At 48.8% G+C, this 57,671-nt stretch carries 43 protein-coding genes (2 of these 43 cut by a window edge); 10 read left to right on the top strand and 33 right to left on the bottom strand.

Going from position 1 to position 57,671, the window contains the following annotated elements; translation table 11 throughout:
- From P5G61_RS28165 to P5G61_RS28150, 4 genes are all read right to left on the bottom strand, one after another.
- Positions 1-1,271, bottom strand: the 5' portion of a protein-coding gene (locus P5G61_RS28165; RefSeq protein WP_301249556.1) for an ABC transporter substrate-binding protein. The gene continues 67 nt to the left of window position 1, outside the view; the window shows 1,271 of its 1,338 coding nt (coding positions 1-1,271); the start codon lies at positions 1,269-1,271; its stop codon lies beyond the left edge, outside the window.
- 319 nt (positions 1,272-1,590) lie between these two features.
- A complete protein-coding gene (locus tag P5G61_RS28160) occupies positions 1,591-3,933 on the bottom strand; it encodes a glycoside hydrolase family 88/105 protein (protein WP_301249555.1) in 2,343 nt (780 codons plus the stop codon).
- 253 nt (positions 3,934-4,186) lie between these two features.
- Positions 4,187-5,734 (bottom strand): S-layer homology domain-containing protein, encoded by a 1,548-nt coding sequence (locus P5G61_RS28155; RefSeq protein WP_301249554.1) that lies wholly within the window; start codon positions 5,732-5,734, stop codon positions 4,187-4,189.
- A gap of 279 nt (positions 5,735-6,013) precedes the next feature.
- Positions 6,014-6,832, bottom strand: a complete 819-nt coding sequence (locus P5G61_RS28150) for an endonuclease/exonuclease/phosphatase family protein (RefSeq protein WP_301249553.1) — start codon at positions 6,830-6,832, stop codon at positions 6,014-6,016.
- Between the two features lie 282 nt (positions 6,833-7,114).
- Here P5G61_RS28150 and P5G61_RS28145 point away from each other — a divergent pair, with 282 nt between their 5' ends.
- Complete coding sequence (locus tag P5G61_RS28145) at positions 7,115-8,881, top strand: SWIM zinc finger family protein (RefSeq protein ID WP_301249552.1); 1,767 nt, start codon at positions 7,115-7,117, stop codon at positions 8,879-8,881.
- Positions 8,882-8,886: 5 nt separating this feature from the next.
- Positions 8,887-11,907 carry a DEAD/DEAH box helicase gene (locus tag P5G61_RS28140; RefSeq protein ID WP_301249569.1) on the top strand — a complete coding sequence of 1,007 codons (3,021 nt, stop codon included), beginning with the start codon at positions 8,887-8,889 and terminating at the stop codon, positions 11,905-11,907.
- Between the two features lie 165 nt (positions 11,908-12,072).
- Here the strand turns inward: P5G61_RS28140 and P5G61_RS28135 are convergent, their stop codons facing one another.
- Positions 12,073-12,543 (bottom strand): hypothetical protein, encoded by a 471-nt coding sequence (locus P5G61_RS28135; protein ID WP_301249551.1) that lies wholly within the window; start codon positions 12,541-12,543, stop codon positions 12,073-12,075.
- A 169-nt stretch (positions 12,544-12,712) separates the two neighbouring features.
- A complete protein-coding gene (locus P5G61_RS28130; RefSeq protein WP_301249550.1) occupies positions 12,713-13,210 on the bottom strand; it encodes a GyrI-like domain-containing protein in 498 nt (165 codons plus the stop codon).
- Between the two features lie 100 nt (positions 13,211-13,310).
- On the opposite strand from P5G61_RS28130, the gene P5G61_RS28125 reads away from it, so the two are divergent.
- The gene (locus P5G61_RS28125; RefSeq protein ID WP_301249548.1) at positions 13,311-14,243 is read left to right on the top strand and encodes a helix-turn-helix transcriptional regulator; all 933 of its coding nucleotides are present in this window, start codon (positions 13,311-13,313) and stop codon (positions 14,241-14,243) included.
- A 62-nt stretch (positions 14,244-14,305) separates the two neighbouring features.
- On the opposite strand, the gene P5G61_RS28120 is transcribed toward P5G61_RS28125, so the two are convergent.
- The 4 genes from P5G61_RS28120 to P5G61_RS28105 form a co-directional block, all read right to left on the bottom strand.
- On the bottom strand, positions 14,306-15,256 hold the full coding sequence (locus P5G61_RS28120; protein WP_301249546.1) for a 2-keto-3-deoxygluconate permease: 951 nt from the start codon (positions 15,254-15,256) through the stop codon (positions 14,306-14,308).
- Positions 15,257-15,262: 6 nt separating this feature from the next.
- On the bottom strand, positions 15,263-16,720 hold the full coding sequence (locus P5G61_RS28115; protein ID WP_301249544.1) for a glycoside hydrolase family 1 protein: 1,458 nt from the start codon (positions 16,718-16,720) through the stop codon (positions 15,263-15,265).
- A gap of 74 nt (positions 16,721-16,794) precedes the next feature.
- Positions 16,795-18,729 (bottom strand): beta-glucoside-specific PTS transporter subunit IIABC, encoded by a 1,935-nt coding sequence (locus P5G61_RS28110; protein WP_301249543.1) that lies wholly within the window; start codon positions 18,727-18,729, stop codon positions 16,795-16,797.
- A gap of 135 nt (positions 18,730-18,864) precedes the next feature.
- Positions 18,865-19,689 (bottom strand): PRD domain-containing protein, encoded by an 825-nt coding sequence (locus tag P5G61_RS28105; protein ID WP_301249542.1) that lies wholly within the window; start codon positions 19,687-19,689, stop codon positions 18,865-18,867.
- A 330-nt stretch (positions 19,690-20,019) separates the two neighbouring features.
- Between P5G61_RS28105 and P5G61_RS28100 the strand changes: the two genes are divergently transcribed.
- From P5G61_RS28100 to csaA, 5 genes are all read left to right on the top strand, one after another.
- Entirely contained in the window at positions 20,020-20,556 is a 537-nt protein-coding gene (locus P5G61_RS28100; RefSeq protein ID WP_301249541.1) for an RNA polymerase sigma factor, read from the top strand.
- Positions 20,540-21,667 carry a DUF4179 domain-containing protein gene (locus P5G61_RS28095; protein WP_301249540.1) on the top strand — a complete coding sequence of 376 codons (1,128 nt, stop codon included), beginning with the start codon at positions 20,540-20,542 and terminating at the stop codon, positions 21,665-21,667. The genes P5G61_RS28100 and P5G61_RS28095 overlap by 17 nt, the downstream gene beginning before the upstream one ends.
- Before the next feature lie 28 nt (positions 21,668-21,695).
- Entirely contained in the window at positions 21,696-22,274 is a 579-nt protein-coding gene (locus P5G61_RS28090) for a VanZ family protein (protein ID WP_301249539.1), read from the top strand.
- A 201-nt stretch (positions 22,275-22,475) separates the two neighbouring features.
- Positions 22,476-23,108, top strand: a complete 633-nt coding sequence (gene udk / locus P5G61_RS28085; RefSeq protein WP_079344845.1) for a uridine kinase — start codon at positions 22,476-22,478, stop codon at positions 23,106-23,108.
- Positions 23,109-23,276: 168 nt separating this feature from the next.
- Entirely contained in the window at positions 23,277-23,606 is a 330-nt protein-coding gene (gene csaA / locus P5G61_RS28080; protein WP_024629442.1) for a chaperone CsaA, read from the top strand.
- A 230-nt stretch (positions 23,607-23,836) separates the two neighbouring features.
- On the opposite strand, the gene P5G61_RS28075 is transcribed toward csaA, so the two are convergent.
- Positions 23,837-24,682: an AraC family ligand binding domain-containing protein gene (locus tag P5G61_RS28075; protein ID WP_301249538.1), complete on the bottom strand. Its 846-nt coding sequence runs from the start codon at positions 24,680-24,682 to the stop codon at positions 23,837-23,839.
- A gap of 186 nt (positions 24,683-24,868) precedes the next feature.
- On the opposite strand from P5G61_RS28075, the gene melA reads away from it, so the two are divergent.
- Positions 24,869-26,170: an alpha-glucosidase/alpha-galactosidase gene (melA, locus tag P5G61_RS28070; protein ID WP_301249537.1), complete on the top strand. Its 1,302-nt coding sequence runs from the start codon at positions 24,869-24,871 to the stop codon at positions 26,168-26,170.
- Between the two features lie 79 nt (positions 26,171-26,249).
- Here melA and P5G61_RS28065 read toward each other — a convergent pair whose 3' ends face one another.
- The 8 genes from P5G61_RS28065 to ytxJ all read right to left on the bottom strand — a co-directional run bounded on the left by P5G61_RS28065 (position 26,250) and on the right by ytxJ (position 36,579).
- Positions 26,250-26,960 (bottom strand): response regulator, encoded by a 711-nt coding sequence (locus P5G61_RS28065; RefSeq protein ID WP_301249536.1) that lies wholly within the window; start codon positions 26,958-26,960, stop codon positions 26,250-26,252.
- 1 nt (position 26,961) lies between these two features.
- Complete coding sequence (locus P5G61_RS28060) at positions 26,962-28,542, bottom strand: ATP-binding protein (protein ID WP_301249535.1); 1,581 nt, start codon at positions 28,540-28,542, stop codon at positions 26,962-26,964.
- Between the two features lie 8 nt (positions 28,543-28,550).
- Complete coding sequence (locus tag P5G61_RS28055; protein WP_301249534.1) at positions 28,551-30,890, bottom strand: histidine kinase; 2,340 nt, start codon at positions 30,888-30,890, stop codon at positions 28,551-28,553.
- 216 nt (positions 30,891-31,106) lie between these two features.
- Positions 31,107-31,667, bottom strand: coding sequence for a potassium-transporting ATPase subunit KdpC (gene kdpC / locus P5G61_RS28050; RefSeq protein ID WP_301249533.1), 561 nt, complete (start codon positions 31,665-31,667; stop codon positions 31,107-31,109).
- 40 nt (positions 31,668-31,707) lie between these two features.
- Positions 31,708-33,798: a potassium-transporting ATPase subunit KdpB gene (kdpB, locus tag P5G61_RS28045; RefSeq protein ID WP_301249567.1), complete on the bottom strand. Its 2,091-nt coding sequence runs from the start codon at positions 33,796-33,798 to the stop codon at positions 31,708-31,710.
- 121 nt (positions 33,799-33,919) lie between these two features.
- On the bottom strand, positions 33,920-35,599 hold the full coding sequence (gene kdpA, locus P5G61_RS28040) for a potassium-transporting ATPase subunit KdpA (protein WP_301249532.1): 1,680 nt from the start codon (positions 35,597-35,599) through the stop codon (positions 33,920-33,922).
- A gap of 64 nt (positions 35,600-35,663) precedes the next feature.
- Positions 35,664-35,726, bottom strand: coding sequence for a potassium-transporting ATPase subunit F (locus tag P5G61_RS32000; protein ID WP_363325773.1), 63 nt, complete (start codon positions 35,724-35,726; stop codon positions 35,664-35,666).
- Between the two features lie 313 nt (positions 35,727-36,039).
- Positions 36,040-36,579 carry a bacillithiol system redox-active protein YtxJ gene (ytxJ, locus tag P5G61_RS28035; RefSeq protein WP_301249531.1) on the bottom strand — a complete coding sequence of 180 codons (540 nt, stop codon included), beginning with the start codon at positions 36,577-36,579 and terminating at the stop codon, positions 36,040-36,042.
- A gap of 374 nt (positions 36,580-36,953) precedes the next feature.
- Between ytxJ and P5G61_RS28030 the strand changes: the two genes are divergently transcribed.
- Positions 36,954-37,829 carry a hypothetical protein gene (locus P5G61_RS28030; RefSeq protein WP_301249530.1) on the top strand — a complete coding sequence of 292 codons (876 nt, stop codon included), beginning with the start codon at positions 36,954-36,956 and terminating at the stop codon, positions 37,827-37,829.
- A gap of 123 nt (positions 37,830-37,952) precedes the next feature.
- Here P5G61_RS28030 and P5G61_RS28025 read toward each other — a convergent pair whose 3' ends face one another.
- The 14 genes from P5G61_RS28025 to P5G61_RS27960 form a co-directional block, all read right to left on the bottom strand.
- Positions 37,953-38,384 carry a VOC family protein gene (locus tag P5G61_RS28025; RefSeq protein ID WP_301249528.1) on the bottom strand — a complete coding sequence of 144 codons (432 nt, stop codon included), beginning with the start codon at positions 38,382-38,384 and terminating at the stop codon, positions 37,953-37,955.
- Positions 38,385-38,583: 199 nt separating this feature from the next.
- On the bottom strand, positions 38,584-38,811 hold the full coding sequence (locus tag P5G61_RS28020; RefSeq protein ID WP_301249527.1) for a DNA-binding protein: 228 nt from the start codon (positions 38,809-38,811) through the stop codon (positions 38,584-38,586).
- 162 nt (positions 38,812-38,973) lie between these two features.
- Complete coding sequence (locus tag P5G61_RS28015) at positions 38,974-39,846, bottom strand: sugar phosphate isomerase/epimerase family protein (protein WP_301249525.1); 873 nt, start codon at positions 39,844-39,846, stop codon at positions 38,974-38,976.
- A gap of 12 nt (positions 39,847-39,858) precedes the next feature.
- The gene (locus P5G61_RS28010) at positions 39,859-40,734 is read right to left on the bottom strand and encodes a sugar phosphate isomerase/epimerase family protein (RefSeq protein WP_301249524.1); all 876 of its coding nucleotides are present in this window, start codon (positions 40,732-40,734) and stop codon (positions 39,859-39,861) included.
- Positions 40,735-40,869: 135 nt separating this feature from the next.
- Positions 40,870-43,971: an alpha-mannosidase gene (locus P5G61_RS28005; protein WP_301249522.1), complete on the bottom strand. Its 3,102-nt coding sequence runs from the start codon at positions 43,969-43,971 to the stop codon at positions 40,870-40,872.
- Positions 43,968-46,280, bottom strand: coding sequence for a glycoside hydrolase family 3 N-terminal domain-containing protein (locus P5G61_RS28000; protein ID WP_301249521.1), 2,313 nt, complete (start codon positions 46,278-46,280; stop codon positions 43,968-43,970). Before P5G61_RS28000 ends, P5G61_RS28005 begins: the two co-directional genes overlap by 4 nt.
- A 44-nt stretch (positions 46,281-46,324) precedes the next feature.
- Positions 46,325-48,547: a helix-turn-helix domain-containing protein gene (locus tag P5G61_RS27995; protein ID WP_301249520.1), complete on the bottom strand. Its 2,223-nt coding sequence runs from the start codon at positions 48,545-48,547 to the stop codon at positions 46,325-46,327.
- Between the two features lie 175 nt (positions 48,548-48,722).
- Positions 48,723-50,360, bottom strand: a complete 1,638-nt coding sequence (locus P5G61_RS27990) for a type 2 periplasmic-binding domain-containing protein (RefSeq protein ID WP_301249519.1) — start codon at positions 50,358-50,360, stop codon at positions 48,723-48,725.
- Between the two features lie 128 nt (positions 50,361-50,488).
- Positions 50,489-51,397 (bottom strand): carbohydrate ABC transporter permease, encoded by a 909-nt coding sequence (locus tag P5G61_RS27985; protein ID WP_256338076.1) that lies wholly within the window; start codon positions 51,395-51,397, stop codon positions 50,489-50,491.
- Positions 51,398-51,412: 15 nt separating this feature from the next.
- The gene (locus P5G61_RS27980; protein ID WP_301249517.1) at positions 51,413-52,393 is read right to left on the bottom strand and encodes an ABC transporter permease; all 981 of its coding nucleotides are present in this window, start codon (positions 52,391-52,393) and stop codon (positions 51,413-51,415) included.
- Between the two features lie 313 nt (positions 52,394-52,706).
- Positions 52,707-54,119, bottom strand: a complete 1,413-nt coding sequence (locus P5G61_RS27975; protein WP_301249516.1) for an alpha-L-fucosidase — start codon at positions 54,117-54,119, stop codon at positions 52,707-52,709.
- A gap of 460 nt (positions 54,120-54,579) precedes the next feature.
- Positions 54,580-55,638, bottom strand: coding sequence for a Gfo/Idh/MocA family protein (locus P5G61_RS27970; RefSeq protein WP_053782989.1), 1,059 nt, complete (start codon positions 55,636-55,638; stop codon positions 54,580-54,582).
- A 294-nt stretch (positions 55,639-55,932) separates the two neighbouring features.
- Positions 55,933-56,799, bottom strand: coding sequence for a sugar phosphate isomerase/epimerase family protein (locus tag P5G61_RS27965; protein ID WP_301249514.1), 867 nt, complete (start codon positions 56,797-56,799; stop codon positions 55,933-55,935).
- Positions 56,800-56,968: 169 nt separating this feature from the next.
- Positions 56,969-57,671, bottom strand: partial view of an alpha-L-fucosidase gene (locus tag P5G61_RS27960; protein WP_301249566.1) — the 3' portion only. The gene runs 695 nt beyond the window's last position; 703 of the gene's 1,398 nt are visible here — the last part of the coding sequence; its start codon lies off the right edge, out of view; it ends in the stop codon at positions 56,969-56,971.

The following is a 57,671-nucleotide window of genomic DNA, read 5'->3' as shown; positions in this document are numbered from 1 at the left end:
CCTTGACCAAAGGCGATCTGCTCGCTTGCACTTTTGAAGCTGGTATCCACTTCGGAAAAACCTTGCGGGTAGGGTGGATCAATCTCACTGGAGTTTTTCGAAACGACATCGATAAATTGGAAGATCGCTTGCTCCGCTTCGGGCAGCGTAGGCTGCATCTTCTCCCGGATGCTGGAATTGACGGGTACTCCGCGCTCCGAACCGAGAATAGCAGTAGCTTCGGGATCATTCACCATGAAGTCGATAAACATCGCCACTTCCTTCGGATGTTTCGTTTTGCCATAACCGGACAGGAACTGGCCCGCTTTCAGGTATTCACCGATTTGCTTTTCATCCACACCATGCGGAAGCACTTGTATCCCGAGCTTATGATCCTGATTTTTGTTCACTTGCTGGAACGTCAGCAATTGGTTAGACCAGGCAAAATCCATGGCTGCTGTACCAAGCGAAATCGGGCGTGTTTCCAGTGCATTCGTCGTGGATGCCGTCACTTCTGCAGAGGTCGCACCCCCGTTCTCACGAAGTGCACCCCACATGTCAAACCATTGCTGAAGCTCTTCACTGGTAGCTGTCAGCGTCCCACCATCAAATAGGCCCTTGCCTGTTTGCCGGATAAAAACTTCAAACATGTTGGTGGTTCCCGAAACATCTGCCGAACCGAAGAAACCGTCACCCTTCTCTGCTGCAATCTTGGCAGCGATATCGCTAAAATCCTTCCACGTCCAGCTTTCCTGCGGCTCCTCAATCCCGAGTTCCTTGAATACGGTCGCGTCATAGATGACCCCTGGTGCATTTACGCCTAAAGTAATCGCGTATAATTTATCGTCAATCGATCCGGCTTTGAGCATGCTCTTGTCATGATCGTCTGTACGCAGCTCTTTGCTCTCTGCGTAAGGGGTCAGGTCAAGTAAAGCACCACGCCGGGCAAAATCGGTAAGAAAGGCATAATCCATCTGTATGATATCCGGCGCATTGGAACCGGCTACCTGTGTGGTCAGCTTGTCAAAGTATCCATCCCAACCGGAATATTCCGGTTTGATGGTAATACCAGGGTGTTTCTCTTCAAACAGCTTGATCACTTTGGTCGTAAGATCGTGGCGAGTCTGCGATCCCCACCAGGTCATACGAAGTTCAATTTTGCCGGAAGCCTCACCATCATCCCCTCCTTCATTGGAGGAAGCAGATGGTCCTGAAGATCCTCCGGAACAGGCTGTAGCGAACATTAACAGGGATAGGCAGAACAGGGTTACCCACTTTTTGGTATTCAACATGAATGAATTTCCTCCCCTTTTGCTATTGTGGAATCGCTTACAAAACTATTGTAACGGCCTATGGCTGCTCTTGACATAAACAAAAGTAAGCTTTCCTGTCAAAAAAGTAAGGGGTTGGGACAAAGGTCCATTCAATCGAGCATTTGCATAAATCCAAAGATCGCCTTTCTTTCGGCAAGATATAGATCGATATTTAAGTGATTAAATAACCACCAGAAATGATGCCCCGGTGGTTATCATATATACTGCAATCTTTATATAGCGGGCAGTGCCTCGCTACATCTCAACGGTGGTCCTTTACTGATTTTGCCTGACCCTTTCAGGATTGCGTCACAGCAGTTGATGACACCTTATGCTGAGCCAGATGTTTCTTCATCTTCGCTACTTCGGTTCCTGCCAGCATCATAATGCCAATTCCGTGATTGTCATTCGTCACCGTGAGCAGGTCTTTATTGTAGTACTCTTCAGTAAAGGCATATCTTGATCCACTGCACACACCATGTACATTTCCCTGACGGTCAATCGCTTTACAGGTCAATCCGTTCCAAGCCCGCTCAGCCGCTTCAATGTAACGCGCGGGTTGATTTAACCAGCCAAAACGCACTCCCCGTGCAAAACCATAGGCAAACATCGCGGTACAGGAGGCCTCCTGGTATGTTTCCGAATCATTTAATACCTGATGCCACAATCCATGCTCTCCTTGCAGAGCTGCGTATCCTTCACATAATTCATTGAAGAAGGCAATTAAAGCCTGACGCTCCGGGTGCTCTGCCGGCAAAGCTTCCAATACCTCAGACAACGAAAAGAGTGTCCATCCGTTTCCCCGTCCCCACGGAATCTGTGTCGCCTGTCCATATTTGAAATCGTATACGTGAGACATGATCTTAAAATCAGGCATGAACAAATACTTCCGATACAATAAAAATTGTCTGGCCGCTTCATCCAATGGCGACATATCCCCTGTCAGTCGGGCATACCGCACGAGAAACGGTGTGCTCATATAAAGGTCGTCTGCCCACATTGTGTTCTCGGCAAATTCTCCGATACACTCGCGGTAAAATGAACCGTCTGGCTGTCGTTCCAACCGGGTCAGCATAAAATCCGCAATCCGATCCGCAATAGGCAAGAACGTCGGCTCCTGACATTCTGAATAAGCTTCCAGCATCGCGGAGCCAAACGAGCCACAGTTATCCAGCATTTTCAGCATAACCAATTGCTGGTTAACCGCCGGAAAACCGTACTGCTCCCGATCCCACAATGAGTACTCATCCATACGGGTACACGCCTGTACATGATCTGCTGCATAACGCATAATATCAGGTCGCTGCAAATAACGTCCGGTCTGCAACAGACCATACACGGTGACACCCAACGGATAGTCCCAACGACCATAGTTGGTCACACTGCCTACTGTCCATTTGTTACTGAGCATTGCATTTTCATAATAGGGACGTATCCATGCATCCGGCCTGTCCAGCTGCCAATACACGCGTCCATTTTGTGCCCGGTAGCTACCCGTTTCTTCTCGGTTATCCTGCATTATACTTCCTTTATACACCCGATCTGTACGCATCAGATCCTGCAAATCAGGTTCGATCTCCTCCGATTTAAAAGGGCCGAGATATAACCACGACTCTCCGGAAGCTCCGTGCACACGCTGAGGAAGCTCCAGTTCTAGTTGCTCTCCATTCACCGTTGCGTTTATAACAAAATCCCATAGCTCAGCCTTATCACTACATTCACTGCGAACCAACAGATCGTTCCGTCCAAAAGATGCGGGTATCTCCACGTCGAATGGGCCCGCTTCCTTTAATTGAAACGCCAATTCGCCGTTCAGCCATATATTCAGTGGTCCGGAAGATTGACCAGTCAAACGGATGGCGCAATCGCTTGAATCCCTGTTGATTAACCGTGTCCACGCATAAATTCGCTGACCAGGAAGATGTCCGTACATTCGCTCAAGTGTCGGTTGCGTCTGCTTTTCCGCTGACCATTGCGGTTCTGGCAGCCACTCTAGTCTGTGATCCTCTTCTTTTCCGAGCAAGTTCCATTCTGGATGACTGTCCTCCGCTCTGCCGGATATATGATCCAGGTGAAACGTGAGCAACTCTTCCGAATCTACCGGTTTGGAATATACCCATCCGGCCTGCCCCTGTCTCTCCTGGAAAGGAGCGAGCACATTCAGAATGCGCACTTTTCCCTCATCCGAGCCAAACTGGCATCCAAAGCCCGCAGGTGTAGACTTCATCTCCAGCAACAACGTATTCCATCCCGGCTTAATGTCGATTCCCAGCTTCACGGTCGCGTCCAGGCTGATCTCATCCATTACCGTGGAGCGATATACCAATTGCTCGTTAAAATAGAAGCGAACCGGTCCATAACAGCGGACCAGCACATCCAGATTGCGATCTTCATCCCCCCAAACCAGTGCTGCGGCGTAGGAAACCTGATCTTTTGGGGCATCAGGGAAGCGTTTATTCAAATTCAGATCATACAGACCTTTTTCGTTTTGTAAAATACCAGACTTCTGGAATACCCGATATACAAAATCAGCCTGCGCATTGGCCCCAATATACCTCTCAGCTAGCACCTTCAATACTCGATCCTGATCTTCCCCAAATCGATAATACACGCTCTGCGGTTCACTAAAATACGTTGTCATTGAATGCCCACATCCCTCTCTATTATCATACAGGGTATAGCGCTTAACCTTTGTGAGAATTTCCCTTGTTGAAGGGTTCACGATGGCTTGTTAACCTTAAGAACAGACGAATAATAATCCAAGTATAACTGACATGTTCTATAGTGGCTACAGATTTTTGATTACGCTTACAAATAAATAATTGTGTTTTCAGTCTGACGGTAAAACAATACAACGGACTACATCGTTGTAGTCCGTCTCATTTAAATTGCACTTATCCGAAAATATCAAAGTTAACGAATAGCTTCCCGGTTTCTTCATATACGGATTTCGTTAATCCTTCGCCGTCAGCATCTACGCGAATGTTCAAATCATATAGACCTCTTGCCTCATTCATCTTATTGCCCAATTGCAAAGTAATACGTGTCCCGGATTGTACACTTACTTTAATCTTAAGCGTATGATCATCATTGCTGATCTGACTGCTATCAATCGTATAAGACTCACCATCAAGTACATAAGAATCATTTACACTAAACTGGAAAGCATCCGTAGAGTACTCAATCATGCCATCCACAAAATCTTCCCCTACTTCGTAGTTTAAAGAAAATGGAGCATTCTCATATTGAACCTGGAGATACTTGGTTTTGGCGTTGCTTGAGTCAAAACCAAAATCATTGGACCCTATAGTCGGCACGTCTACTGGCATTTCTCCTTTCACCAGCGTAAATGCCAGCACATGTGATGCATCCTTAGGCGACTCATTACCCGCTGAATCCTTGGCAGTAACCACATATTTGTAGTCTCCCGGAATCAAATTTTCCAACTTGGTAATCGCAAGAGAACCATCCGCTTTGCTTTTGGCAAGGGGAATTCCTTCGTCCAGCTCTCCTTCATCCACGACTCCGTTCGTATTCGCATCAGTCCATCTATAGAAAGTTACAACGGCTCCTTCTTCACTGACTGCTCCAGTATCCCCCTGAACTTGATCCCAGGTTCCGCTGTAATTATCGATAATGCTAAATTTACTTACATCGACCATCGGTGCTGTTATATCCGCAGGCACAGATGGACTCGTACTTCCGCCACCACTTCCACTCGATGATGACCCGTTATTATTCCAACTGGTAGATGGGGATGGAGTAGGCACAGGCGTTGGCGCTACCTCTGGTGTTGGCGTCGCTACTGGTTCAGGTTGTGGAGCAGGTGTTTCCTTTATCGTTTGCAGTAATCGGGAAGCCGTCAATGCTGCAGCTTGACGATCCGCTTGCAAAACCGGTTTGAACATGTTGTTTTGATCACCGATAATGAATCCAGCTTCGAGCGCCGCTCCAACTCCATCTTTCGCATACTCCGAGATACTTGCGCTGTCCTTGAATGTTAACAAAGCACCTTTGCCCGATATATCTGTTCCCATCGCTCTCATCAAAGTTACGACCATATCCTGTCTGGATAATGTCTGGCCACTCCCGAATTTCCCGCTTCCCATGCCTTTAAATATGCCTGCTTGGTATACTGCTTCAACAGAAGTATAGGCATAGCTGGTCACAGGAATGTCTGTAAATGTCGGATTGGATGGAGCATTATTGGTTACATCCAGCTTTAACGTTTTGGCAATCAGGATAGCAAAATCCTGTCTGGTGATCATACCAGATGGATTAAATCGGCCATCACTAAATCCGGCGATAATTCCTTCAGTTTGCAACTTTACAATGGCATCCTTGGCGTAGGATCTATCGATATCGGTAAATGATACTGCGGCGTTAGCCTGTGTCGTCCACAAAGATGTTGTTAACAAGGATGCCGCGAGAATCGAGCTCATGAAATGATTTTTTCTCAAAAAAATGCTCCTCCAGTATGAAGTGTATTCATGTCATTCCAACTCAAAATCCAATGGAAAAATACTAAAATAATATGGACATGTACGATAATGCAAATTATATAGAGGGGCTCTGAACCGATTCTGAACAAACATGAGTCTGTTGCAAAACAGTCTGCCAAAGGGAAAATAAAAAGCCTCCGACTGCACTTTCCTTTAAGGAAGTAAGCGGAGGCTTTCGTTTCATTTTGATAAAAAATCGTGCACAAGAGTGTCCTCGTGTTAAATTTCCACAGCTACGCCGTAATGGTCAGAGACTACAGGGCCGTTCTTTCCGTTGAGAACCACTGTCGAGGACTTGGCCTGTACGGGTCGGTTGGAGAAAATATAATCAATGCGCAGATTACGTTTATTATCGGCCCATCCGGCGATTGCCTTGACGACTGTCGCTCCATCATCCTTTTGCAAAGCTGTTGTGTACAGGTCATGCCAGCCTTTGCCGATCATGTAGTCGTACCCTTCCCCACGCACTTCTGCCACGTTATTAAAGTCACCCATAATATAAAGCGGCTGGTCCATGTATGGAGCAAGCTGGCTCTCGGTCAGTTCCCACTGGCCTTTAAAAGGCTCCTGATCATCATTCCACCAGTTATAATGGCCATTCACAAACCAAGTCGCTTCACCTGTAACCACTGTCTGTATTCCGACAATTTTGCGTGTCCGGTAGTTGTCATAATCCCTCATGTGGGATACATATTCACCAAAAGCCTGTGAGATCGGTGTCCGGCTCAGGATCGCCAGGCCTTCATCATATACGCTAAATCCGACATGGGTCGGAATCCATGTCCAGTAATATTGTTCAGATAGCTGCCGGAGCAGAACGTAGGCATAATTATCTTTTTTAATAACAGCTTCGGAATCCGCGGAAAAGTAATATTTCAGTTCCTCGGCGGACAATGACTGCTCCTGCATGGATTGATTGACCTCCTGCAGTGAGATCACATCAAATTGATGTGTATTGATAAAATCAGCCAGCTGACTAATCTTGTTCAATTGATCCTCTTCCACCCAAGCGTGTGTATTTAACGTAAGTATTTTCATATGCTCTCTCCTGTTGATTGAAATTTGGTCGGCGTCCCGCCTGCATTGTTCCTGAAAGGAATACATACCCTAAGCATACACAATACGAGGCTTTTTCGCATGGTTTCTGGTAGAAGTAGAGAACAGCACTCTTGGATTTTCCCTTGTCAAAAAGTCTTTTCCAAGTTCTCAGAACCGATGCACGGAGCACACGATAACTGATATGATGGATATATGAAATGTACACCATTACGTCAAGACGTGGTGATGACTGAACCTATGATTTCCCCAGGAGATGGAATGATGAACATACCTAATGACATGAAAATGGATGATGCGCAGTGGCAACAGCTGATCAGGCAGGTCGCGGAACATTTTAACAACCTGACGATTATGCGCGGATTTCAATATTATAAGCAGAAACGCGTCGGACCATTAGCCTACACCGAACAAAATGGGATTTTGGCTGAAGTGCAAGGCTCAAATGACTATCAGGTAACCCTGAGCTTGCCATCGCTGAACACCAGTCACTGCACCTGTCCGGTTGGTTCTCGTTGCAAACATATGATAGCCGTTCTAATGGGTTACGCGGAGCAACTGGGGCGACCGGTACACGGCATTGTGAACGCCCACTCCAGTACGGCACTGAAACAGGCTCCAAAGCCTGCTGCAATAGCAACTTCCGGACGTTCGGATTACACTTCTCACGAAGAGGACCTCACCATCCCTGATAATCAGTATAGCCAGATCAAGGAACGTGCAACGGAACTTGCCGAACTTGAGATTGCGGAATGGCATGAACTGTTTCGGGCATGCCTCAAACGATTAGGAACAGGCACGCCAAGTACATCGTATGTGCAGGCCGCAGCGGACGAGATCTATTCGATCAAACCTAAGCTGTCCGCTGGCATGGACCAGTTATTTGAGCTGCATGTTCAGTTGTACCTAATTCGTTTCTGTGTGCCTGGCCGCAATTCAATCACACATACCCCTGTGTATCTGAGCTATCCTGCCCAACTTGCCGTGGATGCGCTCCAGAAAGGGTTGGAACAGATCCTTAGCCGTCCGCTGGATCTCTCCGGTCTGAATGGTACGAAGCTTGAACAGCATTGGAATCGGCTTGAGGAAACCTCCTCGTACCTGCGTACGCAGATGATATCCGAGACATCCAACATGATGTTCTTTACCCCAATCTATCGACAGCTTTGGTTAAACTGGATCGTACCTCATCTTCACGAAAACCGGAAAACGTTGGAGTCAGAGTTGGAGTTTCTACAAGAAATGGAGAACAGCCTGACTGCTGCTTCCAAACCGGATAAACCAGGTGAGAGCGTGCTGAGCGTAGCAAATCTGACCGCAAACGGGAGCGGTGCTCCGATTAAATCAATCACCCTGCCATTGTCACTGGTGTTGGCACAGAGCTGGATATATTTCCATTTGGGACAAGATGAGCAGGCTTGGCAGCGATTAATCGGCGGAAGCTCGGCATATGGCATCCCGCCGGAGCATCTGCTGCATTTTCTTCACGTACTTGCAGATTCTTCGGACTGGAAACGGCTGAGCGAGTGGTTAGTGCAGCTCGGACCTCTGCTGGCGAACCGTCGAAACTCCCCTCTGAATGATTACATGCAGTTGTGGGATACAGCCATTCATCATCTGCCTGATGCAGAGCACCGCATGTGGGACACACTGGTCAGCATGCTGCCTCATTCCCGTCCGGCTTATGAAGAAGCGATGCATTCCCGGGGACAGTGGCGGAGATGGATGGATTTTCAACTGAGTACGGAGACAGAGCCACTTGAATTCCGTGTGGCTGTGCTACAGCCGATTGAAAAGGATGCACCTGAATTACTGCTTCCTTTCTATCATCAGGCAGTGGATCGTTATATCGGGCACAAAAACAGAGACGGTTACAAAGCAGCAGTAAAACTGTTGAAGCGGCTGTCCAAAATTTATAAAAAATTGAAGCAGGAAGAGCACTGGGAGCAGTTTATCACTACATTGGCCGTTCGCAACAGCCGACTGCGCGCCCTGCAGGAAGAGCTTCGGAAAGGTAAGTTGATCTCATGAGCCTAATGCACCCTTACACCGAAACGATTGAGGTCCATGTTGCATTGACCGGATACGGAGATGCCCTGTTCTATGGAGCGCTGAACACCCATCACTTTGTATCAGGGCAATCGCTTAAGCAGCGATTATTTGCTTGGCATGCCCCTTCCTTCTACGGAACAGAACTGGAAACGAGACAGCTCGAAGAGATTGAACTGGTCGTACTGCCTGCGGAAGAAGTCATTCCTTTCTTCAGCCAAATGAACACCCTGCTTCACATTGAATGGAAATGGGACGAGCAGGCAGAGCATTTGATCCGGCTGGCTCCGGTATTAGCCGCATCGATTGAAAACCGTAAATATGCACCCAGCTTCACCGCATTCCGTACCGGACAACTGCAATGGACCTGGGACCCGGACAGCCTGAAAAAGCAGGATCGAACAGCCCTTGGCAAAGCACTGGAACAAACGGATGAGAGCTACGCTGAAGGACTGAGTGCTGCTTATTCGGCTTCCGTATTCCAACGATGGTATAGCACAGAAGAAGCTGCCACCGATCTGAGAAGCGAATTCCCACAGTTGTTTCCACAAAGCGGGACGACTGCGCAAACAGCCGGAATGGATGCACAATCCTGGCTGGTGTCCATCGGCTGGAAAGCAGACGCAGCCCCATTCCGTCCGCTCCTGCAATTGCTGGAGCCGGAGGAGGATGAACCCGCATGGCGGCTGCGGCTGGTATTGCAGAATAAACTGGATGCAGCCGTACTCGTTCCCACTCGGCTGGATTCACGCGGTCGGTTGGAAGGCGAATGGCCGGACGTGTGGACGCCATTCATCCTTGATCGTTCAGCAGGATGGCTGGAGCAGCTGCGAGCGCATCTGCCCCGAATTAGCCGCTCCATCAGCGGCAGTCGGGATGTGCTGAGTGATCCATTGGGAGATCAGGATGCTTGGCTGTTCCTGACGCAAGACAGCGGACGTCTGCTCGAAGCCGGATGGCAAGTACTGCTTCCGGGTTGGTGGGAAGCGGCGCGCAAGAAGAAACCCAAGCTGCGTGCGAAAGTGAAACCGGAGGAAGGCAGCGATCGGGGACAGTCGTTCTTCGGACTGGACTCAATCATTCATTTTGACTGGCGGATTGCGATCGGGGATACGGATCTTAGCGAGGAAGAATTCGCTGACCTCGTTGCACGTAATGAACGGCTTGTTCGCTTCCGAGGGGAATGGGTTCCCCTCGACCCTGCCTTACTGGAGCAGATTCGCCGGGCCATGGGTGGTGTGGATCAGGAACAGGGGCTTTCGTTTCAGGATATTTTGCACCTGCATCTGCTGCACAACGAGCAGCGCGAATATCGTAACCAGAAGCGCAAGGAAGGACAGGAGGATCAGGAAGAGGAACAGCCTCAATCCAGCGAGAACATTCGACTTGAGGTGGAACTGAACGAACACCTGAACCGGGTCATCGCACAGCTTGGCGGCGGGCAAGGCGGCGCTCCTTCCCTGCCTGTTCCAGCAGGATTGCATGCTGAGCTGCGTTCTTATCAGAAGGAAGGCTTCGCCTGGCTTGGATTCCTGCGCAGATTCGGCCTTGGAGCTTGTCTTGCCGATGATATGGGACTCGGAAAGACAATTCAGTTTATTACGTATTTACTGCATCTCAAAGAGAATGAGCAGCGCTTGCCTGGACAGGCCCCAGCCCTTCTCATCTGTCCCACTTCTGTTTTGGGGAACTGGCAAAAGGAAATCAGCCGCTTCGCTCCCTCTATTAATGTCAGTCTGCATTATGGAGCTCGTAGACTGAGCGGAGAGGAATTCCAGGCACAGACTGAACAGGTGGACATCATCATTACATCCTATGCAACGGCTACGCTGGATCAGGAGATGTTGCAGTCGTATACGTGGGCATCGATCTGTCTGGATGAAGCGCAAAATATTAAAAATGCTCAAACGAAGCAATCCATGGCGGTACGCAGCTTCCCGGCGAAACACCGGATTGCACTGACAGGTACACCGATTGAAAATCGGCTCTCCGAGCTTTGGTCCATCTATGATTTTATTAATCCAGGCTATTTGGGCAGCGCAAGGGCATTCCAGACTCGGTTTATCAGTGCGATTGAGAAGGATAAGGACGAGCAGCGCATGCAGGATTTGCAGCAGCTGGTGAAGCCATTCATGCTGCGCCGCAAGAAAAAAGATCCGAATATTCAACTCGACCTGCCGGATAAAAACGAAATGAAAACCTATATTCACCTTACGGGCGAACAAAGTGCACTGTATGACCAGTCCGTTCAAGAACTGATGGACAAAATGAAAGAGCTGGAAGGCATCAAACGCAAAGGTGCCATTCTCTCTGCCTTAACCCAGCTCAAGCAGTTGTGTGACCATCCCCTGCTGCTGACCAAAGAAGCCTTGCCGGAAACGATCTCCTCGGAAGGCTCGTCTGTAACAGCGTATGACCTGTACAGTCCTCAGGACATGGCCATGCTAATCAGCCGCTCCGCGAAGCTGGAACGACTGATGGAACTGGTCCGTGAACTGCGGGACGAAGGCGAACGATGCCTGATTTTCACCCAATACATCGGCATGGGACAGATGCTGCAACAGGTATTGAGACAGGAATTGCAGGAACCTGTACTGTATCTGCATGGGGGTACGTCCAAGACAGCAAGGGATCGCATGATTGACGAGTTCCAGTCCAGGACATTGCCTGCAGATGAGCAGCCGTCGGTCTTTATTCTTTCCATCAAAGCAGGCGGCGTGGGCTTGAATCTGACCGCAGCGAATCATGTATTCCATTTTGACCGCTGGTGGAACCCTGCCGTGGAAAATCAGGCTACGGACCGCGCCTATCGAATGGGACAGACGAAGGATGTGCAGGTGCACAAGTTCATCTCGCTGGGCACACTCGAAGAACGCATTGACGAGATGCTGGAGAGCAAGCAGCAGCTTAGCGATAATATCATCACCAGCTCTGAAAACTGGATTACGGAGCTATCGACGGATGAGCTGCAGGATCTGTTCACCCGGCGCCGCGACTGGTCGGGTTAACTCCAGATTAGATTGATGCAACATTCGTAACCCTCTAAATCGTAAAATACAAAAAGAGCGAGTGTCGGAAATGAATTCCGCCTTCGCTCTTTTTGTACCTTAACCCTTGACCTTTCACTTGCAGGCCTTCAATGGTTAGGGTCGTTTAAGTAAGATAATTCCATTCTAGCGCATATTTCCGATGATGGATGATCTTGAATCTTGCATTTTTTTGATGAAGTTAGTCATCACATCAAAAGCTTCATTGCGTTTGTTGGACAAAGACTGCAAACGCAGCATATCCATTTGTTGCGAATTACTAAGTGAATCAATTTGGCCTTTCAGGGCTTGAGCTTGGGAAGTATCCCCACTCTGAATAGCTGCCTGCAATTTCGTGTTCAGCTCTGCAATCAACTGATTGCGGTTCTGGACATTTTGAATCTGTTCCTGCAATTGGATATCCAGCAATTTGGCGCGTTCTTGCTGAACCATCATCAAAGCTGTTTCGATGTCCATACTGCTCAGATCAATGCTTGTGATGGAAGACGCCACCGGGCTAGCCACAGGTGCACTTGCTGCAGAAGCAGAAGTTACAACCGATACAGCTGCGATGGCAGCAACAACCGTGGAAGAAATCAATTTGCCTGATTTTTTCATAACGTACACCTCCTTATAATGTTTACAGATACCATCCATTAACTGGCACCTTTCGACATCATATATCGAAGGTCCTAGATCCTACAACCCAAATTGGCGAAGTTGAGACTAAATTGATACACATGGAGTCCCAAACCTGCTCCTTACAATCGAATGTGCTGTTTCTGGCTTAAGTGGCTTTCCGTTTTTGAACAGGTACCCACACTTCCACTTCGGCGTCCATTGGCTTGCCATTAAGCAACACTTCTGCAATTGGCCCCCCTGAATATTTATACTCAAATTTGTACTCATCGGTTAAGAGGGAGCCAAATGCTTGATTTTCCAACTTGTCAAATGCCAAACGGGATAAACCACCGCTTCCTGACAAGATTAAATAGTCGCCTGCAGGGAAAAGCAATTCATCCGCATGTTCGGGAAGGGGCTTGGAGGATTGAACACCAGCATAATAATTCACTTTATCATTCACTATGGCGACTGCAGCATACCCATATGGACTTTCTGAGTACGGACGAAGGCTGGCCATTTGTCCATTTTCCAACATACTTTTGAAAAAAGTTGTCTTATCGCTGGTATACTCTGGAGCATGGATGGTCGTCCCCTCGTTTAGAGTCGTTTTAAAACTAATGAGACGAAAGGCTTGCTTCGGTTCAATCTTGTAATTGTTCATATTAATTATGCCTCCTGATGGGTACATTTTTTTGTTTATGCACCAAGCATAATCTATCAACTATGACATCTGTATGGCATACTTAAAGGGGAGGTGAGGTATGAAAATCGATCGCATGCTTGCTTTGATTATGATTTTATTGGAGCGAGAGGTGGTTAGTGCGCGGGAATTGGCCGAACGTCTTGAAGTGAGCAGACGAACCATCTATCGAGATATTGATACGTTAACCTTTGCTGGATTGCCCATTTTTACGCATCAGGGAGCGATGGGCGGTGTGGGTCTGATGAAAGCCTATAAAATGGACAAGCTGTTATTTACACCATATGATGTACAGACCTTGTTAACCAGTTTAAAAAGCTATAAGCAGCTATTTGACCATCATGAAATTGTTTTCGTGTTGGAGAAATTAAATGCGATCCATCGCGGAAGTGACACTGATATTAAGGCAGGACGGTTCGCGGTTGATTTATCGTTAAGTCAGGGAAATGAATCACTCCGAAATTTGCTTAGTTATATTGAGACCGCGATGAATGAACAGCGATATCTGGTTTTTGAATATGGGGATCGGGACGGGAAAATGAGTTCACGAACGGTCGAGCCGTATCAGATCGTCTTCAAGGAAAGCAGCTGGTACTTGCAGAGCTACTGTGTAGATCGAGAGGATTTCCGCATATTCAAATTGGCGCGTATGAGTGGTATCCTTGTGTCGGAGAACGTGTTTGCGCCGAGAGACTTCACTCCGTTACCCATGGATGGAGCCAGTTGGATGAATCAGGATTGGGTCGAGGTAACGATTCGTGTTCACCGTTCTGTTATCGATAAAGTCATTGAGCGTTTCGGGGGAGCACATATTCTTCATATGGGGGAAGAAACCTGCCTGGCGACTTATCCCATTATTAAAAACACATTCGGATACGACAAGTTACTTGCATTTGGAGATAAATGTGAAGTGATAGAACCGATTGAAGTGCGCAATGGATTTCAAAACTACGTTCGTCGCATTCTCGAAAAATATGAGCACCAAGGATCATAGGAGCAACAAAATAAAACCAGCACGCTTCCATTCTGAATGGTAAACGTGCTGGTCGTTTTTTCTTATTTTCCAGACTCCGTTGCAGATTTTGTTATAGCCAACCTTCTAACCATATACGGAACCAGAATGGAAGTCAGAATAACCGCAAAGGCAATTTGAGCGATGGCCGTCTCCACATAAGGTTCATATGCCAGGTTAAATCCGGCGGCCATTGAGGGCACAACCATCGACAGACCGGCAACTGAACAAGTCGCGGCGGCTGCATAACCCGGACGTTTAAGTAGTGCACGATCAATTCCGATGAGAGGCAGCATACAAATGACCAGGAACAGTGCAGTTACCAGCAGACCAGATAAACTCGACTGAAATGCAATGCGCAAATTGATGTTGGAACCGAAGCTTGTACCAAGAAAGGGAAGCAGGATCAATGTTCCCGGAGCGAACATCTTCTGGATATTCCCATCCAGATTGCCAAGCAGTATACCAATCAGGAAAGGCACCAGCGTAGCAAGCACACTGAGATAATCCATACCAACACCACTTGCCGAATTCAATATCATGACGGGAATGACGGGAACGGCAATCAGATTCAGAATTCCGAACGCTGCACGATCTACATCATCGCCATAGGAGTTCATCAACGCCAGATATAACCCCGGATTACAGCTGGTCAGAACAGCAATGAACGCAACTGCCGAGATACCCCCAATCCCATCAATGCCGAAAAAGTGTACAAACGCCCAGCCGAATACGCAGCTGATTAGTATGCGGGAAATACAGAGCACACCTGCTCTCTTCAGAGTTAACATCAGCTGAGACAGGTTCAGTTGTGTTCCGGACACCAGCAGGATCATGCCAATGAGCACCATCGTTCCCTTTGAAGTGAACAGTGCGGTCGTTGGATCTCCGATCTGAAAGAAGGCCGGAAACAGGGTGTTGATGACAGCGGCGAGCAGCATGGGGACAATCAGCAAGCCGCCGGGAATTTTTTTGACACGCCCCAGAATATTCATCGTGGGTTACAGTTGCTCTCCGTTAGTTTTGATCACATTCTGATACCAGTAGAACGAATCTTTACGATATCTTTTCAACGTACCATTGCCATAGTCGTCCTGATCGACGTAGATAAACCCATAGCGTTTGCTCATCTCGGAAGTACCCGAACTGATCATGTCAATCGGTCCCCACATCGTGTACCCCAGAACCTCAACGCCATCGGCAATCGCCAGCCCCATCTGTTCAATATGCTTGCTCAGGAAGTCGATACGATATGGATCGCTAACGGTTCCGTCCTCATTCAGCTTGTCGTAGAAGCCCGAACTGTTCTCAAGAATAAATACAGGCTTTTTATAGCGGTCATAGACCAGATTAAGCGTGTACCGCAGCCCAACGGGATCGATCTGCCAGCCCCATTCGTTTGCAGGCAAATGCGGGTTTTTGTAGACGCTGTGCACGTTTCCGGCCGTCAATTCAAGCTGCTCCGTGTCACTGCTGGAGATCATGGAATTGTAATACGACATTCCGACGAAATCAGCCGTGTTCGCCCGGATGCTATCGAGATCTCCGTCTTCGATGTGGATGGTAATGCCTTTATTTTTGAAATAGGTTTTGCCGTAATACGGATACTCGCCCTGGTTCAATACATCCAGGAAAAATTGGTTTTTCATCTGATCATCCTGTTGCATTTGGAGCGCATCCTCCGGTTTGCATGTATATGGATAGGTTGTAAAATAGGCCACCATACTTCCGATTTTATTCTCCGGATCGATCTCGTGGGCCATCTTGGTTGCTCTGGACGCAGCCACAAATTGGTGGTGCAGACCCTGGAACAGCATTTCCTCAAAATTCGGCTTGTCATATTCGATAATGCCCAGTGTCTTCGCTCCTGCTTTTACGCTCATGTTAATCTCGTTAAATGTGATCCAATACTTCACTTTCCCTTTGTACCGATTAAACAGCACATCACAGTAATTCACATACAAATCAATCAGCTTGCGGTTGTACCATCCACCAAACTTGTCAATCAAAACGATTGGCATATCAAAATGACTGATGGTGATCAGGGGCTCCATGCCATGTTTCAGACACTCATCAATCACTTGGTCATAGAACTGAAGGGCCTTCTCGTTGGGAGCCGCGTCATCCCCGTTCGGGAATACTCTTGCCCAGGAGATGGAATAGCGGAATACCTTGAAGCCCATCTCGGCGAACAGGGCAATGTCCTCACGGAAGGTATGATAAAAGTCGATCCCCCGTCGTTTCGGATATTTTACGGTATCGGGATCATTCTTCGCTTCTTCGATCATCTCCCGATTGATCCGGATCTGCTTGGTCACCTTGCGATCATTCTTCTCGTTAAACTTCATCACTTCCGGTATGGTCAGGCTCTTGCCATCCACATTATAAGCTCCTTCTGCCTGACAAGCAGATAGCGCTCCGCCCCATAAGAAATCTTTTGGAAAATTGGAATTCGTCATTTTAGTTTCCTCCTGTTATTGGACCTACCTTTATTTAGTTTGGATAAGAAATGCTGTAGCACTAGCGTAGCGCATTACGGAATCAACTTGATTAATGCTTCGCTTTCTCGAATCGGGCCGCTGGTTGCAGTGGTCAACACGTCTCCAAACTGCTGCATATTCGTTACCACAATGGATGTGATCGTGTTATAACCAGCTGAAGTGATGCCTTCCGGGTCAAACTCTACCAATAAATCCCCTGCCTTGATGGCCTGCCCCTGCTCAATATGGGCATTAAAATATTTCCCTTTCAGGCTGACGGTATCCACGCCAATATGAATCAGGATTTCCACACCGTTTGCTGCCTTTAGTCCAATGGCGTGCTTGGTACGGTACAATGCTTCAACCATGCCATCAAAAGGAGCGTACACTTTGCCTTCCGTCGGAACAATGGCAATGCCTTTACCCATCAGCTCCTGGGCGAAAGCCTGATCCTCAACCTCAGAGATCGGTTTGATCTCCCCAGTCATTGGACTGACAATCAGCATGTCCGAAGACGATGCAGAGGTCTGAGGGGAAGTTTGTTCTGCATTCGTTCCCGATACAACAGCAGTCTGAATGCTGTCCACGGCACCGGTAGCCTGCTGCTTCATTTTTGCTCCATCCGCATCCTCTTTAATACCTGCCATCAGAGTAAATACAAAGCCGAGTACGACTGCAGCAACAGAGCCAATCACCACATACATGTAACGGTCAGCAGTGTACGTCCCCAAAGCGAGGATGCCGGGCAATGAAATTGCTGTAGCACTGGCGTGAACCAGACTGTAAAATCCACCGACCAGACCTGCTGCCGCGCAGCCCGCAAAGAATGGCCGTTTATATCTCAATGTGACCCCGTAGATGGCTGGTTCAGTAATTCCAAACAATGCTGTAAATCCGCTTGATCCGGCGGCAGATTTCATCGTTTTACTTTTCGTCAGTACAAACACACCGAATGCCGCTCCCGCTTGAGCCAGGTTCGCCGCCAGTGCAGCAGGCAGCAGTACGGTTGACCCCAGGCTCGCCACTTGTTGCACCTGAATGGGCATAAGCGCATAGTGCATACCGAACATAACCATGATCGGTTTGAAAAAGCCGAGAATCAGACCCGCAAGAACACCTGCTGTGGAGAACAGATAGTTAATTCCCTGGGTAAGCCAGTCACCGATATAGGAACCGATAGGTCCAAGTACGATGAGTTCTAGCGGAATCATGATAAACAGAACCACCATCGGGGTAAGCAACACCCGTAGAAACTTCGGTATGAACTGATCAACAAATCTATACACATAGCTCATGATCCATACGGCCAGTATGATGGGAATGACCGAGGACGAATACTTCATTAGCAGAATTGGCATTCCAAGAAAATCAATCGTGGTAACGCCTGTGTCGGCGATTTGGGCAGCTGCATTCAGAATGGTTGGATGCATCAGTCCGGCTGCAAGCGCCACCGCAAGATAAGGATTGGTTTTGAACTTATGAGCCGCGCTGACTGCCAGGAAGAAAGGCAGGAAATAGAAGATCAGATCACCAATCATATTGACGATCACCAGGAACCCGGAGCCTTCCAGCCATCCCAATGCAGCGATCACTGTAGCCACACATTTGATCATCCCACAGCCAATGAGAGCTGGGAGTACAGGAGTGAATATACCTGCAATTGTCTCCAGCACCACATTGACCGGGTTACGTTTCTTCTTCGGTTCGTTATGGTCTGGGGATTCTTCCGATCCACCAATCCGGTCTGAGGCTAGTCCTTTCACTTCATTGTAGACTGCGTCTACCTTTGCGCCGATAACGACCTGCACCTGTCCACCGGAGTTCTGTGCTCTCAGCACTCCCTCCAGCTGATCCAGCTTCTTCAAATCCGCTTTGGCATCATCTTTTAATACAAATCTCAACCGGGTTGCACAGTGTGTCAGTCCCGAAATATTTCGCTCGCCGCCAACAAGTTCAAGTATGTTTTTAGCCAAGTCTTTGTTATTCATGACCCTTCTCCTTTATACAGAAAGATAAAATGATTTGATTTATATAAAAAATGACCAAGCCGGGGAATCGTCATTCCCTACGCTTGGTCATGCCTGATCGAATCAGTAACAGTCCATTGTGTAATATTCAATTGTTTAGTTGGATATGAGTCGTTGGATATGAAGAATCAGATATAACTTTTCATCATCGGAACAGGTCCAGCCATAATTGTTTTTCAGGAAGTCCGAAATCTTCTCAACACACGCCAGTTCCTTCGGAAACTTCTCCTTTACCATCAGAAAGAGGGATTCGTTCTCGTCCTTGAGCGATTTGCCGCTCATTTGCCGCATGATGAAGTACCTTATATGTGTTGCAAATCTCATAAAGTGAATCGAGTCTTCCTGAAAATCAATTTTGAGCGCGTACTTGATCACAGATAATATTTCACCCGTTACTGTCGTCACCTTGGTGGTGTCCGTCATCTCTCCCGAACCAACCTGGGCATTAACAAAGTGCAGTGCCATCAGTGTCGTTTCAGCCGTTGGCAAGGTTATACCCGTTTGCTCATGGATCAGCTTGAGCGCTTCCTCTCCCACCCGGGTCTCATCGGGGTACAATGTCCGTACCTCCCATTCCAGTGGGTTCTTGATGCTAATGCCTTCCCGTGTTCGGGTCAAAGCAAAGCTGATGTGGTCGGACAAGGTGAGAAGCAGATTCGGGTTAAATGTTTTATTCAAAATCTGACTGCCGAGCTTGATCACTTCCTCAGCCAAATATATATCCTCAATGGGAATACTATTTAACAGATCATACATGCGGATATTTTTGGGAGCTACAAAGATTTTCTCCACCAAATCCGTCTCCGTCAGCTCATATGGCGTTTTTAGAAACCCTACCCCTTTGCCAACCACGAATACTTCTTCATTGTTATCATTCATGGCAATGGCTACATTATTATTCACTTTCTTAATAACCCTCATTGTTCTCACCCCCCGACAAAATAAAAAAGACCGAAAGCGATTACAGTTAAATAATCGAATTCGGTCATGCCTGGTTTCCCCAGTAACAGTCCGTGTTATGAATATATCTATTATTATAGGCCTGTTCAACAGAATGTCAATCCTCCAATATCAGGAGACGACACCTTCTCTTACCTGAAGGGAAGAGTTCCATTCTACTCGTCATATATACTGAACCTTTTTCCAATATAAAAATAATTGTGACCATATACAGCATCTGAAAGTCTAATCTATGTAAAAACCAACCAAGGGCTGTGTTCATACTTCCCCTAAAGAAAGGAGCTGTTATCCATGGATTCAACCGATCTCATAAACCAAGCCAGACAGGGAGATCGCGATGCCTTTATCAAGCTCATAAGAGAGATTGAAAATTCCCTATACAATACTGCAAAATCCATGTTGCGAAAAGAGGAAGATGTGGCTGATGCCATTCAGGAGACTATCCTGAAAGCCTATAAATCGATGCACACCCTTCGTGAACCCCAGTATTTCAGAACCTGGATGTTCCGCATCCTTATCAATGAATGTAATACCATGTTAGCCCGACGTTCCCTCTCCAACTCCTATGCGGAGGTGCCAGCACAGCAGAAGGAATATTCCAGTCCCTACGATGAGGTAGATATGAGAGAAGCGGTTGACCGGCTAGAAGAATCGAAACGAATCGTCATTGTACTGCACTATTTTGAGGACTTGTCCCTGCGTCAAGTTGCAGATGCACTGGGCATATCCGAAAGTGCAGTGAAAATGAGACTCACCCGGGCAAGGCAGGAACTGTACCATACATTCAAAAACTTTCGGGAGGTAAAATTATATGTCAAACCCGTTTAATATCGATCAGGAATTAAGAGCACAAGCGAAGGAGCGCCCGGTCATGTCAACAACTGTACGCAAACGGATCGATGCCACACTAGAATCTCTACCAGAATCATCGAGTATGAATTCAGAACCATTTTCACGTAATCCCCGTCTTCGCCAAGGTCTGCGTCGTACAATCGCAGCGACCATCGCTGCCGGAGTGCTGGGTGTGACCGTGTTTGCCTCCGGATTTGTGTCTCCCGTTATGGCTGACTCTTTGCGCAGCATCCCGCTGGTTGGCAGTCTCTTCAGCTCCATTGAAGCCGATATGGGATTGCGTACGGCAGGAGACAAAGGTCTTACGAAGCTCGTAAACAGCAATGTGTCTTTCGAAGACGTGAAGCTGGAGGTGCTGGAAACCGTATATGACGGTACTCGTGCAGCCTTCCTGGTTCATGTCACCGCGCCCAACCTGAAGAATGGTGAGTATGACAACGGCAAAGATATTGTGAAGCTAAGCAATGGGATTGACAACGTCTTTTTCAATGTAAATGGTACAGAGCAGGGTGGCGGTTTGTTCTACGGTCCCGCAGGACAAACACAGCCGGATACGCTGCTATTCGAGCAGGTCATTCCCCCAAACCAAGCCTCTGCCGGACTGCCGGATCAGTTTGACGCCGAGGTCATGTTCACTTTGCAGGGCATTGATCACGAATTTAAGCTGAACATTCCTTTTACGAAAACGACCGAAGATATTCAGCATATTAAACCCAATGCCATCGTCTCCAATGATCTTATAACCGCATCCGTTACGGAAGCCCAGGTTACGCCGATTACGACACGCATATCTACGGTGATCTCGCTTAATGGCCAAAGTACGCTCACGGCCAAAGATCAAGATCAGTTACGAAATATAGGGTTTGCGATTAATGATGATCAGGGCAGACAATTGACCCCATTAAACGGTGAAGGCTTGTACGAGGGCAATCAATTAAAATCCGCACGAATCTACGCCACAACTCCAGGAGACACAAAATATTTGATCGTAAAGCCGTTTGAGATTGAAGATGATTTTACGGAAGAGATCACAGATCGGCAATTCATCAAGGGAATGGACATGAAAATCGAGCTTCATCGCCCGTAACCATACACTTATAAAGGAGTCTTTCCCCATGTCCATTCAACTTACGGTTGCATCCATGACGGTACTGGGTCCGCTATTTATTCTGTTCCTGATTGCCCTGGTGTTGTACACCAGGGTAAACCAAATCAGGTACACGATCAAGCAGTACACCTTAATTATTGTGTTTGCTGTCTATATTTTGGCAGTCATGCATTTGGTCTTCTTCCCCATCGATATCAATATAGGTATATATGCCAATCAAACGCCCTGGTACAAAACGATTCAGTTCATTCCCATTCTGACGTTGGATATCCCCAGTTTTGCATTGAATATCTTGCTGTTTCTGCCGCTTGGCTTCATGCTTCCTCTGGTCAAGCCTTCGGCAGACTCCGTTAGGGAAGCTGCGCGAATCGGATTGATCTTCAGTTTTTCCATAGAAGTATTGCAGCTCATCATCCGAGTTACCCTCGGTAATGGGCGTACTACTGACATTAACGATCTGATTGCCAATACAGCGGGCAGCATCATTGGTTATCTCATTTTTCACAGGCTTACAAAAGTTACGATGGGCCAGGACCTAATCCACCCATGGAGGCTCCCGAACATTTCCCATCAGAAAAATTCGTAGAGGACAGTTCCCTCTTATCCGGACTTGCATGCAGACAAAATATGGTGAACTTCCTCAGATGAAAAAAGTGATGCGCTATGGTACAATGAAGGAATTGTGTATTCACTGACAGACATAGGGGTAAAGTTGTGAATCCATCCTGATTCATTCAACATTTATCCATGCCTACGCTGTTAATCTAGGGAGGTTTATGGAACAACCATGCTCATTATTGGTATCGCCGGAGGAACCGGCTCCGGTAAAACGACGGTAGCTCGCTCCGTCATTGACCGTCTTGGATCGGGCAAAGTGACTTTCATATCCCAAGACAACTATTACAAAGACCAGTCGCAGCTCACCCCTGAGCAACGTCGACTCACCAATTACGATCATCCGTTTGCATTCGATAATGATCTGTTAATTGAGCATCTTACCCTGTTAAAACAAGGCCAAACGGCATATGCTCCCGTATATGACTTCACCATAGATAACCGTGCCGCCGATGAAACGGTTGAACTGGCACCAAACCATATTATTATTGTGGAAGGACTGCATGTTCTGATCGATGAACACCTCCGTGCTCTTCTGGATATTAAGGTATTTGTCGATACTGATTCTGATGTGCGTATTCTGCGCAGAGTTCTGCGGGATATGGAAGAACGTGGCCGTACGATTCAATCCGTATATAAACAATATCTCGAAACCGTCAAACCGATGCACGATGCTTTTATCGAGCCTTCCAAAAAGTATGCAGACATCATCATTCCCGAAGGTGGACATAATGAGGTCGGTATTCAAATGTTATCCATTCTGACTGAGAAATATCTGACCGGTGAAAAGTGGAATGGTGCTTAATTAAACATGCTGATGCATTACTTGCCCTGCATTCATCACGTTTGAGTGAATGGTAGAGAGTTCCTACAGCATGACCACTAAAATCCAGATTGCGATTTAGCGCAATCTGGATTTTTTGGGTATTTCTATTTTATAATGGACTCTATAGCTGAAAGGAGACATCACAACATGGCTACTTTTGAAGAGTTTATACAGCATGATATCCGCGTTGGTACAGTGGTGGAAGCCGAACCTTTTCCTAAGGCTCGAATCCCTGCCATCAAAATGACTATCGACTTTGGCCCACTCGGCCTCAAACGTTCAAGCGCCCAAATTACAAAACATTATACCCCCGATATGATGATTGGCAAGCAGGTTATTGCCGTAGTCAATTTTCCGCCGCGCCGAATTGCTGGTTTTGTATCGGAAGTGCTGGTGCTTGGCGGCGTGCCTGGTGAAGGTGACGTTGTTTTGTTAACGCCAGACCAGACATTACCCAACGGCACGCCGATTGCCTGATTTTTTCATGATAATGCGATTCTGTCTTTTCACCTTAAAGCATAATGCTATGAATCTTCGGATTTGTGGTCTTTTACCATGCAGATCAGTCCAGCCGGAACGACTTCCAATCCCAAGTGCCACATTAATCATCAACAAAAGGATTGCTTCATAAGTCATGAACATGACTTTGCAGCAATCCCTTTTGAATTTAACTCCCCACTCTTTTCAATACATACAACAGAATGAAGCTATTCTCCCTGCTCTATGCTTCTCGACTCTTTCGGAGACACACCGTTCACTCGCTTGAACATCTTGGAAAACAGCAATGGATCTGTATACCCCACCGAGTGAGCCACTTCGCTAACCGACAACGACGAATGCTGCAGCAGTTCAGCTGCACGGTTCATCCGGTATTCAAGAAAAAAAGCCTGTAATGACTTGCCATATCTCTCCTTGAAAAGCCCTGACAGATATGTGCGGTCCAGACCTACAGCTCGGGCAATATCAAGGATTGAAGTTCTCTGACTATACCTGATCTCCATAAACTGAACCGCCTGCCTGATGTATTCCTCCTTAGTAGACAGAGGCCGCTGCACCTGCTCTCCTGCCGGAGAAGATGCGATCAGTTCTGCAATCAAGCGGTATAACAAGCTCTGGTTGAACACATCTCCCCCGTTACGTGTGGATGCCTGAACCATCTCCGCATACAACCGATCAAATATGTCTAAATCTCTGGCATCAAATATAGGATGTTCGGAACTTAACTGTGCCCGCTGCATGAATGTCTTGGCGTGCACCCCTCTGAAGCCAAACCAGGAATATGTCCAAGGTTCCTTCTCATCCGCCTCATAATGGATAAGGGTATCCGGAAATATGACGAAACCCTGACCCTGTGTCAACTCGTATTGCCGATCCGCCATAAACACAGTGCCTTTGCCTTCGTGAATGTAATGAACAATATAGGAATCCCGGACACCAGGCCCCCAATAATGCGACGGATCACATGCCTGCCAACCGAAAAATAACAATACCAATTCCATCTGCGTCAAATCCATAGGAACCACGTTCGTTTCGACCAGTCTCACATTTCTCACCCCTTATGTTCATTACCGCAACAAGCTCTTCACTAAAATTATAACAGGTAAATGTGGAAATTATCAGCTGTAAACGAATCCAAAAATGGGATTATGCCATGTTTCAGAGAGGTTGAGCCATAGTTATACGGGCCTGATTCTCCTATATTGGAGGTACACCATTTATTCAGGGAGGCTGAACTTGAGATGAACAAAATTACGTTTCTCGGTGCGGGAAGCACCGTTTTTGTCAAAAATGTATTGGGTGACGTCATGATGACCGAAGCACTGCAAGATTTTGAACTGGCGTTGTTTGATATTGATGCCGAGCGCCTAAATGATTCGGAGCGATTGCTTACCAGCATGGCACGTTCCCTCGGAAGCGGCTGTGCCATCAAAGCCTATACCGACCGCAAGGAAGCGCTGCGCGGAGCCAAATATGTAATCAATGCTATTCAGGTGGGTGGATATGATCCATGTACAATTACGGACTTTGAAATTCCGAAGAAGTATGGATTGCGTCAGACTATTGCCGACACGCTGGGGATTGGCGGTATTTTCCGAAATCTGCGGACAATTCCAGTGATGCTCGATTTTGCCCGGGATATGCAGGAAGTGTGTCCTGATGCATGGTTCCTGAACTATACCAACCCAATGGCGGTACTGACCAATGTCATGAATGTGCATGGCGGAATCAAAACCGTAGGTCTGTGTCACAGCGTCCAGGTGTGCGTACCGCATCTGTTTGATGCACTGGGGATCGATCAGACGGGTGTAGTCGCAAAAGTTGCGGGTATCAATCATATGGCCTGGCTGCTGGAAGTCACTCGGGATGGTCAGGATCTGTATCCAGAGATTAAACGTCTGGCGAAGGAAAAGCAGAAAGAGCAGCATGATGACATGGTACGTTTTGAGTTGATGCAGCGCTTTGGATACTATGTTACCGAGTCTTCCGAACATAATGCCGAGTATCATCCTTATTTTATCAAACGGAACTACCCTGAGCTGATCGAACGCTTCAACATTCCGCTGGATGAGTATCCGCGCCGCTGCGTGAATCAGATTGAAGGCTGGAAGGAAATGCGTGAGAAGCTGTTATCCAGCGAAAATATTGAACATACGCGCAGCCGGGAGTACGCTTCCCATATTATGGAAGCCATGGAGACAGATCGCCCTTACAAAATCGGCGGTAATGTCATGAATAACGGACTAATCACCAACCTGCCTCGTGAAGCATGTGTAGAGGTGCCTTGTCTGGTTGACGGTTCCGGTATCAGTCCAACGTATATCGGCGACCTGCCTCCACAACTGGCTGCCCTGAACCGGACCAATATCAATACCCAATTACTGACGATTGAAGCTGCCATCACGGGTAAAAAGGAACATATTTATCATGCCGCCATGCTTGATCCGCACACTGCTGCCGAACTGTCCATCGATGATATCGTTGCAATGTGTGATGAACTGATCGAAGCTCACGGAGACTGGCTGCCGAAGTACACATCATAAGAAATTCATTGTTTCGCACTTGAAAAGCGCCGGTTTCCTCTCATTAGAGAGGGAGTCGGCGCTTTCAGGAGTTTTCATTTTATTTTCCAATCTCATCCTGAAGCAGGAAACGATAGCCGATTCCCGGCTCGGTCTGAATAAAACGCGGACGTGTGGGATCTTCCTGCAACTTTTTGCGCAGATGGCCGACGTATACCCGTAAGTAATGGCTGTCTGACTCGTGATGATGTCCACCCCACACTTGTTGCAGCAGCTGCCGTTGGGTAATAATTTTGCCTGCGTTGGAAGCGAGTACTTTCAGCATTTCATACTCGGTTGGAGTTAACTTGACGAGTGATCCCTCCAGATCCACCTGCCTCTGGGCCAAATCAATCGTGAGCGGACCAAAGCGCAGTACAGGCTCATCCGTTGTTTTCGCCACATGGCGAAGAGCAACCCGAATCCGGGCAACCAGCTCGCCCATGCCGAACGGTTTGGTAACATAATCATCTGCCCCGCCGTCCAGTGCAGCGATTTTATCCTCTTCGCGTTCTTTCGCTGTCAGCACAATGACCGGTACCTGAGACCACTCCCGAATACGCTGAAGTACGTCCATTCCGGACATGCCGGGCAAGCCCAGATCAAGCACGATCAGATCGGGATGCACAATGCTCGCCTGGACAACCGCCTCTTCTCCGTCTGCACATTCATGAATCTCAAAGTTGTGCGCCTGAAGCGTAACCTTCAGCAGTTTGCGGATCTGTGGTTCATCATCCACAATCAATATGCGTGCGCCTTGTGGTGCCGTCATGTCATTCTTCCTCTCCTTGTCCCATGTACGGGAATGATGCCTCGGGTTCCTCGGTAGGCAAACAAATGCACACCCGTGTCCCGCCTCCCGGATTTGGCTCTGCGGTAATCGTACCTCCATGAACCTCGACAATTCCTCTGCAGATAGCAAGTCCCAGTCCTGTACCTGTCACATGCCGTGACGATTCGGAACGATAAAACTTCTCAAACACCCGCTCTCGATCTGCTTCCGGGATCCCGACGCCCGTATCAGCCACCACAATGGTCATTCGTCCAAGCGACTCATCTGCCTTTACCGTAATGACGATTTCACTGTCGACCGGAGAATATTTAATGGCATTGCTGATGACGTTAACCAGGACCTGCTCCAGCAATACCTCGTCTCCAGATATAAAGGGCGGTTGATCCGGCAAATCCACACGGATGCGGCGGTGCTGAATAAATTGCTGAACCTGCCCCAGCACAATACCGATCATGTCACCCACATCACACCATTTCCTGCGCAACTGCAGCATGCCGCTTTCCAGCTTCACCATGCCAAGCAAGTTGGTCACCAGCCTGTTCATTCGCAGCGCTCCATCCCGAATATTGCCTGTAAGTTCCTTTCGATCCTCCGCTGTAAAAAGAGAGTCATTCTCCAGCAGGCCTGTGGCTGAACCAATGATAGCCGTAAGCGGTGTACGCAGCTCATGGGATACCGAATCCAGCAGAGCGGTGCGAATTCGCTCTGATTCAGCTGTCATTTGCGCCAGCCTCGCTTCTTCTGCCAGCTTAACACGAGCGATGGCGCTCGCCGCCAACCCGCCACAGGCTTCCAGCAAACGCAGTTCCTCCCGCTGCTCCTGAAGATCGCTGGACTCCAGATTCACGGCAAGCACCCCATGAATCTGATCCTCTGTACGCAGCGGCACATACAGCCCGGGCGATTCCCGCAGACTGGAAGAACCGCGTCCAGCTACTTCTCCATGGGTGTATACCCACTTGGCAATGGCAACCTCAGACTCTCTTTTGCCCCATCCTGCCGAATCCGGTTCGCCCGAAGATGAGGTAACCGCGAGCTCCCCGTCAGAATTAGGAAGATACAATGCGGCCGAAGCTCCAAGCGTCAGAGAGACTTGCCTCGCAATATTGTCCAGCAGTGTATCCAAATCTGTAACAGCCGTCATCTGACGGCTTAAAGCATACAGCGAATTCGTCGTATTCTCGCGTTGTTTTACCATCTCCAGCTGCTGCCGCAGGCGACCTGCCAAACTTGCGGTTAATACCGCAACTGCCAAATACACAACAAAAGAGAAAATATATCGTAAATCTTCAACCGTAAAGCTCAGATACGGGGGCACAAAAAAGAAGTCAAAGGCAACAACGCTTAGACTCGCTGCGTATATGGCCGGTCCCAATCCCCAGTAGACGGCACTGACCAAGACGGGGAAAAGATAAATCAGCCCCACGTTAACCAAATCCTCGCTCATACCGATCGCATGAAGCAACATCGTTAACAAGGTGACGCCGAGGGTTACCCATATATATTTGGGGACACGCTTCAGCTTCAACCAAACCTCTTCCCCTTTGGTTCGTTCAGACACAGTACCTCTCACATCCCGCTCTGATCATAATCGTAATCTGCAACAATTAATACATCCATATGCCTTGATAGCCGCACCAATCTGCTGACGACCGATCCTTTTCCACGGTAGCCATTCAGCCACCAGACACGTTTCGCCTGACCCACTACAAGTTGCGTTGCTTTTTCTTCAGAGGCTTTACCTGCCAAAATACCAGGTACATCTCTCAGTCTCAGACAGTGATGAATGTAAAATTTCCCGCCCAATCGGACCGTGAGCTGTTCCAGCTCCTCCAATTGACACCTTACCTCATCACTCATAAGCTTGCCTACATAAACATGGTGCACATGCCAGACCGCCTTCAGTCGATAGGCGGTGCGAAATCCACGCCGGATCAGCCGATCGGCATGTTCATCACAGCTTACGCAGACAAAGACCGCTTCCTGTCTGCGCCAGGGACCGCGCAGCGCGCTTTTGGGCTCCTGAGATTCCAGGCGTTCATCCACATCATCCGCCAGTTCGCGCAGAGCAAGTTCCCGCAAGGCAATTAGATTGCCAATACGAAAAAAATGCTCCAGTGCTTGATTCACCTTGGCTGCTGCATAGATTTTACCCTCCCGCATGCGTTGCCGCAAGGCCTGCGGGGCGACATCAATGAGCTGAACCTCATCCGCCATTTGCAAAATCTGATCCGGCACCGTCTCTCGAACCCGAATTCCCGTAATATGTTCCACCGCATCGTTCAGACTTTCCAGGTGCTGCACGTTAACTGTGGTGATGACGGAAATACCCGCCTCCAACAGAAGAAGGACATCTTCATACCGTTTTTGCCGCATACTTCCTGGGATATTGGTATGTGCAAGTTCATCCACCAGTACCACTTCGGGACACAAGCGGAGAATCGCCTCGGTATCCATCTCCTCCAATTGGATCTCCTGATACGTCCGCTGCTCCCGTGGAATTACGGACAATTGACCGATCTGTTCCACCGTCTCCGCCCGATTATGCGTCTCTAACAGACCAATCTGCACGTCGATGCCTTTGCGAAGCAAATCATTGCCTTCCCGGAGCATCATATAGGTTTTCCCTACGCCCGGGGCAGCACCGATATATACTTTGAACTTACCACGCCGAATTTGGCCGATCTGTTCTTTCATTTCCTGCTCGCTTAACCTGCGATAGGTTGGCGTCTCCATTTCAGGCAAACGGGCAGGAAGCACACGCTCTCCCTCCTGCTGTGCTCGATCCGCCAACAGGAAAAGATCGACGCCCCGCATCCTGCGCAGCAGGGAGTTAATGAATGAGCCCTGCCACAGCTCCTGCCAGCGGGTCTGTCGTGAATGTCCCATAACAATTCGGGTAATCTGATGCTGCACAGCATATTGTGCCAGCGTTGATGGCATTTTCCGGCGATGTACGACAGGTAATTCCTCGAATCGACCACCAAACTTCTCTACCAGTTTGATCATGCTGCGACGGAAAACAATAGCCTCCTTCGTTAACGGCTGCTTCATATTGCGGAAGGTCACGGCTTGCAAATCCCCGTTCAGCCTCTTCGCAATCTGTTGTCCGCGCCGAATGTAGATCGATCCGTTCCAGTGATATTGGGTGGATACCAGAATACGTTCCATGATGCCAGTCGTAACAGTAATGCCCATCTCTTCGCGGTGCTCACGCAGCGATTCGTTAACCCCTTCTGCGACAAGCCGGAGAGCCAGCTCACGTAAAATGCCCAGATTCCCCTGCCGAAACACCGCCTCTCCTTCATGTCCCCTAAGATGCCCCTCAGCAAGCCGGCTCAATACCGTTTCCGGCGTCACGTCGATCAGCTTCACCTCATCGGCCAGTTCAAGGGTGTCCGCAGGCACGGTATGTTCGGCTGCGATACCCGTAAGCTGACGCGCAAGCTCCGTATAACCCTCCAGCTCATACACGTTCACTGTTGTAATGACGCTGATGTTATGCAGCAGCAAATACTGAATATCTTCCAGTCGGGTTGCATGACGCGCTCCTTTTCGGTTTCTATGAGCAAGCCCGTCAACGAGTACCACCTCCGGATTACGCGCCAGCAATGCATCCAGATTCAGGTCCTTCATCTCCATGCCGCCTTTCCCACGAGACCAGTGAAGGCTCGGAATCCGTTCCAACTCACCCAGCTGCTCCACCGTCTCCGGTCTGCGCATGGTCGACACGGCGCAGATGACGACATCAATACCCTGCTGGCGCAATGTGTTTCCTTCCCTCAGCATATGATACGTTTTGCCTGAGCCACTTACTGGACCAATGTAAATTTTCAAGGTGCCCTGCTGCAGCTTCGTAATCATCTTCAAAATGTCTTCTGGAGACTTGCGCTTGAAGCTGTCCTCCATCCCGCCCACTCCCCCTTTCGGTAAGTAACTGTTACACAACATGGAGAAAGCCCCTTCCGAAACTCGGAAGAAGGCCAGATATGGTTTTTCATACAACATACATCGCAGACTATATCTTATATTTGATTAACACATTTCCAAGCAAATGGAGCCCGAACAACGTATCCCTTCTGCTGACGGACCGTAAAATAAATTTCTTTCGAACACGCCGCTTCGTTACTTCAGCTCTGCCTTCAATATCAGATTCAGTGCGGTCACATTCACACGTGGCTCACCGAAGATGCCCAGCTGTCGCCCTTGTGTATGTTCCTCCACGATCTGGGCAAGCTGCTGCTCGCTAAGGCCTGTTGCCTGACTAATACGAGGAATCTGTGCTTTTGCCGCTTCAGGTGACAGATCCGGGTCCAGACCCGAACCCGAACTCGTCACGAGATCCGCAGGAATGTGCTGCAAGCCCGGGTTCTCCTGTTGGACCAGAGCCACCTTTTCCTTCATTTCAAGGATATACGCCTCAGACGCCACGGCGCGATTGGAGCCTGCTGAAGCTGCTCCATCATAACTGGCGTTCGAGGCCCGGGGCTGGAACAGCCCCGGCGATTTTACTTCCTGCGCCAGCTGCGACGAACCGATGGTTTTTCCGTCCGCTGTGATCAGACTGCCGTTGGCATGATTGGGGAAAAGCAGTTGTGCCACTCCGGTTGTAACCAGCGGGTAAATGATACCGCAAATCAGCATAAGCACGACAGATAACCGAATTGCCGGCAGTACCTGTTTCATATGAATCACATCCTGATTTCATTATTATTAGTTGTACCATTTACACCAGATGAAGTCCCGACAGCACCAGATCGATCAGCTTGATTCCGATGAACGGCACGATCACGCCGCCTACGCCATAGATGAACACATTCCGTCCAAGCAACCGCTCCGCGGACATGGCTCGATATTTCACACCCCGCATAGCGATAGGAATAAGCAGCGGTATGATGATGGCGTTGAAGATCAACGCAGACAGAATCGCGGACTGTGGTGAAGCTAGATTCATAACATTCAATGCCTGGAGCTGCGGCATAGCCAAAATAAACATGGCCGGAATGATGGCGAAATACTTGGCAATATCATTCGATATCGAAAACGTCGTCAGCGCACCGCGGGTAATAAGCAGCTGCTTCCCAATCGAGACGACCGACAGCAGCTTGGTCGGATCGGAATCCAGATCAATCATGTTGGCCGCTTCCTTGGCCGCCATGGTGCCGGAATTCATCGCAAGGCCTACATCGGCCTGCGCCAGAGCAGGAGCATCATTGGTCCCGTCGCCCGTCATGGCGACGAGCTTGCCCTCCTGCTGCTCTTTTTTGATCGCAGTAATCTTGTCTTCCGGTTTCGCTTCGGCAATAAAATCATCCACGCCCGCTTCCAGCGCAATGGTTGCCGCCGTCAGTGGGTTATCGCCCGTACACATAATCGTCTTGATACCCATAGCTCGCATCTCGGCGAATTTCTCCTTCAGACCTGGCTTCACCGTATCTTTCAGATAGATTACACCATAAATCTGGTCGTCCATTGCAACAGCAAGCGGTGTACCCCCAGCCTTTGCAATTCGGTTGGCTATATCATCCAAATCGCCAGGTATCCGTCCTCCACGGGAGGAAATATGGCGTTTGATCGCATCCACCGCGCCTTTCCGAATCTGCTTCCCACCGCTTAGATTCAGACCCGACATACGGGTCTCTGCGGTGAAACTCACATGCTCTGCATCTGCATATTCCGTCTCCGCCCAATTCTCGCCCTGCTTGCCAGCCAACTCAACGACCGAGCGCCCTTCTGGTGTCTCATCCACTACGGAAGCTTGCAGCGCAGCACGAGTCATCTCCTGTGCTGACACTCCCTGAACAGGGATAAACTCCGCCGCCATGCGATTTCCGTACGTGATTGTTCCGGTTTTGTCCAGAATCAGCGTATCAATATCGCCTGCCGCTTCCACCGCTTTCCCCGACATGGCGAGGACATTGAACTGTGTTACGCGGTCCATGCCAGCGATCCCAATGGCGGATAACAGCCCGCCGATCGTTGTTGGAATCAGACAGACAAGCAACGCGATTAATGTCGCCAGATCAAGCCGGATGCCCAGGTAGCTTGCCATCGGAACCATCGTCATGATGACAATCAGGAAAATCAGGGTCAACACGGCAAGCAGTGTAGTCAGCGCAATTTCATTCGGTGTTTTCTGGCGCTGTGCACCTTCAACAAGTGAGATCATCCGGTCGAGGAATGACTCCCCCGGATCTGTCTGTACACGCATGACAATATAGTCGGAAGTGACTCGTGTACCTCCCGTAACGGAGGAGAAGTCACTACCTGCCTCCTTGATCACAGGGGCAGATTCCCCGGTAATGGCGGACTCGTCAATGGAGGCCAGCCCTTCAATAATCTCGCCGTCCGTGGGAATCAGTTCTCCCGCTGCTACACGGACGATATCTCCTTTTTTTAACAGGGTCGAAGACACTTGCTTGAGGGTTCCATCTTTCTGTACCAGATTCGCCGTTGTGTCCGATTTCGTCTTGCGCAGTGTGTCTGCCTGAGCCTTGCCCCGCCCCTCCGCCAGTGCTTCAGCAAAGTTGGCAAACAGCAACGTGAATAACAGGATGAGAAACACTGCGATGTTGTACCCTCGCCCTGCCTCGGATGCAACAAACAGGTCCGGATTAATACACAACAACAACGTGATGAGTGTACCTACTTCAACGATAAACATCACCGGATTTTTGATCATGACGACCGGGTTCAGCTTTTTGAAAGCATCCAGGGATGCCTGAAGCAGAATCTCGCGACTTAAAGTTTTAGTTCTTTTGGGAGTACCTTGATCTGTACCTGTACCTCGCGTTCCCTTACCATGTGGGCTAATCATGCCCATGCCTGTTCCTTCCACCGATTGCTCCTTCTTTCGTTCTATAGCATTCATTGCGTTAATCCACCTCCACACTCTACGTCCTCACTCATATCCCCATAACGGATTGCCGTACTCTCCATCAACGAATCATCGCCAAATGCTCTGCAATCGGTCCAAGTGCCAGTGATGGGAAGAACGTCAACGCACCGACCACCACAATCATCATCACCAGAATGCCCGCAAAAAGAGGCGTATGTGTGCGTAGTGTACCCGTTGTTACGGGAACCACCCGTTTGGTGGCCAGTGATCCGGCAATAGCAAGCATCGCGATCATGGAAATGTATCTTCCGAGCAGCATCACCACACCAATGGCGATGTTGTAAAAGTCTGTGTTGGCATTCAGTCCGGCAAACGCCGATCCGTTATTGGCAGCCCCTGATGCAAAAGCATAAAGCACCTCGGTCAGGCCATGCATGCCTGAGTTCGAAATCGAAGCTACAGCTTCCGGGCGCATGAGCGCCAGCGCAGTTGGACCCAGAATAATCAAAGGGTGAATGAGCAGCGCAATGGACGCGAGTTTCACTTCTTTGCCCTCGATTTTTTTGCCCAGAAATTCAGGGGTTCGCCCAACCATCAGTCCGCAAATAAATACAGCCAGAATGACATAGAGCAATCCGTTGAGCAAACCTACTCCTTTGCCGCCGAATACGTTGTTGAGCATCATTTCAGCCAATGCCACCATCCCGCCGAGTGGAGTAAGCGACTCATGCATATTGTTCACCGACCCGGTTGTGGCTGCTGTAGTGACTGCCGTGAAGAGCGCCGATTCAGATATCCCGAACCTGACTTCTTTACCTTCCATATTGCCCTGAATTCCCACCGCCTCCAGCGCAGGCACACCGCGATATTCCGATACGAATACCGTAGTCAGCATGATGAGGAAAAGAAAACTCATGGCCGCAAACAGAGCCCAGCCCTGTTTCCGGTTGTTCACCATGATGCCGAAGGCATACACCAGCGAGGTTGGCAGCAGCATCATGCAGATGATATGCACCAGGTTCGATAACGCTGTTGGATTCTCAAATGGATGCGCTGCATTCGTTCCGAACCAGCCTCCACCATTGGTACCTAGGTGCTTGATCGACTCCAGTGAAGCGACCAGCCCACGACTAATCGTTTGCTGCGCCCCCTCCAGCGTGGTTGCGTTCACCGCTCCCGCCAGTGTCTGCGGCACACCCTGGAATACCAGGAACAACGCCACAATGAAGCTCAGCGGCAAAAAGATTCTCGTGATTGACCGTACCATGTCGACGTAAAAATTACCCAGTCCATCCCGGCGGCCGACCAGCCCGCGAATGAATGCAATGGCCACCGCGAAGCCGGTCGCCGCCGAGGTGAACATCGGAAACGTCACTGCCAGCATCTGTGACAAATACGACAGGGAGTTCTCGCCGGTGTACGACTGCCAGTTCGTGTTGGTCATGAACGAAACAGCCGTGTTGAATGCCTGCGCCGCAGGCATATTGGCGATGCCATCCGGGTTGAGCGGCAAATATTGTTGCAGCCGCAGCACCAGAAACATCAACAACAGCATGACGAAGTTGGAGAGGAGCACAGCCGAAAGGTACTTTTTCCAACCCATCGACTCGTTCTCCTTCACCCCCATCAATCGATACAACAATCGCTCAGGTCCGCCAAATATCCGATCCAGCCCTGTTCGCTTGCCGTCAAACACCTTCACCAGATAACTCCCCACTGGCTTCACCAGCAGTATGATGATCAGCAGCGTAACCGCTACTTGTAATAAACCACTACTCATATCCGCATTTCCTCCCTAAAAATCGACGATCCGAGTGCTTCTGGATTCGTGCATAAGGCGACCATCAGAATTTCTCCGGCCTCACCAGCACGTAACCGAGATAGATCACCAACGCGAGCACAATCATCCCGATGACGATCATGTGGCTCCTCCCCTTTCCTTGCCCTAAGCTTTCTCGCAAAACTTCACAAATCCCCAGAACACCACAAACAACAGCACAACCAGCCCGATTATCGTGGCATCATTCACCATGTGTTCCCCTCCCTCTCTCTACCGTTCTTGCAACCTTCTACATATGAAATCGTAATACGAAACGCTGTAAAAAAGGGGTAAAGAAATACCCGCCAAGGTGTAAAAAAAGCGTAAAAAAGACCCGCTCACCTCAGCTAATAGCTGAAGGGAACAGGTCTATGAATGTTAAAGTGTATATTGAACGCCCTTCATCCAAACGGATTCTGGGCCCATTGCAGCAATCTTTTTCGGGTAATTTTCCCGTGTGATGTATGTTGGATCACCTGGCCGCTGTCCAGCAGCAGAACTTGAGGCGATTCATGGTGAACCTCGGTATCTTCTGCGATGCGGCGGGAAAGCGTGCGGCTTTCAATAACTTTGACGATCCGGTATTCCATTTTTTGGGCGGGATCGGATGCATTCGAGCCCACAAACGCCATAAACTCCCTGTATGCTCTTGCACTGATTGGACAGGTTGTACTGTGTTTCAGCAGCAGCACCGGATGATCCTGCGACCGCACAAGCAATTCTTCCCATTCCTCTTGCTTATGCAACTCCTTGACATGTTCACTCAGCATATCATCCAGCCCCGAGCCAGCACGTTTGCTAACGACAGATCCAACCACGACGCCCAATGCCACACCAAAGGCAATACCCAGGCCAACCTGATTTGCAGCCACACCAATACTCGTTCCAATGGCGATGCCCACCCCAAGCCAAAGCGTTTGAGAATTCACTTTTTTATCCATGGAGATCATCCTCCCTAAAGAAATTCATAAAAAATATTAATTTTAATATAGAAGCAATCACTCATTTGCCTGTATAAAATGGCTATGGTAACCTAAGAATAGTCAACAAGGCGAGGTAAGATAGAACCCTCTTACTGCGCATGTCTGTTACGATGCAAAACCAATCCCACCGCAGGAGTCAACCTGTTTAACGGTGGTTTTTTGTTTATCACTTTCTTTAGAGCATTCCCACCGATTGTCTACCGGAAATTATATCATAGGCGCCCATTCAGGCGCTTTTATATTCTTCATCTAAGGGTACGCTTTTGTGATACACTGATTGTAATTTGGCAACGATGAACATGAAGAAATGATTGGAAAGGCGGAAATTCGTTATGGCATATGCTTTTATGATCGAACCGCAGTATTATAACGCTTTGGAGAACGAGGACGAGCTGATTGAGAAGTGCCAGGAGTGGGGCTTGCTTTCAGAAAAAGCAACGAAGGTCAAAACGTTCTATTATAAAGGAAATGGACTGAATAAGCCTTGCACCATCGTTGGCTTTGTCGATCATATGGCAGCGGTCATCCAACTGGACAATGAGCAAAAACACTGCATTCATCCGTCGTACCTGAAAGAAATGCAGGCGTCCAGCTATAATGTGAAAAGTTCAATTGGAGCGGGAACAGCCAAGCCCGGGGAACCGGTCGTCGCTGCAACCCATTCAGATCATATCTCCAGTTCTGATACGTTGCAGGAGTCGGATGCTGCGTCTAATCTGGATGAGATTCCATCCGGTATGAATGTTATGGATTCCGAATTGGATGTGGACACGGATGACGATGATATTTCATCTGCTCTGAAAGGTGATCCTGACGGTCTGGTGGAAGAGTACGTTGGCCCCGCCAATGCAACCAGCAGTACAGCCAAACCTAAGGCCAAAACCGCAGGCAAAGCCAAATCGGTCAAGATTGAGCTGCCGGAGGGTAAAGTGAAAATGTCAGCCGTTGTGAAGGAATTTACGACCGTGCCGAACCACTTCTCCGACAATGATGACGAAGTCATCATCTATGAAGCCGTTACAATCACGGAGCCTGAAGTCGTTGACATTGGCGAAGCGTGGTCCAGCCACAGTGCGACCATCAAGAAGCAGGAGCTTGAGGTTGGTGATGTGCTTACCTTTGAAGCCAAAATCATCAAGAAAAAGCTGACCAGGAACCCTGTTCCTTATAAAATCAACAACCCCTCCAAGCTTCAGAAAGAGGTCTAGTTTTCAAGTAGCGTACGCCCATAACCTTCTTGCAGGAATTGCAAAAAACCTCCAGACGACGATAGTACTCATGTCCTGGAGGTTTTGTTTTTGATTTATATTACCGAAACGCTAACTCGCACTTTACTGATGGCTTGCTGCAACACAGCTAATTTGGAACTGAACGCCAAATTTATCAATAACCGTACCGTAGGCCGGACTCCAGAACGTTTCCTGAATCGGCATTTTCACTTTCCCGCCATCTTGCAGCTGGTTAAAGATTGCTTTGGCTTCCTCCGGAGTATCCGTATTCACTGTGACATTAACATGGTTACCCACTACATACGGCATGCCAGGAAATGTGTCGGACAGCATCAGCACAGAGCCGCCAATTTGCAAAGAAGCATGCATGATGCGGTCTTTCGCTTCTGGTGGTACGGGGTGATCTGGATTGGATGGACCGTCGCCAAATGTCTGGAGAGCCAACACTTCCGCTCCAAAAGCCTTTTTATAAAACTCCACTGCTTCACGTCCATTACCATCTGTTACAAGATACACATTCAAGCTGATTGCCATGCGTTCTTCATCTCCTTGAGCTCATGTATTTGACCATTCCTGCCACTTGCGACATGAGTATATACGAACAGGCTGCCCGTTGACAAGAGTACTGGTAACAAGCTCATAAGTAGGATTGTCCGCAATCCTTATTTTATCCAAAAAAAAGACCACTCTCCCGATTCCTGTCGGTCAAATGGCTGTGGTCGATCCTATGAGGTTAGCGCGTTTTTACGATGATATCTATTTCACTTTTCAACAAGAGGTATCGGTGAACACTTCTCATGATCGGGACCTTAGTTAGTTTATTCTTGTCTACATAAAGTTTCATCTGATCTTTGGTCAGACCCAACAAACTCCCTGCTTCTGATACCGTCAATACAACCTCGGGATTCGTAGCATTAAACGTTCTCTTCACTTTCTGGTTCCAGTCCTCGAATACCTGCATAGATCAGTAATCTCTCCTATCCATAGCCAGTCGTTTTCCAGGCTGAATAGATCCATTATACCATACTTGTGATGATCGTAACTGAATCCTTATGGAGAACCAATTTATGTTAGTGCAGGATTCCTGTCCTGGACCCATTTCAAACCCTTTTAATCCAATCTCCTAGGCCTCTTCCCAGAACCGGCGCAGGTTGTTCATGGCGATTTTGGATGCTGACTTGCATTCCTCCATGCCTTCAAACTCCACCGTGATGTTGCCATCATAACCGGAGTCTTTGATCAGCTTCACAATTTTGCGAATCGGGATATCCCCTTGCCCAACAATCGCTCCGCGCAGGAAATTACCATAGGCAGTGGTAAACCACTCCCCTTCGCCCGGATGCTCATCATAAGAACGGAAATAGAAGTCTTTGAAATGGACCAGAGAAGCGTACGGCAGATTTTTCATGACTCCGATAATGGGGTTCTCATCCACACACATGAAATTGCCGATGTCGAGTGTTGTTTTGAAGTTCGGACGATCCACGGCATGCAGCACACGTTGCACACGATCACTCGCCTGCACACTGAAGCCGTGATTTTCAATGGTTGTTGTAATGCCAAACTGCGCCGCGTAATCCGCAATGATCTGGCTTCCCTTCACCATGAGCGGTAGATTTTCCTCGAACCAGGCAATGGTCATTTTCTCCTTCGGCAACGTAAACGCCGTGACGTCATGACGCATATGCTTTACACCCATCCGGTGTACAATATCAACATGTCTTTTGACCCGAGTCATCTCTTCTTCAAAAGCCTCTTCCGTCTCCTGCACGAAATTCGCAGGCATCGAATAGTTGGACAGCTCTATACCCGCAGAAGCAGCTCGCTCCCGGATGGCGTCAGCCAGATCAGGATTGTCTTCCACGGTGTAGCCATACGGAACCATCTCCATATGCTCACCACCATTTGCTGCAATCCAGTCGATGATGTCCAGAACCGTCATTTCACCCGAATTCAAATCGTTCAACAAGCTGTACGTACTCAGGCCCACTTTCATCTGCTCAGCTCCCTACCGGTATTGTTTGATGAATTCAACCGCTTTGCGAATGTCCAGCTCCGGCTGATCGCCTACTTCACGTTCAATCGTCAGATACCCCGTATAGCCAATATCCCGAAGGGCCGCAAAGTATCCGTCAAAATCCACACCACCCTCGCCCAGCGGCACCTCACGGAAGAACGTCCCGGAAGAAACCATTTCGGCAATTTTCTCATGATCCATGGGCGCGTAACCTACTGCACCGTACACATCTCTTGGATCGACTTCCTTGAGACGTACCCCATCTTTCACATGGGTGTGCACAATATAATCCTTCAACAGATGAACACCGCGAGCCGGGTCGTCTCCGGTAACCATAACCATGTTCGCCGGGTCAAAATTCACCGATACCCCGTTGGTCGACAATGTATCCAGGAATCCTTTCAAATCTGCGGCTGTTTCCGGCCCCGTCTCAATAGCGAAGTACGCACCTGCACTTTTCGCGTATTGGCCCAGCTCTTCACAAGCCGCATGCAGCGTGGCATATACTTCGGACGAAGGATCATGCGGAACAATACCGATATGTGTCGTGACGATATTAGTTCCCAGATCAAGGGCCAGATCCACGATTCGCTTGGACTTCTCCACTTTCCACGGATTATCTGCCTTTACTTGAAACCCATGTCCACCCAAATCGCCAACTAGGGCAGAAATTTCAAGCCCAAGAGAATCGATATAACTTCTTAACTCCTTGCGAGCCGCAGGAGACAGATTTTCAGGGTCCATCTCTCCCTTGACCGCATAGATCTGTACACCTTCCGCTCCAACGTCTTTCGCTTTGTTCAGCCCTTCTCTTACGCCTACATTAAAGCTGTCCACGATGACGCCGATCTTGTTCGTTAATTTCATGTTATACCCTCCTGCTGAATTGGTATTTTATCGTCCTGATGTGAGTTCGTGATGGAATGGAATGCTCTACTACACTTTCGCCTCATTCACGGTCCACTCCTCTTCTTATAAAAGATTCTTATCTGGCACCCTAAGTTATTCCGGTGAACCGATTTTTACAGACTGAATCTCATAAGGCTTGAACGTCAGCTCAAACTTTCCTTCACGACAAACCAATGGCCGGATTTCGTCCTCCAGCAGATTGACTACAGATGCTGTTGTCTGCGTTTCGGCCCACTGAACCTCGACTGTCTCTCTACCGCCTGATGACTCATAGAAACGAAGTACCGTTCCCGTGCCGTCTTCTGAAGCTTTGATTGTATCCAGAATGACGTGCTCGCTGCGAAAGTGAACCCATGAATGCTCTGCCTTTAATGTCCCTGAATGTCTGCCTGCTGCCACAACCTGAGTCGGATGGTTCAGCTCCATCGCACGGCGTACCACACCCGCTTCCCGCCAATCGCCTTGATGAGGCAGGAGCGAGTAAGTGAATTCATGCTCACCCTGATCGGCATGTTCATCCGGCCATTTCGGGGCACGGAGCAGAGACAGACGAATCGTCTGATCCTTGATGTCGTAGCCATATTTGCAATCGTTCAGCAGGCTTACACCGCTATTACCTTCGGAGACGTCTGCCCAACGGTGCCCGCACACTTCAAACTGCGCCTGCTCCCAGCTAGTGTTATTATGGGTTGGCCGCTCCAGCGCGCCAAACGGTATTTCGTAGGTTGCTTTGCCTGACACCAAATCGACTGGAAATGCAACTTTGAGCAACTTATGGCTCTCAACCCAGTACACCTTTGTTTTGAAATCCACACGCCGCTGATGACGATACAGGATAATATCCTGGCGAATTTCCGAGTTGTTCAGCTTCCAGTGGAAACGAAGGATATCCTGCGCTGCCCCGCGCTGCACGATCTGTCCGGAGATCAGCTGTACCGCCCCTGCCGGTTGAGATTCGAACCTCGGGTCAATATCCCACGCATCCCAATACGTTGGTTTGTCATGGAAGAACTGAAGCTCATTCGCTTTATCTCCAGGCTTCAGCCACTCCCGCTGGATGGACTTGTCATACCATCTTTTGATTTCTCCCACATCGTTAAATTCAAGTATGTAGAAGTCTGTTTCCCAAACCGAAGGGAAGGATTCATCCTGCTTAAATATAGGAAGATTGGCATCCGGTGCGTAGCGCAGCCATATGGTGGTATACCCAAAGGCCGGGATGGATGGAACATAAACTGACAGAGTCAGCACATCTCCATTTTGCTCAAGGTCACCTGCCAGACGATTACCCTGATGATCAAAAGCAGCGAGGCCAGCCAGCTTTATGTCTCCTGTAATGCTCACCACTTCTCCGCGCTCCCAGCCCAGGCTGTTTAAAATAACGTAAGGCAGGCCAGCCAAGTCATCTGTCGCAATACTTTCCACAAGGGAATTGAGGGCGCCTTCCCTCGCTGATGTTCCCAGGGCAAACACCTTCGTATACTCCTCCTTAGAAGTGACATATGCTTCGGGAATGGATGTACCCGGAATAATATCATGGAACTGGTTGAGCATGATCAGCTTCCAGCCTTCATCCAGTTTGTTCTTCACCTGTGCTGCTTCAGATCCGGCAAACTGCCCCCAAATTTCCGCTTCCCGGTACAGTACTTCTGCCTTCCGATTGCTTCGTTTGTTCCGCGCATGGGTGGTATACGTTCCCCGGTGAAGCTCCAGATACAGGTCTCCATGCCATTGCGGCAAAGTAGGATTATTACTGGATATTTCTTCGAAAAATGCTCCCGCTGTACTGAACTTGCTGATGGGCTGTCCAATCATGAACTGGGATCGCGCTCCGAACTCCACCATTTCATTCGTGACCCCGCCCCCGCCATCGCCATGCCCGTAAAGCAGCATTTGTTCGGGGTGCACGTCCTTCTGCTTATACGATTGCCAATGCTCATCCATATCTTTGGGCCGGGTATGCTCATTCACTCCATGATTCAGATAAGCCAGCACTGAGGTACCATCAATGCCTACCCAATGGAACAGATCATACGGAAAAGTATTGGTATCACTCCAATTGAGCTTGGTGGTCATAAAATAAGGAATGTCAGCCAGCTTCAGCAGTTGTGGCAGCGAAGCACAGTAACCAAAGGTATCAGGAAGCCACTCGATGCTCGAACGCTTGCCGAACTCCTCCTGATAGAAGTTCTGCCCGTACAGCATCTGCCTTACCAAGGACTCACCGCTCGGAATGTTCAGATCCGGCTCCACCCACATGCCGCCAACCAGCTCCCAGCGGCCTTCGGCAATTCGAGCTTTGATTCGTTCATACAGCTCAGGATAATGCTGCTTCACGAAAGCATACAGCTGCGGTTGGCTCTGCGAATATATAAACTCCGGGTACTCGTCCATCAGGGTACACATCGTGGAGAAGGTACGGCTGGATTTGCGGACGGTCTCACGTACAGGCCACAGCCAAGCAATATCGATATGGGACTGCCCAACCAGATGCATGAACCCATTCCGATATTCTTCCGGGTCTTCCTTCTGCACAGACTGTGCTAGCGAATTTTCGAAGTTCTGCACCCATACCGCCTCAGCCCAGCGATTCGGCTCGTTGTACATCTCATCCATTACCTGGTGAATGACCCGGACAAGACGGGTCCGTTTCAACTCTTTCTCGGGCAATGCCTTTAGCGACTCCGCAAGTACGGTAATGCTGTACATCAAGCTCTGTAACGGTTGATTCACATATACCAAGGCAGTTCGAATACCACGGATCGGCGGCTGAATCACCGCTTGTCGGTTCAGCGGGTCATGCGGTTCCGGTATAGGATCATACAGCTCAATCTCCAATACAGGCGTAGTTCCCACACGGCTCCTGGGTAACGGTACATACCAATGATTTCGGTCCAGTCCGTGATAAGGCATGCCATTCACCTTCAGCAGCCCCTCACCCCCAGCTTCAAAAATCAATCCAATTGCATGATCCTCCCAATTGCCTGGAATCTCTATGGTTTTGCTCAGAAAATATGTCGTTCCATGGTTGCTATCGAATGGATTCAGACTTTGGACAGTGGCATTCTCCTGTTCATACTCGTATTCTCCGGGCCGTATATACTTAGCTTTCTGCATCTGCCACTCTGGAAGCTCCACCGTATCGAGCCATTGCTGCTGAGCCAGATCCTGAATGAATCTCTGAATTCGAATCATACCTCCACCCCCACCTTCTGAATGTGTAAACTGCAAGCAGTCCAGTCTCTGGAGCTGCTGCCCACCATCAGTCTGAATTCACCTGGTTCGACAACAGGCTGAAGACGGGAGTCGATCAGCGCCAGATGTTCTTTTTGCACAGGGAAAGTAACGGTTCGAGTCTGTCCCGGCTCCAGACGGATTTTGCGAAACCCTTTCAGTGAAATTTCAGCCCGGGTTACTGAAGCTGATACGTCCGTAATATACAGCTGCACCACCTCATCTCCAGCAACTGATCCGGTGTTCGTGATTTCCACCTGCACCTCAGCTTCATCGTCTGGCCCGATCACTTCCGGCACAACCCGTACATTCTCGTATTTAAATTCCGTATAGCTCAGCCCAAAGCCGAACGGATACTGCGGCACAAGATCGGTCTCCAGATATCGCTTACCTCGGGTGCGTTTGGCATTGTAATAGATCGGAAGCTGCCCCACATGTTTGGGAATGGAGACGGTAAGACGACCGGATGGATTCACATCACCGAACAAAATATCTGCTATTGCGTTTCCACCCTCCTGCCCCGGATACCACGCTTCGAGAATGGCATGGGCATGCTCATCAATCCAGGGTTCAGCAATGGGTCGGCCGTTAATATATACGACAATAATCGGTTTCCCCAGCTTATGTACTTCCTGCACCAGCTCCAGTTGAACACCCATCAGGATCAAAGAAGATCGGTCTATGCCCTCACCACACTCCATATCGTTCCAGGGATCATCCGTGACAACGGATGCACCCGTCCGCAGATCAATGGTGCCTTCGCCAAAATCACGACTACTTGACCCACCCATCACCATAACGATGATGTCAGCTTGTTCAGCACAGGCGAGCGCTTGCGCAAAGCCCTCTCTGGAATCGCCTTTGATGCGGCATCCGGGCGCGTATAGCACCTGTTCCGTATCCGTCCCAAGCTTACGGCGAATCCCATCCATCACCGTAACAATCTGTTCTCTCGGCTGTGGCGAGGTGTAATCACCAAGCTGGTTGTAGACATGGTTTGCATTCGGTCCAATAACGGCCAGCTTCGTACCTGTATTACTGAGTGGAAGGATGTTCGCTTCATTTTTAAGTAAAATAATTCCCTCTTGCGCGACTTTCCTCGCCAGCTGAATATGGTCCTCACATCCAATCACCTGCTCTGCAAAGTCAGGATCAACGAAGGGCTGTTCAAATAATCCCAGCCTGAACTTCATCTCCAGCACTCGCCTTACTGCTGTATCCAGATCCTGTTCTTCTAGTATTCCTTGCTCCAGCGCCTGCCCCAGATGCTTCCGGTACATGTATCCGGACATCTCCATGTCCACACCTGCCTTAAGCGACTGCGCAACGGCCTGCTCCCCGTTCTCCGCCGTGTTGTGTCCACTGACCAGCATCTGAATCGCACCAAAATCGGTGATGACGAATCCGTCAAATCCCCATTGCTCGCGCAGGAGATCATTTAACAGATACGAGCTCGATGTACAGGGTACACCGTCAATTTCGTTGTATGCCGTCATGACGGAGCATGCACCTGCTTCCACGGCTTTCTTGAAGGGCAATAGGTCCACTTCATGCAACTCACGTAATCCCATATGAACAGGGGCCGCATTGCGTCCACCCTCTGAACTTCCATAAGCTGCAAAATGTTTGAGTGTCGCCACAATCGTCCGGTTGGTATCCAGTCGATCACCCTGCAGCCCTTTCATCGCTTCTACCGCCAATTCACCGATCAGGTATGGATCTTCGGCAAAACATTCCTCTGTCCGCCCCCATCTGGGGTCACGCACCACATCCAGCACAGGGGAATACGTTGCCGCTCCCCCTTGACTCCGGGTCTCCACAGCAATCGCTTCGCACATCTTGCGGTACAATTCCACGTTCCAGGCACTTCCTACAGCAAGCGGCACCGGGAATACGGTCGCTCCAATCGCCATATGACCGTGAGAACACTCCTCCCCGAACAAAATGGGGATCCCCAGCCGGGAGTTCTCCAAGGCATACCGCTGAATTTCATTGGTGGCAACAGCACCCTGCCTAGGGGTCAAGCCTGTCTCCAGCGTCACTTCCGTCCATGGATCAGCACGAAGGGCGCCATACAACGACCCAATCCCGCCCTCTGCGATGTCCTTTTTAAACTCATCCGTAACCCGAACCGAACCATCTGCATCCTTAACATAAGTCTTCCACCCCATGGGCTGAATCAGCTGTCCTATCTTCTCCTCCGTTGTCATCCGACCGAGAAGATCTTGTACTCGTTCCTGAACGGGAAGCGAAGCATCTTTATAGTTCATATGCACATTCTCCTTATGAGTTCGGCTTGGTTTGGAACATGGGCTCACATGGCTTTACGGTAATCGCTTGGTGCTACACCAACCACATTCTTGAACGCCCGATTGAAGGAATTATAGTTCGTATATCCGACTTCCTCACTGATCTCCTGAATGGCTTTGTCGGTCTCCAGCATAAGTTGTTTGGCCTTCTCTATGCGGTGACTAATCAGAAGATCCACGAACTTCTCACCAATTTCATCCTTGAACAGCTTACTTAAATATTTCGGATTAATATCGAATAAATCACTTAGATAGTTCAGCGACAGCTCGGGATTGTTGTAGTTCTGTTCAATATACTTGCGAATTTCAAGAATATGAGATCGGTGTTTTCTGGAACATTGAAGTGTCTGCATCTGCTCCGCCAGTTCCCGGAAACCTTCCCAGCACAGCACTCGCAAATCATCTAACGTCTCCCATCCTTCCAACCTGGGGAGAAGCGGTGTAAATACGGCTGCCCATTGCTCCTGATATTCCCGCGGAAGTTCCGCGAACTCCCGATTATAATGCTGGAACAGCAACTGGACCGTATTCATAATCTCCTGGCGGGAGAGCATAGATTCACGGATCTGTTCGAACAAGCGGTCAAAATGCTTCTCCCAGAAATCGTCCGACAGTCGCATCGCCTGCACCAGCAAGGAGATCGTCTTCAGAAACTCATACACATCATTCGTTGAGTTCGGTACCTCCCCGCATGGAATGATCCGATTCATGCCGAGTACAGCCTTGTATTCCAAGGCATGCACCGCCTCCTTCAGCGAAGCTCTCAGACCACGAACATCCACTGCCACTCTCCCAATACCGATGGTTACGGTGAAGTTCAAATACTGCCCCACCCTGTCCAGATAACCGAAGAGCAGTCTCTGCTCGGTCTCCTCACCTTTCTCCACTTCAGGAATCCAGAGTATGGCATACAGACGCTGATCCGATATCCACTCTGCCCACACTTCGGTTCCCTCGTGCCTTGCACTCTCCTGCAGAATGCTGGATAACACAAATTTCAGGAGGGATTGATCTTGATTGTGATACTCCTCCATAAACCTCGAATACTGATCGATCTCCACAACAATTACAGCCCATCGATCCTCCAACTGTGGGAGCTTAAACCTGTTCTTCTCCGCTATCAGCTCATTGCCGGTGAAGTCTCGTGTACCCTCCAGCAGCTCCTGAAAGAAATATTTCTTCTGCAGAATCAGGTTCTCTTCATGCTCCTCCTGATACTGCCTGGTTTGATTAATCATTTGCTCCAGCGTGGTCTGGATAAAACGAAACTCGTTATCTTTTGGTTGACTTATCCCTGGCTGTTTCTGTGAAGCCACCGTCTCAATTAGTGTGACGATTTGCTGGATAGGCTTGTAATTTCTGCGTGTCACATAGACCACCCACACCACACCAATCAGGACAACGGCAACGGCAAAAACAAACCAGATATCGTAAAATTTTAGGGCGAATTTGACGATCTTGCCATTATTCAGTCCGGTCTGAACCTTCCAGCCGCTGTAGCTGGATGTAAATTCGGAGAAGACTTCACCTGACGCCATTTGGGGAGATGCTGCCCTAGGGCCATCCTGCTCTCCACCATCCCACAGATTGCCGCCCGAGCGATTGAAGATATTCACGAAGGTGAACTCAGGGTCATACATCTGCATGATAGACTTCTGCAAGGCTGGCAGATTGACGTTAACAACTACAAGACCCGTGCCGTTTCCGACACCGCGAATGAGTGTAATGACCTGTTTGCCTTCCTCGGTCGGGAATGCCTTAAAAGATCTCGCCCCCACCCACTTTTGCGTCGCCGCAGCACGGCTGTCTTTAATAAACGCTGCATCGGGAAATTCCTCAATCGGCACCGCCTTGCCGTTGCTAAACACCGTATCGTCGTTGTATCTCACCAGATATATGGAATCAATCAGCGGATACTCTATTTTCAATTCATCAATAACCTGGACCGCTTGAATTCCGGCATACACATCCTCGCTTCCGGTTACCGAATAATAGTTTTTCAGGTTGGGGTTGGTCAAAATATCACGCAGCACCTTGAAGTCGATGGAGCGCAGTGAATTGTCCAGATATTGCGTTACCTGTGATGCCAGAAATTCATTGGCCTTGAGTGCTTCTCTTCGGTTTTGCTCATTAAATACCTGGAAGAAGATAATAAACAGGATCGTGGTTACGATAAAAAAAACAGGCAAATACGATAGCAGCAAACGTCTAAACCAACTGTTGTTCATCTCCGAGGCCCCCCACACTGTTTATGTGCATGATGACAACCACGCCAATCTGGTCGCTAATTTTCCATAAATATTCAGTAAATTATATCGGATGCAGTGGGGTTGTCAAAAGGAGAAGACCGCCCCGATTCCTGTGGTGACATCGGGACAGCCTCATTCATGAATCCATCAACCTTTATTGATTCTTCTCAATCGCACGCTGGTAAATCTCAAGGTAATTGCTGAGTCCCAGACCATCAAAACCTTTCACGTACGCATCCCATTCCTTATCAATGCTCTTGCTGCCGATAATAAATTGAGCCATATTGGTCATCACGTAATCCTTGACGGCCGTCGTGAGCTGGGCAGCAGTTTCTGTATCTTCAGGACGGATAAATACGTTCGCAGGATAGACCTCTTTGGGCGCATAAGGTTCATATACGTTGGTTGCTTGTGCCAGGCGTGTACCGTAACCCTCGGCTTCCAACGGGTTCTGACCTTCTGCAAACAGATTGCGGAACGTATTGGACAAGTCATGTGCTCCGATCTGTGACCAACTCTCGTTGACTACAACGTTCGGGTCACGCTCAGGCAGGTTATAGTAGCTGTATTGGGCCGGCTCGCCATTGATGTTTTTCTCATCTGCATCCGCCTTCTTCCAGCCTTTCCCCTCTGTTGGACCGTACTCTGCGTACAGGGCACCTTCTTCACTGAACATGTAATCTACAATCTTGATGGCAGCAATCTGCTGCGCTTCGGTCGCTTTGTTGGTGATGGCGAACTCAAACTCACCTACGCTCTGTGTAGCGCCTGTCGTTTGCACGCCATCTGGCCCTTTCAGCGGAGGCACGATGTCCCAGTGCTGGTGGCGGGTGATATCTTTGTCATACGTGTTCACGAGATAGCTGACCAGCGCTGTCGTTATAGAGCCGACCACCTCATCGCCTTCCTTGTTACCCAGCTGCCCGATCGCCTGATCGTTCTGCGTGAAGGAGGCCGGATCAATCAGGCCCTCTGCGTACAGCTTGTGCATGTACTCCAGCCCTTTTTTCCACTCTTCCTTGTTCGCTGCAAAATCAACCTTCCCATCCTTCACGATCAGATATTTATCGTTGTCATTATAGATAAAACTGTTCATGAGATAGGCATCGATATTGCCATTCCATACATATTTGTTCGGTGCACCCGTGAGCGGAATCTCATCGGCTTTGCCATTGCCATTCGGGTCCTGCTCTTTGAATGCCTTCAGTACCGTGTAGAGTTCATCGGTCGTAGTAGGCATTTTCAGACTCAGATTGTCGAGCCACTCGGTGTTAATCCAATATTTCTGAGCATACGTACAGTGATAACATTCATTGAAAATTGGCAGAGCGTAGATGTTGCCATCAGGTGCAGTAATCGCTTCTTTAAAGTACGGCTTCTCCTCCATAATCTTGGTGAGATTCGGACCGTACTCCTTGATCAGATCCTGCAGCGGGAGGAACACGCCCTGTTTTCCGTAGGTTTGCAGGTCTGAGGTGGTGAACTTGCCATGGAGGAACACTTCGGGATAATCGCCACTCGCCAGCAGTAACTGTCTGCGATCTTGCAAGGCGTCTGTCGGAGCCAAATCCCATTTCAGAGTTACATCGAACTTGTCTTCGATAAATTGGGTGAACTCATTTTCTTCCATGGATGCTTTACCTTGTGGGGCAAAGAAGGTCATCGTGACTGGGCCACCGCTCTCGCCGCTACCGTCGCTCCCTGTACCTGTCTCCGCGGATGAACCGCATGCGGACAACAAAGCCATCGAAGCAAAGACCAGAAACAACATCGAAATCCAAGATTTTTTCAATCTGACTCCTCCTTTTTGTTGAAAACGGCATAACCATCTGTTTACGCACTCGTGTTAAACCCGATCCCGGAAGCCGGAGTGTTCCCCCACCTCCTTTCAAACGGCTTAGCGGGAGTAAATTGCAGAAATCATCCTTTGAGCGAGCCCACCATGACCCCTTTGACAAAGTGCTTCTGCACAAACGGATACATGATGAGAATCGGAATACTCGCCACGACGATTAGCGCGTATTTCAGTACCTGCTCGAACCCCTGATCCCGCAGCTGCTGGCTCGTGTTGGCAAGCATCGCCGGGTCGGCGGCGTTCAGAATCAGCAAATTGCGGAGCACATATTGCAGTGGAAACAACTTTTCGGAACGCAGATAGATTAGGGCATCAAAGTACGCATTCCAGTGGCCCACCGCATACATCAGGGTCATGACCGCCAGAATCGGCTTTGATAACGGAAGAACCACACTGATCAAATACCGGATATCTCGGCATCCGTCCATTTCTGCCGCCTCCCCCAGCTCTTCCGGGATGGAAGACTGGAAGAAGGTTCTCGCTACGATGACCTGGAACACTGCGAGCGCCCCTGGCAGCCACATCGCCCAGCGTGTATCCAGCAGATGGAGGTCTTTCATCAAGAGATAGGTTGGAATCAGACCGCCGTCAAAGAACATCGTGATCATCATGAAAATAATGATGGCCCCCCGTCCATAAAATGACTTTCGTGACAACGGATAAGCGAGCATGACGGTCAGCGCCACGTTGATAAACGTACCTACAACGGTATAGATAATCGTATTGTAGAACCCGAGCATGAGCTGTTGGCTTTTGAAAATGGAGATATAGGCCTTGATGTTAAAGTCTACCGGGAACAGCCACACCTGACCGGATGTAACGGCACGGGAGGAGCTGAATGAAGAACTGATGATATACAAGAGTGGGTAAAACACCGTTAGCAGTATGGCGAACAGAAAGATATAGTTGAATGTCATGAAGACGCGGTCACCAAGCGGGTCCTTGATCCGATTACGATTCATCAGGTTGAACATGAATGAGCTCCTCCTTTACCACAAGCTGTTCTGGGATACTTTGCGGGAAATGCCGTTGACGATAACGAGCAGGATCAGGTTGATAACGGAGTTGAACAATCCTACCGCCGAGGAGAAGCTGAAGTTGGCCCCGATCAGACCGACCTTGTACACATACGTGGAGATGACTTCCGAAGCGCTCGTGTTGAGCGGATTCTGCATCAGATATATTTTTTCAAAGCCCACGCCCATAATGCTGCCCAAACTCAAAATCAGCATGATGACGGTGACTGGTACGAGCGTTGGAAGATCGATATGCCAAATTTTCCGAAGCCTTGAAGCACCGTCCATCTTTGCTGCCTCATAGAGGGATGGATCAACGCCAGCGAGTGCCGCGATATAAATAATCGATGAATAGCCCATGCCCTGCCACACGCCCGACCAGACATAGATAGATTTGAAGTATGCGGGAATACCCATAAAGTTGGTCATCGGGAAGCCCAGGAAAGTAAATAGCTTGTCTACAACACCCACATGGGGTGACAGCATCAGAATGATAATGGATACCATGACAACTGTGGAGATAAAATGTGGAGCGTACGTGACCATCTGGACGGTCTTTTTAAAGTAACCCGTACGGATTTCATTCAGTGCCAGCGCAAGCAGGATCGGAATGGGAAACCCGGCGAGTAACGAGTAGAAGCTGATGCCAATCGTATTTTTGATCAGCAGCCAGAAATTTGGGGATTCAAAAAAGGCTTCAAAATGTTTCATCCCAACCCATGGGCTGCCCCAGATTCCTTTGACGACACTGAAGTCTTTGAAGGCAATCTGTACACCAACCATCGGAATGTACTTGAAGATCAACAGATACAGTACGGGAGGCAGCACCAGGAGATAGAGCTCCCAATGCTTTTTGAGGCTTCTGATAAATGGATGCTGTCGCTTAGGTTCTGCGTAATTCCTTCCTTGCTGGAGCTCCACCGGTGCAGGTATGCTTTCCGTAGCTCGACTCATTCGCGTCACTCCTTCTACACCTTAAGTGTAATAATACATTACATTTACATCCCTTAAACATCCTTTTGTTTGATTCTTTTTTCTGCATTGGCGCCATCCGTGTGAAGAATAATGTCAGGTAACGCTTTCTTGAATTGATAGTACCTTGAGCGGCGTTCTTTTATCAATTTGCAATTTTCCCCCACCTCTCCTTATTCCCAAAACCCTTGTCGTAAAAGGGGAAATCGCTCTTTATCATATGTATATTGCAAAAATCCCTAAACAAAAAAAGCCCGAAGGACTGTAAAAGTCTCTCGGGCTTGGAGTTGTAGATTTATTCGTTTGTGAACAATCTGAACGTCAGCGTGATAGGCGCTGCTTCCGTAACTGCTGCCTGCGGCAGCTCTACAACAAGTCCATCTTCTGTCCGTTGGAATGACAGCACATCATCTGTGCCAACGAGTTCAATTCGCTCCACCTTTTCTACATATGGAATGATCACTTGTGATTCTACTACCTCGTTTTCGTTTCTGTACAGACGGAAGGCATACGATACGTTCAGATCTTCCTTACGTGTGAAGGCCCACTCTCCTGTGAAGTATGGTCCGCAAATCCGCGTGCCATAGATGCCCTCCCCATGCGTACCGATCCACTCTCCGAGGGCTTTAATGCTTCGGACTGCGCCTTTCGGGAGACGTCCGTCCGGTTGCGGTCCCACATTCAGTGCCAGGTTACCACCCTTGGATACTACCTCAAGCAAAATATGCGCCAGTTGTCTTGCTGATTTATACTGATCATCATATCCAAACGCAAAGGAATTGCCCACCGTGATACAGCTCTCCCAAGGAATATTCATTGGGTGCTCTGGAATGGTTTGTTCCGGAGTTACGATATTCTCGTATGGTCCACCTACCGTGCGATCTGCTGCCAGCAGCCACGGCTGGGTTGTCCGACGTGCCCGCTCCACCACCTCGCCCAGACGGATATCCTGACCGTGGCGTCCTTCGCGCACCCAGCCTGCATCCAGCCACAGACATTCGATTCGTCCGTAGTTGGTCAGCAGCTCCATAATTTGCTCATGCGTGAACTCCACGAACTTTTCCCAGAGCCATGGATACGCTTTCGGATCATAGGATGGCCCACGCCACATATGGCTTCCCCGCTCCATGCCCGGTGTCCAGTAATACGGCGTATGCCAGTCTGCTTTGGAGAAATAAGCCGAGATGCCGAGTCCCTTGGCACGAAAAGCGTCAAAAAGCGCCCGGCAAATATCCGCATACTTATGGGTGTGAAAAGGGGTGTCCTTGCCCGTAATGCGATAATCGGTCGTATGTGTATCCCACATGCAGAAGCCGTCATGATGCTTGGTCGTGAACAGGAAATATTTGAACCCGTTATCAGCAGCCATCTGTGCCCATTCCTCAGGCTGAAAGCGAATCGGATTGAAGGTTTTGTTGAGATCAAAGTATTCCTGCTTGAAATGTTCCATGTCGTCAGTCCAGTCGATGTCATTGCGCGACCAATCGCCATCTTCGTCACTTAGCGCCCAAGACTCCACGAGTCCAAGCTGGGAATAAGGACCCCAGTGCATCATCAACCCCAGCTTCTGATCTTTGAACCACTCCAGCCGTTCATTCAGCAATGGGTCTTCCGGCTTCACCCATTCATCTTCCTTGCTAAAGTTGTGAACCCCGGCTTCGACGATCTGTTCTTCCTGCTCCAGCACCGTATCTTTGGTTTCGCTCATCCCGTTCATCTCCTTCGGATTGGATATCACACGTTGAAAAAGTAGCTTTACACAGGTCACTGCGCGGTCAAAACAATCTTCCGATCGCTGTTATCCCCGGATTTCTTTGATTTCACTTTATAAATGGTGGAAATCCGGGGATAAAGGCGAGCGCTCCGCTTCTCCAGATTTGTTCTGCCCTCTCCGTTATCGTGTAAATGTTTTGTTCAACTAAGAAGGACGTATTAAGCCCAGTCATTTCGATTGCAGTGCAATCTTCAGATTGGTTCTGCACTCTCCGTTTTGGCTTAAACGCTCAGTTCAACATGTAGAGAAATATAAGCCCTATCATTTCGATTGCAGTGCATTCTTCAGATAGATTCTGAACTTCGTTTTGGAACAATGGTTAGTTCAACAAGTAAAGACTTGTTAGACATACTACTTCGAATGGCGTTGCGACTTTCGTATTACAACACCCTGTCTACAGTGAAATTTCGCGTCCTTCACGTGCCGACTCGTAGATGGCACAGAGAATTTTCATAATTTCAACGCCATCCTCAACGGGACTAAGCGTCTCTTTGCGCCCTTGGGTACTGTCGATAAAATGATTGACTTCGTTACGGAAAGAACCTGCGAAATCAAGGGATTTGAAATCCACCTGTGGTGTCATATTCAAAATGGTATCGAATTTCTCACCAATCAGTGAAATTTCCGGTTCCAGTTCAGCCCCACCTTTATCGCCATAGAGTCTGACCGAAGTTTCATCCTGCTTCGCGTGCAGTGTGAAGCTTACATCCACCAGTAGGCTTGCCCCGTTCTCGAAACGAATCAACGCGTTGGCCATATCCTCTACAGTGTTTTTGTTCGCATCATAGTCCGCCGCCTGGTAGAACGACAGATTACGGATATTGGCACGGTTACCCAATCGATTGGAGACATTCGCGGAGACGGTTTTGACCTTCGGTTTACCCATCAGGTACCAGGAGATATCAATAATATGCACACCAATATCGATCAACGGGCCGCCGCCAGAACGATCAACATCTGCAAACCAGCCTCCTGGATTACCCAGACGCCGCAGACAGGATGCCTTGGCATAATAGATCTCTCCCAGCTCGCCTTCATCAATGAACTTCTTCAGGATCTGCGCATTGTCGCTATAACGGCGTACAAAGCCGACCTGAAGCAGCTTCCCACTGCGGTGAACAGCCTTCTCCACCTCTAGCGCATCTTCTACCGTCTGACAGAGCGGCTTTTCGCAAAGTACATTTTTACCCGCATCCAGAGCAGCAATGCTGATCTCGGCATGTGTATCATTCCAGGTACAGATGCTTACCGAATGAATTTCAGGCAATGCCAGGAGTTCCTTATAGTCTGTGAATACATGAGTAGCGTTATATTTTTTCGCGGCTTCCTGGGCACGCGCTTCATTCAGGTCGCATATGGCGTATATTTCAACTTCGGGATTGCTGTCATACGCTTGTAAATGAAAATCGGAAATGGATCCTGCACCGATAACGGCAATTTTAAGTTTGGACATGGATTTTTCCCTCCATAATCTAATGAATGATGGTCATATCAGTTGAATAAACGTTTTTAAAAAGTAATATAGCGGTCTACGAAGTAGCCGTTCCAGTTACGAATCGTTCTTCCGATCGCTCTTATCCCCAAATTTCTTATCATCCCTTTAAAAGGTGGAAATTCGGTGATAAAGGCGCACGCTTCGCTTCTTCAGAATCGATTTCGTCCCTTCCACTACTATTCGACTTATAGAAAACTAATCTCATGATTCAGCAAAGTTTATATTCCACTTATATAGTAGTGCAGTCGCTGCTTATGCTTCCTCCCAGAAGCGGCGGACGTTATCCATCGCGATGCGGGATGCTGTTTTGCAATTTTCCATGCCTTCAAATTCAACAGAGATGTATCCGTCATAACCGGATTGCTTCAACACACGGAATACTTCCGGCATGTCGATGTCCCCGTGGCCCACAATCGCTCCGCGCAGGTAATTGCCGTGTGCCGTCTGGAACCAACCCTCTCCGGGATTACGGTATGAGGGTCTCCGATAAAAATCTTTGGCGTGCACCATGGATGCATAAGGAATGTTGTTTTTCACAGCGCTAACCGGGTCTTCATCCACACACAGGAAGTTGCCGATATCCAGCGTTGTCTTAAAGTTCTCTCGCGCCGTCTCATGCACCAGCCGTTGGACTCTCTCGCTGGATTGCACATAATAACCATGGTTCTCCACACTTGTCGTAATACCGTGACTCGCTGCGTAGTCGGCAATTCGCTGACAGGCCTTTACCAGAACAGGCAGGTCCGCCTCAAACTGGGCGACCGTTCCTTCCTGTGCAGGACGAAATGCAACATCATGGCGCATTCTCGTAACGCCAAGTGCGGCAGCGACATCCACATGCTTCAGGACAGCAGCGATCTCATTTTCAAGTGCATCCGGCCCCTCTCCTGCAACGAAATTGGCACCTATTGCGTAATTGGAAATATCGATTCCTACTTCTCGTGCAGTCTCTCGAATCTGGTCAATTAATTCCGGCTGGTCGATCAGGCTGTACCCGATCGGGACAATCTCCACATGTTCTCCGCCCTGATCAGCGATGTAACGGATGGCGTCGGGGACAGTCAGTTCTTTGGCATCGAGTGCTTGTTGCAGACTGTATGTGCTGAGTCCTACTTTCATATCTTCTCATCCTCTCCTGCTGGTGTGTGGCTCTACCTTACCTATACCTTTTTCCATAAGATCATACAATTCCCAATAATCGTTTGCTACTCTATTTTCCATGGGATGAATCCAAGATCGGCTAATCTACAAATGTTACGGCTTGGCATCTTAGAAAAAGGGGAATTCTTCATATGTCAGAACTGCCTTTGAGCCCAACCTCCTGTTTGTTCAGATATACACCCAGTGAGGACAACGTTGGGTACCATCTGGATTCATGAATGGTCAGACGAATGGTTTTGGCGGTGAAGGAATCGAAATGACAGATTCGTTTGTGACCAACAACCGTGCCGGAATAAAGCGCCTGCCAATCACCACGCTCTCCCTTTGCCTCCAGTGTAAAACGCTCAATTCGCTGGCCCGAACGGTTATGTTCCATGAGAACGACACGGTTAAACAATCTTTCTTCCGGCAGTTCCACTTCCAGCCAAGCCTGCTCTGTCCCTTCAGGTGGACACCAGAACGTATCCGGTTCCTCACACAATACCTGAGAAGCCGCATGTTCTTCATCCATCGTCTCCGATGCCCGCATTTGCGCGCCTACAGCCAGACTTTGCCCATAAGTGCCTCGTAAAGTGTCTCCGAGCTGTTGCAGCCGCTCAGCATCCTGTTCGTGAATAAGGCCGCGTCGATCTGGCGGAAGATTAAGTAGAAAATTGGCGTTACCGCCAACCGCTCCATGATAGATGCCAAGCAGTTCCTCCAGCGATTTGACCTGATTGTCCTCGCTTGCATGATAGAACCAACCCGGACGGATGGACGTATTCACTTCTGCTGGATACCAGATGAGCTTGCCATCATGCTGCCGAACCACATTCCGACTCCCCAAATCT

The sequence above is a fragment of the Paenibacillus vandeheii genome, from assembly GCF_030433635.1.
Lineage (GTDB): Bacteria > Bacillota > Bacilli > Paenibacillales > Paenibacillaceae > Paenibacillus > Paenibacillus vandeheii.
Note: the sequence above shows the minus strand (reverse complement) of the source record. Positions and strands in the feature narration are given on the sequence as shown.

Excerpts from the sequence above, each read along its gene's own strand:
- P5G61_RS28160 (WP_301249555.1), bottom strand. The coding sequence starts at position 3,933 with ATGACAACGTATTTTAGTGAACCGCAGAGCGTGTATTATCGATTTGGG.
- P5G61_RS28155 (WP_301249554.1), bottom strand. The coding sequence starts at position 5,734 with ATGAGCTCGATTCTCGCGGCATCCTTGTTAACAACATCTTTGTGGACG.
- P5G61_RS28150 (WP_301249553.1), bottom strand. The coding sequence starts at position 6,832 with ATGAAAATACTTACGTTAAATACACACGCTTGGGTGGAAGAGGATCAA.
- P5G61_RS28145 (WP_301249552.1), top strand. The coding sequence starts at position 7,115 with ATGAACATACCTAATGACATGAAAATGGATGATGCGCAGTGGCAACAG.
- P5G61_RS28140 (WP_301249569.1), top strand. The coding sequence starts at position 8,887 with ATGCACCCTTACACCGAAACGATTGAGGTCCATGTTGCATTGACCGGA.
- P5G61_RS28135 (WP_301249551.1), bottom strand. The coding sequence starts at position 12,543 with ATGAAAAAATCAGGCAAATTGATTTCTTCCACGGTTGTTGCTGCCATC.
- P5G61_RS28130 (WP_301249550.1), bottom strand. The coding sequence starts at position 13,210 with ATGAACAATTACAAGATTGAACCGAAGCAAGCCTTTCGTCTCATTAGT.
- P5G61_RS28125 (WP_301249548.1), top strand. The coding sequence starts at position 13,311 with ATGAAAATCGATCGCATGCTTGCTTTGATTATGATTTTATTGGAGCGA.
- P5G61_RS28120 (WP_301249546.1), bottom strand. The coding sequence starts at position 15,256 with ATGAATATTCTGGGGCGTGTCAAAAAAATTCCCGGCGGCTTGCTGATT.
- P5G61_RS28115 (WP_301249544.1), bottom strand. The coding sequence starts at position 16,720 with ATGACGAATTCCAATTTTCCAAAAGATTTCTTATGGGGCGGAGCGCTA.
- P5G61_RS28110 (WP_301249543.1), bottom strand. The coding sequence starts at position 18,729 with ATGAATAACAAAGACTTGGCTAAAAACATACTTGAACTTGTTGGCGGC.
- P5G61_RS28105 (WP_301249542.1), bottom strand. The coding sequence starts at position 19,689 with ATGAGGGTTATTAAGAAAGTGAATAATAATGTAGCCATTGCCATGAAT.
- P5G61_RS28100 (WP_301249541.1), top strand. The coding sequence starts at position 20,020 with ATGGATTCAACCGATCTCATAAACCAAGCCAGACAGGGAGATCGCGAT.
- P5G61_RS28095 (WP_301249540.1), top strand. The coding sequence starts at position 20,540 with ATGTCAAACCCGTTTAATATCGATCAGGAATTAAGAGCACAAGCGAAG.
- P5G61_RS28090 (WP_301249539.1), top strand. The coding sequence starts at position 21,696 with ATGTCCATTCAACTTACGGTTGCATCCATGACGGTACTGGGTCCGCTA.
- udk (WP_079344845.1), top strand. The coding sequence starts at position 22,476 with ATGCTCATTATTGGTATCGCCGGAGGAACCGGCTCCGGTAAAACGACG.
- csaA (WP_024629442.1), top strand. The coding sequence starts at position 23,277 with ATGGCTACTTTTGAAGAGTTTATACAGCATGATATCCGCGTTGGTACA.
- melA (WP_301249537.1), top strand. The coding sequence starts at position 24,869 with ATGAACAAAATTACGTTTCTCGGTGCGGGAAGCACCGTTTTTGTCAAA.
- P5G61_RS28065 (WP_301249536.1), bottom strand. The coding sequence starts at position 26,960 with ATGACGGCACCACAAGGCGCACGCATATTGATTGTGGATGATGAACCA.
- P5G61_RS28055 (WP_301249534.1), bottom strand. The coding sequence starts at position 30,890 with ATGGAGGACAGCTTCAAGCGCAAGTCTCCAGAAGACATTTTGAAGATG.
- kdpC (WP_301249533.1), bottom strand. The coding sequence starts at position 31,667 with ATGAAACAGGTACTGCCGGCAATTCGGTTATCTGTCGTGCTTATGCTG.
- kdpB (WP_301249567.1), bottom strand. The coding sequence starts at position 33,798 with ATGATTAGCCCACATGGTAAGGGAACGCGAGGTACAGGTACAGATCAA.
- kdpA (WP_301249532.1), bottom strand. The coding sequence starts at position 35,599 with ATGAGTAGTGGTTTATTACAAGTAGCGGTTACGCTGCTGATCATCATA.
- ytxJ (WP_301249531.1), bottom strand. The coding sequence starts at position 36,579 with ATGGATAAAAAAGTGAATTCTCAAACGCTTTGGCTTGGGGTGGGCATC.
- P5G61_RS28030 (WP_301249530.1), top strand. The coding sequence starts at position 36,954 with ATGGCATATGCTTTTATGATCGAACCGCAGTATTATAACGCTTTGGAG.
- P5G61_RS28025 (WP_301249528.1), bottom strand. The coding sequence starts at position 38,384 with ATGGCAATCAGCTTGAATGTGTATCTTGTAACAGATGGTAATGGACGT.
- P5G61_RS28020 (WP_301249527.1), bottom strand. The coding sequence starts at position 38,811 with ATGCAGGTATTCGAGGACTGGAACCAGAAAGTGAAGAGAACGTTTAAT.
- P5G61_RS28015 (WP_301249525.1), bottom strand. The coding sequence starts at position 39,846 with ATGAAAGTGGGCCTGAGTACGTACAGCTTGTTGAACGATTTGAATTCG.
- P5G61_RS28010 (WP_301249524.1), bottom strand. The coding sequence starts at position 40,734 with ATGAAATTAACGAACAAGATCGGCGTCATCGTGGACAGCTTTAATGTA.
- P5G61_RS28005 (WP_301249522.1), bottom strand. The coding sequence starts at position 43,971 with ATGATTCGAATTCAGAGATTCATTCAGGATCTGGCTCAGCAGCAATGG.
- P5G61_RS28000 (WP_301249521.1), bottom strand. The coding sequence starts at position 46,280 with ATGAACTATAAAGATGCTTCGCTTCCCGTTCAGGAACGAGTACAAGAT.
- P5G61_RS27995 (WP_301249520.1), bottom strand. The coding sequence starts at position 48,547 with ATGAACAACAGTTGGTTTAGACGTTTGCTGCTATCGTATTTGCCTGTT.
- P5G61_RS27985 (WP_256338076.1), bottom strand. The coding sequence starts at position 51,397 with ATGTTCAACCTGATGAATCGTAATCGGATCAAGGACCCGCTTGGTGAC.
- P5G61_RS27980 (WP_301249517.1), bottom strand. The coding sequence starts at position 52,393 with ATGAGTCGAGCTACGGAAAGCATACCTGCACCGGTGGAGCTCCAGCAA.
- P5G61_RS27975 (WP_301249516.1), bottom strand. The coding sequence starts at position 54,119 with ATGAGCGAAACCAAAGATACGGTGCTGGAGCAGGAAGAACAGATCGTC.
- P5G61_RS27970 (WP_053782989.1), bottom strand. The coding sequence starts at position 55,638 with ATGTCCAAACTTAAAATTGCCGTTATCGGTGCAGGATCCATTTCCGAT.
- P5G61_RS27965 (WP_301249514.1), bottom strand. The coding sequence starts at position 56,799 with ATGAAAGTAGGACTCAGCACATACAGTCTGCAACAAGCACTCGATGCC.